This is a genomic window from Microbacterium sp. No. 7, from assembly GCF_001314225.1.
Classification (GTDB): Bacteria; Actinomycetota; Actinomycetes; order Actinomycetales; family Microbacteriaceae; genus Microbacterium.
In genome coordinates this window covers 509064-564517 of record NZ_CP012697.1, presented here as the reverse complement: position 1 = coordinate 564517, position 55454 = coordinate 509064, and the positions used below count along the sequence as shown (strand labels likewise).

At 72.6% G+C, this 55454-nt stretch carries 56 protein-coding genes (2 of these 56 cut by a window edge); 32 read left to right on the top strand and 24 right to left on the bottom strand.

The annotated features are described in order from the left end of the window. Together AOA12_RS02540 and AOA12_RS02535 are read left to right on the top strand one after the other, a co-directional pair. Window positions 1–766, top strand: the 3' portion of a protein-coding gene (locus AOA12_RS02540) for an AMP-binding protein (protein WP_082405873.1). 824 nt of this gene lie to the left of the window's left edge; 766 of the gene's 1590 nt are visible here — the last part of the coding sequence; its start codon lies off the left edge, out of view; its stop codon occupies window positions 764–766. Continuing rightward, entirely contained in the window at window positions 759–1979 is a 1221-nt protein-coding gene (locus AOA12_RS02535; RefSeq protein WP_054679712.1) for an MFS transporter, read from the top strand. The genes AOA12_RS02540 and AOA12_RS02535 overlap by 8 nt, the downstream gene beginning before the upstream one ends. 24 nt (window positions 1980–2003) lie before the next feature. On the opposite strand, the gene AOA12_RS02530 is transcribed toward AOA12_RS02535, so the two are convergent. The 6 genes from AOA12_RS02530 to AOA12_RS02505 are packed head-to-tail and all read right to left on the bottom strand — an operon-like array spanning window position 2004 to window position 7145. Then, on the bottom strand, window positions 2004–3062 hold the full coding sequence (locus AOA12_RS02530; protein WP_054679709.1) for an LLM class flavin-dependent oxidoreductase: 1059 nt from the start codon (window positions 3060–3062) through the stop codon (window positions 2004–2006). Continuing rightward, complete coding sequence (locus AOA12_RS02525) at window positions 3059–3868, bottom strand: SDR family NAD(P)-dependent oxidoreductase (protein WP_054679706.1); 810 nt, start codon at window positions 3866–3868, stop codon at window positions 3059–3061. The genes AOA12_RS02530 and AOA12_RS02525 overlap by 4 nt, the downstream gene beginning before the upstream one ends. Continuing rightward, the gene (locus AOA12_RS02520; protein WP_054679703.1) at window positions 3865–4239 is read right to left on the bottom strand and encodes a carboxymuconolactone decarboxylase family protein; all 375 of its coding nucleotides are present in this window, start codon (window positions 4237–4239) and stop codon (window positions 3865–3867) included. Before AOA12_RS02520 ends, AOA12_RS02525 begins: the two co-directional genes overlap by 4 nt. Window positions 4240–4241: 2 nt before the next feature. Further along, window positions 4242–5513, bottom strand: coding sequence for an NAD(P)/FAD-dependent oxidoreductase (locus AOA12_RS02515; RefSeq protein WP_054679700.1), 1272 nt, complete (start codon window positions 5511–5513; stop codon window positions 4242–4244). Next, window positions 5510–5824 (bottom strand): 2Fe-2S iron-sulfur cluster-binding protein, encoded by a 315-nt coding sequence (locus AOA12_RS02510; protein ID WP_231637162.1) that lies wholly within the window; start codon window positions 5822–5824, stop codon window positions 5510–5512. The genes AOA12_RS02515 and AOA12_RS02510 overlap by 4 nt, the downstream gene beginning before the upstream one ends. A gap of 55 nt (window positions 5825–5879) precedes the next feature. Further along, entirely contained in the window at window positions 5880–7145 is a 1266-nt protein-coding gene (locus AOA12_RS02505; protein ID WP_054679696.1) for a cytochrome P450, read from the bottom strand. Window positions 7146–7242: 97 nt separating this feature from the next. On the opposite strand from AOA12_RS02505, the gene AOA12_RS02500 reads away from it, so the two are divergent. Genes AOA12_RS02500 through AOA12_RS02470 form a run of 7 tightly spaced genes read left to right on the top strand, consistent with a single transcriptional unit; the run spans window position 7243 to window position 14396 of the window. After that, entirely contained in the window at window positions 7243–8121 is an 879-nt protein-coding gene (locus AOA12_RS02500; RefSeq protein WP_054679695.1) for an SDR family oxidoreductase, read from the top strand. Continuing rightward, window positions 8118–8858 (top strand): enoyl-CoA hydratase/isomerase family protein, encoded by a 741-nt coding sequence (locus AOA12_RS02495; protein ID WP_054679693.1) that lies wholly within the window; start codon window positions 8118–8120, stop codon window positions 8856–8858. The genes AOA12_RS02500 and AOA12_RS02495 overlap by 4 nt, the downstream gene beginning before the upstream one ends. A gap of 10 nt (window positions 8859–8868) precedes the next feature. Beyond that, a complete protein-coding gene (locus AOA12_RS02490) occupies window positions 8869–9813 on the top strand; it encodes a TIGR03619 family F420-dependent LLM class oxidoreductase (protein WP_156366364.1) in 945 nt (314 codons plus the stop codon). Beyond that, window positions 9810–10610: an SDR family NAD(P)-dependent oxidoreductase gene (locus AOA12_RS02485; RefSeq protein ID WP_054679687.1), complete on the top strand. Its 801-nt coding sequence runs from the start codon at window positions 9810–9812 to the stop codon at window positions 10608–10610. The genes AOA12_RS02490 and AOA12_RS02485 overlap by 4 nt, the downstream gene beginning before the upstream one ends. Further along, the gene (locus tag AOA12_RS02480) at window positions 10607–12190 is read left to right on the top strand and encodes a class I adenylate-forming enzyme family protein (protein WP_054679683.1); all 1584 of its coding nucleotides are present in this window, start codon (window positions 10607–10609) and stop codon (window positions 12188–12190) included. The genes AOA12_RS02485 and AOA12_RS02480 overlap by 4 nt, the downstream gene beginning before the upstream one ends. Next, window positions 12190–12984: an SDR family NAD(P)-dependent oxidoreductase gene (locus AOA12_RS02475; protein WP_054679681.1), complete on the top strand. Its 795-nt coding sequence runs from the start codon at window positions 12190–12192 to the stop codon at window positions 12982–12984. The genes AOA12_RS02480 and AOA12_RS02475 overlap by 1 nt, the downstream gene beginning before the upstream one ends. A gap of 5 nt (window positions 12985–12989) precedes the next feature. Beyond that, window positions 12990–14396, top strand: coding sequence for a phosphotransferase family protein (locus AOA12_RS02470; protein WP_054686754.1), 1407 nt, complete (start codon window positions 12990–12992; stop codon window positions 14394–14396). 43 nt (window positions 14397–14439) lie between these two features. On the opposite strand, the gene AOA12_RS02465 is transcribed toward AOA12_RS02470, so the two are convergent. After that, entirely contained in the window at window positions 14440–15489 is a 1050-nt protein-coding gene (locus AOA12_RS02465) for a DUF7065 domain-containing protein (protein WP_197281040.1), read from the bottom strand. A 135-nt stretch (window positions 15490–15624) separates the two neighbouring features. Here AOA12_RS02465 and AOA12_RS02460 point away from each other — a divergent pair, with 135 nt between their 5' ends. Genes AOA12_RS02460 through AOA12_RS02435 form a run of 6 tightly spaced genes read left to right on the top strand, consistent with a single transcriptional unit; the run spans window position 15625 to window position 21863 of the window. Continuing rightward, entirely contained in the window at window positions 15625–16872 is a 1248-nt protein-coding gene (locus AOA12_RS02460; RefSeq protein WP_054679674.1) for a hypothetical protein, read from the top strand. A gap of 41 nt (window positions 16873–16913) precedes the next feature. Continuing rightward, a complete protein-coding gene (locus AOA12_RS02455) occupies window positions 16914–17756 on the top strand; it encodes a TIGR03620 family F420-dependent LLM class oxidoreductase (protein ID WP_054679671.1) in 843 nt (280 codons plus the stop codon). A 43-nt stretch (window positions 17757–17799) separates the two neighbouring features. Then, the gene (locus AOA12_RS02450; RefSeq protein WP_054679668.1) at window positions 17800–19620 is read left to right on the top strand and encodes a flavin-containing monooxygenase; all 1821 of its coding nucleotides are present in this window, start codon (window positions 17800–17802) and stop codon (window positions 19618–19620) included. Then, window positions 19617–20249, top strand: a complete 633-nt coding sequence (locus AOA12_RS02445) for a cysteine hydrolase family protein (protein WP_054679665.1) — start codon at window positions 19617–19619, stop codon at window positions 20247–20249. The genes AOA12_RS02450 and AOA12_RS02445 overlap by 4 nt, the downstream gene beginning before the upstream one ends. A 28-nt stretch (window positions 20250–20277) precedes the next feature. Further along, complete coding sequence (locus AOA12_RS02440) at window positions 20278–21138, top strand: SDR family oxidoreductase (RefSeq protein WP_082405870.1); 861 nt, start codon at window positions 20278–20280, stop codon at window positions 21136–21138. Continuing rightward, on the top strand, window positions 21135–21863 hold the full coding sequence (locus AOA12_RS02435; protein ID WP_156366363.1) for an SDR family oxidoreductase: 729 nt from the start codon (window positions 21135–21137) through the stop codon (window positions 21861–21863). The genes AOA12_RS02440 and AOA12_RS02435 overlap by 4 nt, the downstream gene beginning before the upstream one ends. A gap of 203 nt (window positions 21864–22066) precedes the next feature. Here AOA12_RS02435 and AOA12_RS02430 read toward each other — a convergent pair whose 3' ends face one another. Genes AOA12_RS02430 through AOA12_RS02410 form a run of 5 tightly spaced genes read right to left on the bottom strand, consistent with a single transcriptional unit; the run spans window position 22067 to window position 27528 of the window. Then, window positions 22067–22963, bottom strand: a complete 897-nt coding sequence (locus AOA12_RS02430; protein ID WP_054679658.1) for a TIGR03619 family F420-dependent LLM class oxidoreductase — start codon at window positions 22961–22963, stop codon at window positions 22067–22069. Beyond that, window positions 22948–24903, bottom strand: a complete 1956-nt coding sequence (locus AOA12_RS02425) for an MFS transporter (protein ID WP_054679655.1) — start codon at window positions 24901–24903, stop codon at window positions 22948–22950. The genes AOA12_RS02430 and AOA12_RS02425 overlap by 16 nt, the downstream gene beginning before the upstream one ends. A gap of 2 nt (window positions 24904–24905) precedes the next feature. Further along, entirely contained in the window at window positions 24906–25733 is an 828-nt protein-coding gene (locus AOA12_RS02420) for an enoyl-CoA hydratase/isomerase family protein (protein ID WP_054679652.1), read from the bottom strand. A 6-nt stretch (window positions 25734–25739) separates the two neighbouring features. After that, complete coding sequence (locus AOA12_RS02415) at window positions 25740–26528, bottom strand: enoyl-CoA hydratase/isomerase family protein (RefSeq protein WP_054679649.1); 789 nt, start codon at window positions 26526–26528, stop codon at window positions 25740–25742. Between the two features lie 22 nt (window positions 26529–26550). Continuing rightward, window positions 26551–27528 (bottom strand): NAD(P)H-dependent flavin oxidoreductase, encoded by a 978-nt coding sequence (locus tag AOA12_RS02410; protein WP_054686752.1) that lies wholly within the window; start codon window positions 27526–27528, stop codon window positions 26551–26553. 109 nt (window positions 27529–27637) lie between these two features. Between AOA12_RS02410 and AOA12_RS02405 the strand changes: the two genes are divergently transcribed. Then, the gene (locus AOA12_RS02405) at window positions 27638–28411 is read left to right on the top strand and encodes a tyrosine-protein phosphatase (RefSeq protein ID WP_054679646.1); all 774 of its coding nucleotides are present in this window, start codon (window positions 27638–27640) and stop codon (window positions 28409–28411) included. Window positions 28412–28438: 27 nt separating this feature from the next. On the opposite strand, the gene AOA12_RS02400 is transcribed toward AOA12_RS02405, so the two are convergent. Continuing rightward, window positions 28439–29368 carry a cyclase family protein gene (locus AOA12_RS02400; RefSeq protein ID WP_054679643.1) on the bottom strand — a complete coding sequence of 310 codons (930 nt, stop codon included), beginning with the start codon at window positions 29366–29368 and terminating at the stop codon, window positions 28439–28441. Window positions 29369–29521: 153 nt separating this feature from the next. Here AOA12_RS02400 and AOA12_RS02395 point away from each other — a divergent pair, with 153 nt between their 5' ends. Both AOA12_RS02395 and AOA12_RS02390 read left to right on the top strand, forming a co-directional pair. Next, on the top strand, window positions 29522–30451 hold the full coding sequence (locus AOA12_RS02395) for an alpha/beta hydrolase (protein WP_054686751.1): 930 nt from the start codon (window positions 29522–29524) through the stop codon (window positions 30449–30451). 67 nt (window positions 30452–30518) lie between these two features. Continuing rightward, complete coding sequence (locus AOA12_RS02390; protein WP_054679641.1) at window positions 30519–30806, top strand: YciI family protein; 288 nt, start codon at window positions 30519–30521, stop codon at window positions 30804–30806. 153 nt (window positions 30807–30959) lie between these two features. Here AOA12_RS02390 and AOA12_RS02385 read toward each other — a convergent pair whose 3' ends face one another. Further along, window positions 30960–32024 (bottom strand): ABC transporter substrate-binding protein, encoded by a 1065-nt coding sequence (locus tag AOA12_RS02385; protein ID WP_054679637.1) that lies wholly within the window; start codon window positions 32022–32024, stop codon window positions 30960–30962. A 158-nt stretch (window positions 32025–32182) separates the two neighbouring features. On the opposite strand from AOA12_RS02385, the gene AOA12_RS02380 reads away from it, so the two are divergent. The 3 genes from AOA12_RS02380 to AOA12_RS02370 are packed head-to-tail and all read left to right on the top strand — an operon-like array spanning window position 32183 to window position 35656. Then, window positions 32183–33727 carry a flavin-containing monooxygenase gene (locus AOA12_RS02380; RefSeq protein WP_054679634.1) on the top strand — a complete coding sequence of 515 codons (1545 nt, stop codon included), beginning with the start codon at window positions 32183–32185 and terminating at the stop codon, window positions 33725–33727. Further along, complete coding sequence (locus tag AOA12_RS02375; protein ID WP_054679631.1) at window positions 33724–34500, top strand: SDR family NAD(P)-dependent oxidoreductase; 777 nt, start codon at window positions 33724–33726, stop codon at window positions 34498–34500. Before AOA12_RS02380 ends, AOA12_RS02375 begins: the two co-directional genes overlap by 4 nt. Before the next feature lie 10 nt (window positions 34501–34510). Next, entirely contained in the window at window positions 34511–35656 is a 1146-nt protein-coding gene (locus AOA12_RS02370) for an epoxide hydrolase family protein (protein WP_054679628.1), read from the top strand. A 49-nt stretch (window positions 35657–35705) separates the two neighbouring features. Here the strand turns inward: AOA12_RS02370 and AOA12_RS02365 are convergent, their stop codons facing one another. The 4 genes from AOA12_RS02365 to AOA12_RS02350 are packed head-to-tail and all read right to left on the bottom strand — an operon-like array spanning window position 35706 to window position 39830. After that, window positions 35706–36347, bottom strand: a complete 642-nt coding sequence (locus AOA12_RS02365) for a TetR/AcrR family transcriptional regulator (protein ID WP_054679625.1) — start codon at window positions 36345–36347, stop codon at window positions 35706–35708. Window positions 36348–36371: 24 nt separating this feature from the next. Next, window positions 36372–37775, bottom strand: coding sequence for an FAD-dependent oxidoreductase (locus tag AOA12_RS02360; protein ID WP_054679622.1), 1404 nt, complete (start codon window positions 37773–37775; stop codon window positions 36372–36374). Between the two features lie 21 nt (window positions 37776–37796). Then, window positions 37797–38741, bottom strand: a complete 945-nt coding sequence (locus tag AOA12_RS02355; RefSeq protein ID WP_197281039.1) for a PDR/VanB family oxidoreductase — start codon at window positions 38739–38741, stop codon at window positions 37797–37799. A gap of 9 nt (window positions 38742–38750) precedes the next feature. Further along, window positions 38751–39830 carry a phosphotransferase family protein gene (locus tag AOA12_RS02350; protein WP_197281037.1) on the bottom strand — a complete coding sequence of 360 codons (1080 nt, stop codon included), beginning with the start codon at window positions 39828–39830 and terminating at the stop codon, window positions 38751–38753. Between the two features lie 94 nt (window positions 39831–39924). Here AOA12_RS02350 and AOA12_RS02345 point away from each other — a divergent pair, with 94 nt between their 5' ends. The 6 genes from AOA12_RS02345 to AOA12_RS02320 all read left to right on the top strand — a co-directional run bounded on the left by AOA12_RS02345 (window position 39925) and on the right by AOA12_RS02320 (window position 45183). After that, window positions 39925–40959, top strand: coding sequence for an oxidoreductase family protein (locus tag AOA12_RS02345; protein WP_054679616.1), 1035 nt, complete (start codon window positions 39925–39927; stop codon window positions 40957–40959). 108 nt (window positions 40960–41067) lie between these two features. Continuing rightward, on the top strand, window positions 41068–41892 hold the full coding sequence (locus AOA12_RS02340) for an SDR family oxidoreductase (RefSeq protein WP_054679612.1): 825 nt from the start codon (window positions 41068–41070) through the stop codon (window positions 41890–41892). Between the two features lie 34 nt (window positions 41893–41926). Continuing rightward, window positions 41927–42268, top strand: coding sequence for a DUF4286 family protein (locus tag AOA12_RS02335; protein ID WP_054679609.1), 342 nt, complete (start codon window positions 41927–41929; stop codon window positions 42266–42268). Between the two features lie 115 nt (window positions 42269–42383). Next, window positions 42384–43157 carry an enoyl-CoA hydratase/isomerase family protein gene (locus AOA12_RS02330; protein WP_054679606.1) on the top strand — a complete coding sequence of 258 codons (774 nt, stop codon included), beginning with the start codon at window positions 42384–42386 and terminating at the stop codon, window positions 43155–43157. Between the two features lie 36 nt (window positions 43158–43193). Then, complete coding sequence (locus AOA12_RS02325) at window positions 43194–44387, top strand: thiolase family protein (RefSeq protein WP_054679603.1); 1194 nt, start codon at window positions 43194–43196, stop codon at window positions 44385–44387. A gap of 34 nt (window positions 44388–44421) precedes the next feature. Then, complete coding sequence (locus AOA12_RS02320) at window positions 44422–45183, top strand: SDR family NAD(P)-dependent oxidoreductase (RefSeq protein ID WP_054679600.1); 762 nt, start codon at window positions 44422–44424, stop codon at window positions 45181–45183. Window positions 45184–45264: 81 nt separating this feature from the next. On the opposite strand, the gene AOA12_RS02315 is transcribed toward AOA12_RS02320, so the two are convergent. The 3 genes from AOA12_RS02315 to AOA12_RS02305 all read right to left on the bottom strand — a co-directional run bounded on the left by AOA12_RS02315 (window position 45265) and on the right by AOA12_RS02305 (window position 49187). Beyond that, window positions 45265–46695, bottom strand: coding sequence for an aldehyde dehydrogenase family protein (locus tag AOA12_RS02315; RefSeq protein ID WP_054679596.1), 1431 nt, complete (start codon window positions 46693–46695; stop codon window positions 45265–45267). Between the two features lie 2 nt (window positions 46696–46697). Beyond that, window positions 46698–47777 carry an LLM class flavin-dependent oxidoreductase gene (locus AOA12_RS02310; RefSeq protein ID WP_054679593.1) on the bottom strand — a complete coding sequence of 360 codons (1080 nt, stop codon included), beginning with the start codon at window positions 47775–47777 and terminating at the stop codon, window positions 46698–46700. 108 nt (window positions 47778–47885) lie between these two features. After that, the gene (locus tag AOA12_RS02305; RefSeq protein WP_054679590.1) at window positions 47886–49187 is read right to left on the bottom strand and encodes a hypothetical protein; all 1302 of its coding nucleotides are present in this window, start codon (window positions 49185–49187) and stop codon (window positions 47886–47888) included. A 230-nt stretch (window positions 49188–49417) separates the two neighbouring features. Between AOA12_RS02305 and AOA12_RS02300 the strand changes: the two genes are divergently transcribed. The 3 genes from AOA12_RS02300 to AOA12_RS02290 are packed head-to-tail and all read left to right on the top strand — an operon-like array spanning window position 49418 to window position 52334. Continuing rightward, window positions 49418–50446 carry a putative F420-0 ABC transporter substrate-binding protein gene (locus AOA12_RS02300; protein ID WP_054679587.1) on the top strand — a complete coding sequence of 343 codons (1029 nt, stop codon included), beginning with the start codon at window positions 49418–49420 and terminating at the stop codon, window positions 50444–50446. Then, complete coding sequence (locus AOA12_RS02295) at window positions 50443–51513, top strand: putative F420-0 ABC transporter permease subunit (protein WP_082405866.1); 1071 nt, start codon at window positions 50443–50445, stop codon at window positions 51511–51513. Before AOA12_RS02300 ends, AOA12_RS02295 begins: the two co-directional genes overlap by 4 nt. Further along, window positions 51510–52334, top strand: coding sequence for an ABC transporter ATP-binding protein (locus tag AOA12_RS02290; protein ID WP_054679584.1), 825 nt, complete (start codon window positions 51510–51512; stop codon window positions 52332–52334). Before AOA12_RS02295 ends, AOA12_RS02290 begins: the two co-directional genes overlap by 4 nt. A 107-nt stretch (window positions 52335–52441) precedes the next feature. Here AOA12_RS02290 and rraA read toward each other — a convergent pair whose 3' ends face one another. Continuing rightward, window positions 52442–52909, bottom strand: coding sequence for a ribonuclease E activity regulator RraA (gene rraA / locus AOA12_RS02285; RefSeq protein ID WP_054679581.1), 468 nt, complete (start codon window positions 52907–52909; stop codon window positions 52442–52444). Window positions 52910–53189: 280 nt separating this feature from the next. On the opposite strand from rraA, the gene AOA12_RS02280 reads away from it, so the two are divergent. Further along, window positions 53190–53771, top strand: coding sequence for a nitroreductase family protein (locus AOA12_RS02280; RefSeq protein ID WP_054679578.1), 582 nt, complete (start codon window positions 53190–53192; stop codon window positions 53769–53771). Between the two features lie 58 nt (window positions 53772–53829). Here AOA12_RS02280 and proC read toward each other — a convergent pair whose 3' ends face one another. Beyond that, entirely contained in the window at window positions 53830–54660 is an 831-nt protein-coding gene (gene proC / locus AOA12_RS02275) for a pyrroline-5-carboxylate reductase (protein WP_054679575.1), read from the bottom strand. Between the two features lie 97 nt (window positions 54661–54757). Here proC and AOA12_RS02270 point away from each other — a divergent pair, with 97 nt between their 5' ends. Continuing rightward, window positions 54758–55042, top strand: coding sequence for a hypothetical protein (locus tag AOA12_RS02270; protein ID WP_054679572.1), 285 nt, complete (start codon window positions 54758–54760; stop codon window positions 55040–55042). A gap of 111 nt (window positions 55043–55153) precedes the next feature. Here the strand turns inward: AOA12_RS02270 and AOA12_RS02265 are convergent, their stop codons facing one another. Beyond that, window positions 55154–55454, bottom strand: partial view of a hypothetical protein gene (locus AOA12_RS02265; protein ID WP_197281035.1) — the 3' portion only. Its footprint extends 155 nt past the window's final position; 301 of the gene's 456 nt are visible here — the last part of the coding sequence; its start codon lies beyond the right edge, outside the window; it ends in the stop codon at window positions 55154–55156.

The following is a 55454-nucleotide window of genomic DNA, read 5'->3' as shown; positions in this document are numbered from 1 at the left end:
GGTCACGACGCCCTTCCACTCCGTGTCGATGTTCGACACGGCCGATCGGGACGCGAGCGTCGACCTGTCGTCGCTCGCGATGATGATGACCGGCGGCGCGCCCGTCGGCCCCGCGCTCGTCGAGCGCGCCGACCGATACGGCGTCAACATCGTGCGCGCGTACGGCATGAGCGAGCACCCGACGGTCGCGATCGGCGACTGGCGCGACCCCCTCGAGATCCGCGCGTCGACCGACGGCTACCTCACAGGGGACAATCGCATCCGCCTGCTCGACGACGACGATCGCGACGTGCTCGACGGCGACCTCGGCGAGGTCGTCGTCCGCGGCCCCGAGCAGTTCGCGGGCTACACGAACGTGCCGCGTGAGGAGGCGTTCACGGCCGACGGCTGGTATCGCACCGGCGACATCGGCCGCTACGTCGACGGACGGCTGACGATCCTCGACCGCAAGAAGAACATCATCATCCGCGGCGGGGAGAACCTCTCGGCCACCGAGATCGAGGACATCGTCGCGACGCACGCGGCGGTCGCCGAGGTCGGCGTCGTCGGCGTGCCCGACGAGCGGTACGGCGAACGCGCCTGCGCCTTCGTAGTGCTCAACGACGGACACGGCCTCACGCTCGACGATCTGCGCGACCACTTCGTGGGCCAGGGTGCCGCGAAGCAGAAGATCCCCGAGGTGCTGCGCTTCGTCGACGCGCTCCCGCGCACCGGCACCGGCAAGCTGCGGAAGGCGGAGCTGCTGAAGCTTCTCGAAGATGGGTGAGCGGCGCGGGCGGCGCCGGCCGCTCGTGTGGCAGGTCCTCACCAACCCCCACCGCTTCGGCGTCTTCTTCCTGGGATCGGGCCTGTCGAACATCGGCACGTGGTGTCAGAACATCGCGGCCGTCCTGCTCATGTACGAGCTCACCGCATCGACCTTCCTGGTCGGCATGGTCACCGTTTCGCAGTTCTTCGCGCCCTTCGTGCTCGCGCCCGTCGCGGGCGCCGTCGTCGACCGGTTCGACCGGCGCGCGGTGCTCACGGTCGCCCAGATCGCCGCGACGCTCGCAAGCGGCTTCCTCGCCGTGATCACCTTCACAGGCAGCGCCACGGTGCCGCTCGTGCTGCTCGCGATCGGGCTGCTCGGCGTGTGCCAGGCGTTCCACTCCCCCGCGCAGCTGACGATCGTGCCGCTCATCACGGAGCCGAAGGAGCGCGAGATCGCGCTGTCGCTCAACTCCACCCAGTTCAACCTGGCGCGCGCGATCGGCCCCGTCGTCGCGAGCGGGCTGATCCTCCTCGGCGGCGTTCCGCTGGCGTTCGCGTTCAACGCCGTGTCGTACCTGTTCTACGCCACCGCCCTGCAGTTCGTGCGGCCCGGCCCGCAGCCGCGCCCTCCGGGCCGGCCGCGCGTGCGCGACGCCTTCACGGCGATGCGCAAGGCCCCCGTCGTCGTGCTGCTCATCCTCTCGGGCACCGTCATCAGCGGATCGACCGACGTCATCATGACGCTCAGCCCCGCGATCTCGATGCGCCTCGTCGGCACGACCGAGGCCGTGGGCTGGTTCGCGACGGCGTTCGGCATCGGCGCGGTCGGCACCGCGTTCTTCCTCATCCCGTTGCTGCAGCGCTACCGTCGCCGCCTGGTGTGGCTCATGGCGGCGCAGGCCGCCGGCACGATCCTCTTCGCCACGGCACCGAGCCTCTGGCTCTCACTGCTGGGCGCGCTGGTGTGCGGCGGCGCCTTCCTCGCGGGGTCCAACCGGGCACTGTCGATCGTGCAGACGAGCGTCGCACCCGAGGTGCTGGGCCGGGTCACGTCGTTCTGGCTCATGGGCTTCCTCGGGGGCCGCGTGCTCTTCGCCGCTCTCGAGGCGGGCGTCGCGAGCGCCTGGAGCGCCTCGGCGGCCGGCGCCGTCATCGGCGCGATCCTGCTCGCGGCGGCCCTGGCCGTCCGCCTGCTCGCACCGCGGCTGGCGGCGCGCGCCGTGGAGTGATCGCACGGCGAGCGCCGACGCGGATCAGGCCCCGTACGTCGACCGCACATGCGGCACGAGCCGGTCGCGGAAGAACGCGACGGCCTCGTCGAGGGGCGTCGCGAGCCGGAACACGAAGTGGTCGACGCCCGCTGCGACGTACTCGTCGATCTGCCGGATGCAGTCGTCGGCCGAGCCGTAGACGCCCGTGCGCTCGAACGCGCTGTCGGGGATGCCGGCGGCCGCGCGATTGACGTCGGCCTCGGTCTCCTTCGTGATCACCAGATCGCGGTAGCGGTACGTCTCGTCGATCTCCGCGCCGAGTCGGCGCGCCATCGACGGATAGGCGAGCAGCGTACGCTGCGAGCCGACCTTCACGGTCTCCAGGCCCGAGGCGATGTCGTCGGTCAGCGCGAAGCTCGTGTGGTAGACGACCTCGATGTCCTCCGGGCGGCGCCCCGCCTCGACGGCATTGGCGTGGATGTCGGCGAGGTCTTCGGCCAGCAGCTCGGGAGTGAGCATCATGGGCACCCACCCGTCGGCCTCGCGGCCGATGCGCTTGCGCATGAGGGGGCCGTTCGCGGCGTAGTGGATCGCGGGCAGCGGCACGTCGGGCGCGAGCTGCAGAAAGGCGTCCTCGATGTCGAACCGCTCCGACCGGTAGGTGACGGGGGTGTCGGGGCTCGACGCCCAGAGCGCGCGGATGGCCTCGGTCGACTCGGTGACGCGCCGCAGCGGTCGCTCGATCCGCCAGCCGAACGTCGTGAGGTTCTGCGCCTCCCCCGACCCGAACACGAGGATCGGCGGCGCCCCCGTCATCGCCGCGACGGTCGAGAACGCCTGCGCGAGCAGCGCCGGATGACGGCGGTACGGGTCGGTCGCCGCCAGGCCGATGCGCAGCCCCGGCGCCTCGCGCGCGAGATATCCCATCAGCGTGAAGGGCTCGAACACGGGCGCCGACGTCGGGTACCCGTTGAGATGGTCGGCGACCCACACCGAGTCGAGCCCCGACTCGCGGGCGCCGCGCACCTGCGCGATCGGGTACTCGAAGCCGGGAGCGCTGCCGCGCTGGATGTGCAGCCCGAAGGCGGGGACACGGCTCACGACGCCTGCTCCGCGATCGTCTGCTCCATGCGTGCGAGGTGGGCGTTCCAGTCGGAGGCGCGGCCCACGAGGCGCGGCACCACGAGCTCGTCGGTGTAGACCATGAACGTGTCAGCCTCGATCGCGTCGGCGACCTGTCCGCCGACGTCGTCGGCGTCGCGCGCGACGAACTCCGGTCCGGGCCCGCGCGTCACGGTCGGCGGGCCGAACTCGCGACGCGACGCGCCGATGTTGGTGCGCACGGGTCCGGGGCACACGAGGGTGACCGAGATGCCCTGCGGTCGCAGGTAGAGCGCCAGCCCCTCCGAGATCTGCACGATCGCGGCCTTCGACGCCGCGTAGGGCAGCCGGTCGTACGAATACGTGTACAGGCCCGCGAACGAGGCCGTGTTCACGATGTGTCCGCGGCCGCGCTCCTGGAAGTAGGGGATGAACACGAGATTGCTGCGCACGACCGAGAACAGGTTGATGTCGAGGATGCGCCGCCACTCCTCCTCGGGCAGGTGCTCGGGGAGGCCACGGGTGAGCACGCCGACGTTGTTCATGACGACGTCGACGGCGCCGTACGCGTCGATCGCGCGGTCGCGCAGCGCCTCGAACGCGCCCTCGTCCGAGACGTCGGCCGTCACGCCGATCGCACGGTGGCCGGCCTGCACGAGCTCGGCGACGGCGGCGTCGACGGCGGCGCCGTCGATGTCGGCCACGACGACGTTCGCGCCGCGCCGCGCGAGGGCGCGCGCCGTGCCCAGGCCGATGCCGCTCGCGCCGCCCGTGACGATCGCGGTCGCGCCGCGGGCCGCCGTCACGAGAGCTCGCTCTCGTCGAACTCGGCGAGCGCCTCGCGCGCGACGCGGCGGGCCGTGGCCGCCGCCGGGAAGCCCGCGTAGCCGGAGAGGTGGTAGACGACCTCCTCGAGCTCCTGCACCGAGAGCCCGTTGCGCCGGGCGATCTGGACGTGCAGGCCGAACTCGTCGGTCGCGCGCAGGGTCGCGAGGACGGCAAGCGTGACGAGGCTGCGGTCGCGCCGGCTGAGCCCGGGTCGCGTCCACAGGTTGCCGAACACGTTCTCCCAGCTCAGCGCCTGGATCTCGCTGCCGAACGCCTCCGGGTCGGGCGTCTGAGGGGTGCGGACCATCTCGGCGTGCAGCTGCTTTCCTCGTTCGAATGCGGACGTCATCGTCATGCTCTCCTCGGTTGCGCGCTCTCGGGGCTCTCCACGATCGCGTCTTTGATGGCCACGGCGGGATCCCGCAGCAGGTCCTCGTCGACCGCCTGCCGTGCGGCGACGAGACGCTTGGCCGCGACGAAGTCGCGGGGGCTGCCGACGACGTCGGCGGCGCACAGGCGATCGCCCTGCAGGTAGAGCACCGTGATGTGCTCGTCGCCGGGTCCGCCGCCGCGCACGACGACGCGGTCATGGTGCGTCCACAGGCCGACCGACTGCAGCTTGTGTTCGTACTGGTCCGACCAGAACCACGGGATCGCGTCGTTCGGCCTGGGGCTGCCGACGATGACGCCGGCGACGGTGCGTGCCTGCTCGGCGGCGTTGGGCACCGACTCGAGCCGTCGCGTGCCGTCGGACTGCGGGTCGGGCTGGCGGGAGATGTCGCCGATCGCGAAGACGTCGGCGGCCGACGTGCGGCAGAGCGCGTCGACGACGACGCCGTTGTCGACGCGCAGGCCGGCCGTCTCGGCGATCTCGGTCTCGGGCACGAGGCCGATGCCGACGACGAGCACGTCGGCGTCGATGCGCCCGCCGCCCTCGACGTGCACGGCTACGACGCGGCCGTCGCCGTCGAGCTCGACGTCGTCGATGCGCGTGTCGAGCCGCACCTCCACGCCCTCCGCGCGGTGCAGCCGCAGGAAGAAGTCCGACAGCTCGGGGCCGGCGACGCGCGCGAGCAGACGTGGCGCCATCTCCACGATGGTCACGTGCATGCCGCTGCGACGCGCGACCGACGCCGTCTCGAGGCCGATGTAGCCCCCGCCGATGACGACCATGCGCGCGTCGCCGCGGATGTCGGGACGCAGCCGGTCGATGTCGGCGATCGTGCGGATGTAGTGGACGTTCGGGGCGGCGTCGACGTCGTCTCGGCCGAGCCGCCGCGGGCGGCCGCCGGTCGCGAGCACGAGCGAGCCGTATCGCCGCACCGAGCCGTCGTCGAGCACGGCCTCGTGCGCCCCGGGGTCGATCGAGACGATCTCGCGGCCGAGCTCGAGCGCGATGCCGTTGCTCTCGAAGAACGCAGGCGGGCGCAGCAGCAGGTTCTCCTCGGTGCTCTTGCCCAGCAGGTAGTCCTTCGACAGGGGCGGGCGCGAGTAGGGCAGGTGCCGCTCGCGGCCCACGATCTCGATGGTGCCGGCGAACTTCGCCATCCGCAGCGCCGCGGCGCACTCCAGGCCCGCCTGGCCGGCCCCGACGATCAGCACGTCGGCGTGTCGCTCGCTCATTCCTGCTCCTCCGGCACCGTGACCACGAGCCCGTCGAGCTCGTCGACGAGCACGATCTGGCACGAGAGGCGGCTGCACTCCGTGGCCGGCACGGCCGTGAGCTCGAGCATCTCCTCCTCCTCGGGCTCCTTCTCGCCTACGCGCTCGAGCCACTCCTCGTCGACGAAGACGTGGCACGTCGCGCACGTGAGGCCGCCGCGGCAGTCGGCGACGATGCCCGGGACGCCGGCGGCGATCGCCGCGGACATCACGCTGTCCCCGCGGGAGGCCTCGACCTCCGACGACGCGCCGTCGGGCTGGATGTATGTCACGCGTGGCACTGTTCGGCTCCCTCGTTCGCTCGACGACCACTCATCTCCCGGCCGCTCACCTCGTCGAGACGAGGAGCCGCTCGGGGCCCCATTGCACGAACGTGGCGCGGTTGACGACCTCGCCCGAGATGCGGACGTCAGGGTGCCGCTCGAAGAGCGCGGCGAGCGCCGCCTCGGCGTCGAGCCGGAAGAGCCACTGACCGAGGCACGTGTGCACGCCGAACCCGATGCCGATGTGCTGGCGCGCGTTCTTGCGGCGGATGTCCATGACCTCGCCGTTCTCGAACTTGTCCGAGTCGTGGTTGCCCGAGGCGAGCAGCAGGCGCACCGTCTCGTTCTCGCGCACGGGGAAGCCGGCGATCTCGGTGTCGGTCGTCGCGACGCGGTGGATCGCCTGGATCGAGGAGCGGTAGCGGATGAACTCCTCGATGGCGGGACGGATGAGCGTCGGGTCCTCGAGCAGCGCCTGGCGCTGCTCGGGATACTCCTCCAGGGCGACGAGGGCGTTGGCGATGAGCGTGTTCGTGTTGCCGCTCACGAGCATCTGGACGAAGATCGCCACGAGCTCGGTGTCGGTCAGGTAGACGCCGTCGTCGTCCTGCGCGTTCACAAGCTCCGAGATGAGGTCGGTGCCGCCCGGGTGCGCGCGGGCGTGGTCGATCAGCTGCTGCACGTACTCCGAGAACGAGACGAGCGCGTCGTAGGCCTCGTCGGTGTTGGCGTACGCCGAGCTGATGCCCTGCGTGATCGTCGCCCCCCACGCGCGCAGCCGCGGGGCATCCTCGCGGGGCACGTTGAGGATGTGGCAGATCGCGCGGAACGGCACATAGAACGAGTAGTCGCCGATGAGGTCGAACTCGTCGTCGCCGCGTGCGTCGATCTCGTCGAGCAGCTCGTACGCGAAGTCGAAGATCGTCTCGCGCAGCTCGGCGATGCGCTTGGCCGAGAACGTCTCCGCCACGAACCGGCGCAGCCGTGCGTGCGCGGGGTCGTCCATGAGCGGCAGCTGGCGCGAGTCGTGCTCGAGGATGCGCCGGTACTTCGGGATCTGCTCGCCCTGCAGCGTGGCGAGCCGAGCCTCGACCTGCGAGCCCTGCGCACGCTGCGAGGTGAAGGTCTCGGTGTCGCGGAGCACGTTCTTGATGTCGTCGTAGCGCGAGACCGACACCATGGGCCCCACGCGCAGCACGGGAGCGTGCTCGCGCATCCGCCGGTACAGCGGATAGGGGTCGGCGAGCAGCCCGGGGTCAAGCGCGTAGAGCTTCCCGAGATCCTGCTCGATCCGCGCCACCGCGCTCTCGTCGTCACCGTTCTCAGACACCGCTGCCTCCTCACCGTCCTCGTTCCGCCACGCGATTCGATGTGGCGATATGGCTATATTAGTTACATATTGTGCCACGGATGGAACGAGGACGATCATGACCGGGCTCGCCGCTCCCCCGCCCCTGGGCGCCACCCCTCTGCCACCGGGCTCCTTCGACGGGAGGACGGTGCTCGTCACGGGCGGCGGAACGGGGATCGGCAAGGCGATCGCCACCGAGTTCGGCCGCCTGGGCGCCGCCGTCGCGGTCGCCGGCCGCGACCCCGGCCACCGCGCGGCCGGCGTGCGCGCCGTCGAGGAGGCGGGCGGGCGCGCCCTCGGGATCGAGGTCGACGTGCGCGAGCCCGATGCGATCGCCGCGGCCTTCGACGCCGTCGAGGCCGAGCTCGGCACCGTCTCGGTGCTCGTGAACAACGCCGCCGGCAACTTCCCGGCGCTGGCCCGCGAGCTCTCGCCCGGCGGCTGGCGCGCCGTGACGTCGATCGTGCTCGACGGCACGTACTTCTGCTCGCGCGAGTTCGCGCGGCGCCTCATCGACAGGGAGCAGGACGGCTCGATCGTGAGCATCGCGGCCACCTACGCCTGGACCGGCGGCCCCGGCACGGCGGCCTCGGCCGCCGCGAAGGCCGGCGTCGTCAACCTCACGCAGTCCCTCGCCGTCGAATGGGCGCCGTGGGGCATCCAGGTCAACGCGATCGCACCCGGCCTGTTCCCGCACTCCGACCACGTCTCCGCCATGCGCAGCGCCCGACCCGACGGGTACGCCGCGGAGGGCGGGCGCATCCCCGCGGGCCGCACCGGCGAGGTGCGCGAGCTCGGCTGGGCCGCCGCGCTGCTGTGCAGCCCCTACCTGCGCTACGTCACGGGGCACACGCTCGTCGTCGACGGCGGCAACTGGCTGCGCCGCGGCCTGCGGATGCCCGAGTTCGTCAGCGTCGACGAGCAGATCGCGCAGATGAAGGCGGGCGAGGGATGACCGACGACGACCTCGCCCTCCTCGACCGCCGCAACGGCGTCGCGATCCTCTCGTTCAACCGCCCCGAGAAGCACAACGCCACGAACAACGCGCTCGTGCGCCGCTGGTGGGAGCTGTTCCTCACCGCCCTCGGCGACGACGAGGTCCGGGTCGTCCTGCTGCGCGGCGAGGGCCGGTCGTTCTCGTCGGGTCGCGACACGAGCGAGCTCGGCCGGCGGGACCCGGGCGACTCCGACTTCGCGTTCGTGCGCCGCGCGCAGCAGCGCGCGCTCACGCGCCTGGAGAGCCCCAAGCCGATCGTCGCGGCGCTCAAGGGCTACGTCCTCGGCGGCGCGTTCGAGACCGCCCTCACCGCCGACATCCGCGTCGCCGACAGCACCGCCGTGATGGCCCTCCCCGAGATCCGCCACGGCATCATGCCCGACACCGGCGGCGTCACGCTCACGACCAAGCTCGCCGGCTCATCGCGCGCGAAGTACCTCGCGATGACGGGCGACCGCATCACCGCCGCTCAGGCCCTCGACTGGGGGCTCGTCGACATCCTCGTCGAGCCCGCGGAGCTCGACGACCGCACCCTCGCCCTGTGCGAGCGCATCGCCCACGGCCGTCCCGAGGCCCTCGCGATGATCAAGCAGACGGCCGAGACGAGCGAGTCGGGGAGCGTGCGCGCGGGATTCGCCGCGGAGCTGTTCGGGCAGACGGCGCTCTTCGCGACCCGCCCGCCGCGAGAGGAGTGACGGGACGCCCGTGAGATTCTCGCTGACCATGCCCAACAACACCCGCGTCCGCGCCCTCGCGCAGCCGTGGGAGCTCGGCGTCGGCCCCGACCAGATCGTGGTGGCCGCGCGTCAGGCGGAGGCGCTCGGGTTCCACAGGATCACCGTGGGCGAGCACCTGACGATCCCGGCATCGCACGTCGAGGCGTCCGGCAGCCACTACATGCACGCGACGACCGCGCTCGGCTTCCTCGCGGGCGCGACCTCGCGCATCCGGATCGGGTCGAACGTGACGCTCCTCGCCCTGCAGCACCCCATCGTGCAGGCCAAGCAGTGGGCCGTGCTCGACTGGCTCAGCGGCGGACGCGCCGACTGCCTGATCGGCGTCGGCTGGCTCGAGGACGAGTTCGACGCCCTCGGCGTCGACTTCCACCGCCGGGGCCGCCTCACCGACGAGCATGTCGAGGCGATGATCGAGATCTGGACGCGACCGGTCGCCGGCTTCGCGGGCGCCTCGGTGCGGTTCGACGGCGTCACGAGCGAGCCGAAGCCCGTGCAGCGGCCGCACGTGCCCCTCGGCTTCGCGGGGGACACCGACGCCACCGTGCGCCGCATGGCACGATGGGGGACGACGTGGTCGCCGTTCCAGACCCCGCCCGAGCAGATCCCGCGACGCCTCGACGAGATCCGCTCGCATCCGCAGTACCACGGCCGGCCGGTCGACGTCTTCCTGTCGATGTCGACGCTGAAGATCGCCGACGGGCACCGGCCCAAGCCGACGGGCCTTGACTTCGACACGTGGGACGCCGACGAGTTCGGCGACATCATCGGCTGGCTCGCGGGGCTCGGCGTGACCGAGGTCGCCCCCACGATCCCCGCCGTACGCGACTTCTCCCACTATCTCGACCGCCTGGCGTGGATCTCGGAGGAGATCATGCCGCGGTTCCCCGATCCCCCCGCGGAGGAATCCCGATGACCGACTATCCTGAGAAGACCTACGTCGAGCAGAACGCCCTCGACTACGCGGGCCGCATCCGGCTCGACGGGCGCCACGTGCTCGTGCTCGGCGCCGGCGCCGGCATCGGCCGGCAGACGGCGTTCGCGATGGCCGACCTGGGCGCGCACGTGTCGTGCGTCGATCGCGACATCGCTCGCGCCGAGGCCATCGCCGCCGAGATCGGTGGCGTGCCGATCAGCGCCGACGCCACGACGCACGAGGGGATCGTGCAGATCCTGCGCACCGCGACCGACCGGCTCGGCCCCCTGCGCGGCGTCGCCGACATCATCGGGATCGCGCACCACGCGCCCCTCACCGAGACCGGCGCGGCGGTCTTCCAGGACATGGCCCGGTTCAACCTGCAGCACGCCTACCTGCTGCTGGCCGAGCTGCCCGCCTACGTCGACGAGGCCGGCGCCTCCGTCGCCTTCGTGTCGTCGATCTCGGGCCTCCGATCGGCGCCGCTGCACGCCGCATACGGGGCGATGAAGGCCGGGCTCATCAACCTCGTCGGCTCCGCGGCCGTCGAGCTCGGCCCGCGCATCCGCGTCAACTCGGTCGCCCCCGGGCAGACCCGCACCGAACGCATGGTCGCGCGACACCAGGACGACGACGGCTACTGGCAGCGGTCGCGCGAGGTGCCCGCGGGACGCATCGGCGAGACCGACGACATCGCGTCGGCGCTCCTGTACTTCGTCAGCGACCTCTCCTCGTGGGTGACCGGGCAGACCCTCGTGGTCGACGGCGGCGCCGGGCGGATGTACCAGTACCGATGAGCGCCGCCGACCAGCCGACCCTCGCCGAGGTCGTGACCCGCGCCGCCGCGGCGGCGGCCGGCGTGCCCCTCGTCTTCGTCAGCCGCGACGGGCGCCGCCGCCTCACGCTCGGCGAGCTGATCGAGCGATCGCGACGCGTCGCGGGCGGCCTCGCGGCACGCGGGGTCGCCCGCGGGGACCGCGTCGCCGTGCAGCTGCCGAGCACCCCCGAGCAGGCGAGCGTGCAGATCGCCTGCGCCCTGCTCGGAGCCGTGTACGTGCCCGTCGTGCCGCTGTTCGGCGCCGCGGAGCTCGCGGCCATGCTGTCCGACGCGCGGCCACGCGTGCTCGTGACCGGCACGCGCTGGCGCGGCGTCGACTTCGACGACGTGCTCGCGGGGATCGAGCCCGGCCTGCTGCCGCCGCACGTCGTGCGCGTCGGCGCCGCCCCCGGCGCGGGCACGTCGTTCTCCGACCTTTGCGAGGCACCCGCGCTGGCCGAGGCCGCGCGGTGCGATCCCAGCGACGACTGCCTCATCATCTACACCTCGGGCAGCTCCGACGCCCCCAAGGGCGTCGTGCACACGCACTCCTCGGTGCTGCACGAGGCGCGGGAGTGGCAGTACCTGCCCGCCGAGACCGACCCCGCGTCCGTCCAGATCCTGCAGGCGACCGGAGCGGGCCACATCGGCGGCTTCATGTACCTCGTGCGGGCGCTGCGGCACGGCGTCGGCACGTGCGTGCTCGACTGGTGGGACGCGGAGCTCGCGCTGCAGTGTCTCGTCTCGGAGGACATCTCGGTGCTGCCCTGCACGACCCACCACCTCGCGACCGTGCTCGACCTCGCCGAGCAGCGCGGCGCCGACCTGAGCAGGCTCGCCCGCGTCGTGCTCGGCGGCGGCCCCGTGCCCCCCGCGCTCATCCGGCGCGCCGACCGCGCCGGTGTGGTCGCCGTGCGCGCCTACGGGCTGAGCGAGCATCCGACCGCGACGATCGGCCGCTTCGACGACCCGCTGGAGGTCCGCGAGAGCTCGGAGGGTCGCGCGAACGCGTGGTCGCGGGTCCGCGTCGTCGACGACGCGGGCCGCGACGCGGCGCCGGGAGAGGTCGGCGAGATCCTGCTGCGCGGCGGCGAGCAGTGCGTGCGGTACACGAACCGCCCGCGCGAGGAGGCGTTCACCGCCGACGGCTGGCTGCGCACGGGCGACCTCGGCGTCCTCGACGTCGACGACCGCCTCACCGTCGTCGACCGCAAGAAGAACATCATCATCCGCGGTGGCGAGAACATCTCGGTCGCCGAGGTCGAGCGCGAGGTCTCCCGGCATCCCGGTGTCGCCGAGGTCGCCGCGTTCGGCATCCCGCACGACACGCTCGGCGAGGTCGTGTGCGCGTCGGTCGTGCTCCGCGACGGCGCGGACGCCTCGCCCGACGGCATCCGGCGCTTCCTCGCCGAGCACGGCGTCGCGCGACAGAAGATCCCCGCCGACATCGACGTCGTCGCGGAACTGCCCAAGGGCGGTCTGCAGAAGATCCGCCGCAACGCCGTGCGCCAGAGCTACCTCGACCGTCGCGCACGGCTCTCCCCCGAAAGGAAACCCTGATGTCCGAACTCATCGACTCCCTGCTCGTCCCCGGACGCGTCGCCATCGTCACCGGCGGTGGCAGCGGCATCGGCCAGGAGACCGCCCTCGTCCTCGCCGCCGCGGGCGCGCACGTCGTGGCCACCGACGTCAGCGAGGCCGGTCTCCGGGCCACCGCCGACCGCGCCGCCGCGGCGGGCCACGCCGTCGAGACCCGCACGCTCGACGTGACCGACGCCGCGGCGGTCGACGCCGCCGTCGCCGACGTCGTCGCGACGCACGGCCGGCTCGACATCATCGTCAACGCCGCCGGCATCCTCGTGATGCGCGACACCCTCGACGTGACGCCCGACGAGCTCGACCGCGTCATGGCCGTCAACCTCAACGGCACCTTCTATGCGTGCCAGTCGGCCGCGCGGCGCATGGGCGACGGCGGCCGCATCATCAACCTCGCGTCGGCGATCATCGACCGCCCGAGCACCCGCCGCATCACCTACGCGATGTCGAAGGGCGCCGTCGTGCAGCTGACCCGCGCCTTCGCGCTCGAGCTCGCGCCGCAGGGCATCCGCGTCAACGCGATCGCCCCCGGCTGGGTCGAGACGGGCATCAACGCGCAGCACTGGACGAACCCCGACGGCACGATCGACGAGGACAGGCGCGCCGCCTACATCGCCGAGAAGGCCGCCGCGTCGCCCCTGAAGACGGTCGGCAGCACGCGCGACATCGCCCTGACCGCGCTGCACCTCGCCTCGGCGGCCGGATCGTTCGTCTCCGGCCAGGTCGTGCGGGTCAACGGCGGATCGATCATGGTGTGACGACGATGACGACGACCGGCAACGACGACGCGGGGCTCCCGCTCGATCCCGGCCTCGTGGCCTGGATCGAGCGGGAGGCCCGCGGCACGCTCACGCGGCTCGACCGCGTGCCCGGGGGCGCGCGGCACGAGGCGTGGTTCATCGACGTGCGGCGGCCCGACGGCGAGGTCGACGAGCTCTTCCTGCGCCGCACGCCCATCGACCCGTCCGAGACCGACGACCCGTTCACGCTGCACGACGAGGCGCAGGTCTACCGCGCGCTCGCCGGCTCCGCCGTCCCCGTGCCGAGGATCGTCGCGGTGCACCCCGAGCAGCAGGCCGTGATCTCGACGCGCGTCGGCGGCGCGACCTGGTTCTCGCAGCTGCGCGACCCCGACGCCCGCGAGCGCGTCGCCGCCGACTTCATGCGTATCCTCGCGGGCCTCCACGCGATCGACGCGACGACGATCCCGCTCCCCCAGGGCGATCCGTCGGCCGGCCTGCGCGCGCTCGTCGGCCAGGAGCTCGACCGCTGGGAGGCCTTCTACCGCAGCGGCCCCGCGCCCGCCGACCCGCTCGTCGAGCTCGGGCTCGCGTGGCTCCGCGCGCGGGTCCCCGACGCCGACGGCCCCGTCGTGCTCGTGCAGGGCGACACGGGGCCGGGCAACTTCCTCTACACGCCGGAGGGCGTCACGGCCGTGCTCGACTGGGAGCTCGCGCATTTCGGCGACCCGCACGACGACCTGGCATGGGTCTCGACCCGCGCCGTGCAGGAGCCGTTCACCGACTTCGCCGCGCGGCTGCGCGACTACGAGCGCGCGGCCGGCCGGCCCGTCGACCGCGACCGCATCCGCTACTACCGCGTGTTCTCCGAGCTGCGGATCGTGATCATCAACCACCACAAGATCGGCACCGTCTCGCCGCTCAGCGAGGTCGGCAACGCGATCATCTACTCGACGCTGCACCGCCGGCTGTTCGTCGAGGCGCTCGCGACGTGCGAGGGCGTGCCGCTCGCGCCGGGCGAGCCGCTGCCCGCCGCCGAGACCGACCTCGACTGGTGGTACGACGCGGCGATCGCGCAGATCGGCGAGATCATCGTGCCGCACAGCACCGACCGGTTCGTCGTCCAGCGGTCGAAGAGCCTCGCGCGCATCGTGAAGTTCCTGCGCGAGTCGCACCGCCTCGCGCCGACCGTCGACCGCCGGGACGCCGAGACCCTCGCGTCGCTCATGGGGCGTCCGGTCGACTCCGCCGCAGCGGGACGCGCGGAGCTCGCCGCGAGGATCCGCGCGGGCGGCCTCGGCGACCCCGGCGAGACGCGGCGCCTCATCGCGGCCCTCGGCGAGCTCGTCGATCGCGAGACGCAGGTGCGCGCCCCCGCGATGGGCGCGCTCGCGCGCCGGCACTTCGACCCCCTCGGCGACGAGTCCTGACGCACGTGCGCGGTGAGGTCGCGCCCGCCCCGCGGGCGCGACCTCACCGCGTGTGCGCGCGCAGCGCGTCGAGCATCGCCCGCCAGTGCGCGGGACGCCAGCCGTCCTGGTCCTCGCCCCACGCGACCCGGCCGTCGACGTCCCACCGCAGGAGCGCGTTCGCGCCGGTCTGGTTCTCGCACATCCAGCTCACGGCGTGGCCCTCGGCCTCCATCCGCCGGCCGTCGGCGTCGCGGAGGTCGAGGAGGATGTGGGAGGTCCACCCCGTGACGGGGTCGCGGAGCACGAGCGCGCGACTGGCCGCCCCGTCGAGCGGGCGGAGCCCTCCGTCGCGCAGCAGCCACCCGACGGTCATGGGCGTCCATCCCGAGACGTCCCCGTGCGGCACGCGCAGGAAGCCCAGGAAGCCCGTGCTCCCGTCGACGTGCCCGAAGACGTACTGGATCCGCCCGCGCCCGCCCTGCCTCTCGATCTCGCGCCAGAGCGGCCCGCCGGGATTCCTCACGGCGTGCTCGCGCGGGGCGGCGGAGGCGTCGCCGTGCGAGTGGTGGCCCTTGCGCGGCCCCCACGTGCGATCGCGCACCGAATGGCAGTCGACGGCGATCCGCTCGCCGCGCACGGTGAGCTCGCCCGTGATCCGGCCGAGCTGGTCGAGGTGCACGTTGTCGAACATCGGCGCGACGCCCGGGGGGAACCGGCGCGGCGGATGCACGCCGTCGAACCGCACGTCGAGCCCGAAGCGCGCCTCGGGGTCGGAGTAGGTGAGCTCGTAGCTCGTGAGCGGCTCGAGCATCCGCACGCCGTAGCCGCCGGCGGGGAAGCGGATGTCGCGGAGGTCGGCGTCGTCCGGCAGCGGCACGGCGGCGGCCTTGCGGTAGTACAGCAGCCGTCCGGGATCGGCGCCCGCGGGGTCCCACGCGAAGACGCGCCAGTCGACCGTCCCCCGGGCGGGATGCCGGGCGGCGTGCAGCCACAGCCCGATGCGGCGCTCGGGCACGTTGAGCGACCACCAGTTGGTCTCGGTCTGCCAGTGGTCGTCGGGCAGCTCGTGATAGCGGTCGTCCTCGGGCCCGAACCCCGTGCTCTCGTCCACCGGCGCGGCCCTCCCTCGTGCAGCTGACAGGCGTCATCCCCGACGCTACCCCACCCTCTCACAAACATCTATCTGATATACCTGTTTAATGATCCCGCCGATCGAGATCCGGTCGGCACCCGGACCGGAGGCATCATGCATCGCACAGCGACCCGAGCGGCCGCACTGACCGCTCTCGCCCTCGCGGGAGCCCTCGCCCTCGCATCGTGCTCGAACGCGGGCGACGGCGGCGACACGCCCGACGACGCGTCCGGCGTGTCCTTCGGAGCGACGATCGAGGAGTACCGGGCCGCGTTCGAGGACGTCGAGCCCATCACGCTGCGCATGCAGGTCGATCAGGGCCCCGGCGGCGAGGGCAACAAGGGCCGCATCGCGTACGCGGAGGCCCTCGAGGAATGGTCGGACGGAAAGATCACGGTCGAGATCGGCGAGGCGAACGCCTTCGTCCCCGACGCGTCGCAGTGGGCGGCAGCGTACCGCGACGGCCGCCTCGACATCGGCCTCCTCCTCCCCAGCTACACGCCCGAGGTCTTCCCCCTGAACTCCGCGGTCTCCGACGCGTCGATCATCGTCGGCAGCCGCCCCGCCGAGACGCTCGTCTCGTCGGGATGGATGTCACAGGTCGTCGCCGACGACGACGCCCTCGTGCAGGAGTTCACCGACGAGGGCATCCACCCCCTCGTCCCGGCGATGCCCGCGAGCTCGACGACGATCCTCGTCTGCAGCGAGCCGGGCACGACGCTGGCCGACTTCAGCGGGCGCTCCGCGTCGGTGAGCGGCTACGGCAAGACCGCGCAGGTGCAGGCGCTCGGCATGAACGCGGTCTCGATGCCCTTCACCGATCAGTACGAGGCGCTCGAGCGCGGCGTCATCGACTGCGCGGCCACGAGCCCGCAGGCCACCCAGGCGGGCGGCCTCGAGCCGCTCGTGCCGTACGGCATCGCCGACACCCAGGTCTCGCTCACGACGACGTCGTCGTCGTTCGTCGCGGGCAGCGTGTGGGACGACCTGCCCCTCGTCGCACGGCAGCTGCTGTTCGACCGCCTCGACGTGCTGCTCGCCGTCGACGTCCCGGCCGCGGCCACGCGCGTCGCGCAGCTCGCCGACGCCCTCGAGGCCGCCGGCGGCGGATTCGAGGAGTTCGGCGCCGACGCCCGCGCCGTCATCACGGAGACGAACGAGCGCCTGCTCGCCGAGATCGGCGACACGGGCGCCGACGTCGGCGCCTTCGAGGCCGCCCGCGACCGCTGGAACGGGATCGTCTTCGACGAGCTGGGCGTCTACGACGGACCCGACGTGCGCGCGTTCGTCGCGCAGGTCGACGCGGCCCGCTGGGCCGACGCGCTGCTCGAGACGGCCCTCCAGCCGCTGCGGCCCGAGTGAGCCGAGGGCCGGGCGAGACGAGCGGACCAGGAGGAGCGGCCATGTCGTGGACGGAACGACTCGGCGCCGTCGGCGTGTGGCGGTCGCTGCGCGACACGGACCCTGGGCTCGCGCCCGCCGTGGAGGAGCTCGGCTACCGCACGCTCTGGCTCGGCGGCTCGCCGCCGGCCGACCTGGCGGCCGTCGAACGGCTCCTCGAGACGAGCGAGCGGCTGATCGTCGGCACGAGCGTCGTCAACATCTGGCTGGCCGACGCCGCCGAGCTCGCCGACGCGTACCATCGCGTCACGCAGCGGTTCCCCGAGCGGCTGATCCTGGGCATCGGCTCGGGGCATCGCGAGGCCGTGCCGGGGCGCATCCGCCCGCTCGAGGCGATGTCGCGCTACCTCGACGTGCTCGACGAGCGCGACGTGCCGGCCGGCGCCCGCGTGCTGTCGGCGCTCGGGCCGCGCATGAGCGCGATCGCGCGATCGCGCAGCGCGGGCACCATCCCCTATCTGACCACCGCCGCCCAGACGAGCGCGGCGCGAGCGACGCTCGGCCCCGGCGCGCTCGTCGCGCCCGAGCAGACCGTGCTGCTCGATCCGGATGCCGGAAGCGGCCGCGACGCCGCCCGCCGGTTCCTCGCGCGCTACCTCGGCATGAGCAACTACACGACCTCGATGAGGCGCGCGGGGTTCTCGGAGCACGACGTCGCCGGCGAGGGCAGCGACGCGCTGGTCGACGCGATCGTCGCGCACGGCGACGCCGCGGCGATCGCCCGGGCGGTGCGCGACCATCTGGGCGCCGGCGCCGATCATGTGTGCGTGCAGGTGCAGCCCGCATCCGCCGACCCGCTCGCGGTGCTCGACCCGCTCGCGGCGGATCGCACGGGCCTCGTATAGTGATATTATTTGACCAGATTTTCCGATGAAAGGATCGCCGTCGATGATGACTGAGCACAACCGTACGGACGAGACGCCCGATCTCGAAGCGGTCCGCGCCAAGTACCGCGAGGAGCGCGACCGCCGCCTGCTGAAGGAGGACCGCGACGCGAACCTCGACCTGTCGGGCGAGTTCGGCCGCTATCTGGACGATCCGTACACCGAGTGGCAGCCGCGCGAGGCCGTCAGCGACGACGTCGACGTCGTCGTCATCGGGGCCGGCTGGGCGGGACTCCTGACCGCCGCGAAGCTGCGCAACGCCGGCTTCCGCCGCATCCGCATCATCGAGAAGGCCGGCGACGTCGCGGGCGTCTGGTACTGGAACCGCTATCCGGGCGCGATGTGCGACGTGCAGTCGTACATCTACCTCCCCCTCCTCGAAGAGGTGGGGTACATGCCCGAGCGCAAGTACTCGTACGCCGAGGAGATCTTCGCGTACGCGCAGAAGTTCGCGCGCCACTTCGACCTCTACGACCTCGCGCTCTTCCAGACCGGCGTCACCGGCCTGACGTGGGACGAGGACAGCGCCCGCTGGATCGTGGAGACCGACCGCTCCGACGTCGTGACGGCCCCGTACGTCGTCATCTGCAACGGCTCGTTCGCCAACCCGAAGCTCCCCGCGATCCCCGGCATCGAGACGTTCGCGGGCAAGATGTTCCACACCAGCCGATGGGACTACGACTACACGGGCGGAGCGGCGCACGAGTTCCTCGACAAGCTCGGCGACACCCGCGTCGGTGTCATCGGCACCGGGGCGACGTCCGTGCAGATCGTCCCGCCGCTCGGCGAGGCCGCGAAGCACCTCTACGTGTTCCAGCGCACGCCCTCGACCATCGGCGTCCGTGGCAACGCTCTCACCGACCACGAGAAGATGAACGCGCTGCCGCCGGGCTGGCAGAAGGAGTGGCGCGACAACTTCACCCGCATCATCAGCAGCCAGCGCGAGACCGTCGACCACGTCGACGACGGCTGGACGCAGCTCTACCGCAAGACGATGTCCAACCCGGCCTTCGACGACGTGCCGCCGGAGAAGCTCGCCGAGGCGCGCGAGCTCGCCGACCTCGAGCGGATGGAGGAGATCCGCCACCGGATCGACGAGGTCGTCAAGGACCCCCGGACCGCCGAGGCGCTCAAGCCCTACTACCGGTACATGTGCAAGCGCCCGTGCTTCCACGACGAGTACCTGGAGACCTTCAACCGCGACAACGTCACGCTCGTCGACTCCCAGGGCCTCGGCATCGACCGCATCACCGAGACGGGCGTGGTCGTCGGCGGCACCGAGTACGAGGTGGACTGCCTCGTGTTCGCGACCGGGTTCGACCAGGAGACGCTCTACACCGACCGCGTCGGATTCGACGTCGTCGGCCGCGACGGCGTGCGCCTCTCGGAGAAGTGGCGCGGCGGCATCTCGACGCTGCACGGCATGCTGAGCCGCGGCTTCCCCAACCTCGTCATCGCCCCCGTCAACAACGCGCAGTCGTCGGCGTCGGTCAACTTCGTGCACCACATCGAGGAGAACGCCGACCACACGGCCTACCTCCTCAGCACCGCCGTCGAACGCGGCATCCGCGCCTTCGACGTCTCGTCCGAGGCGGAGGCCGAGTGGGTGCGCACGATCCAGGAGGGCGCACGCCTCAGCTCGGCCTTCCTCGAGGAGTGCACGCCGAGCCGCTGGAACAACGAGGGCCGCCTCGATGAGCGCTCGCTGTCGAACGCGAACTACGCGGGCGCGCCGACGGCCTTCTTCGCGCTGCTGCAGGAGTGGCGCGACAACGACGACCTCAAGGGCCTGGAGATCCTCGACCCGATCCAGGCGACGGCATGAGCACCGTCCCCGTGCGCGGGCTGGAGCCCGGCAAGCGGGCCGCGCTCGTCGTCGTCGAGTGCCAGAACGGCATGACCGACCCCGAGTTCTCCACGAACGCGCCGCTGGTCGAGCAGGTCGACGCGCGTGGCGTGCTCGGCCACATCGCCGAGCTCGCCACGGCCTTCCGCGCCGCCGGGCTGCCCGTGCTGCACGCGATCGTCACACCGTTCCCCGGGTTCGCGGGATGGTCGCGCAACAGCCTGCTGACGACATCCATCGCCAAGCGCCCGCTGACCGTCGGGCAGCCCGCGGTCGAGATCAACCCGGCCGTCGCGCCCGAGGAGGGCGATCTCGTCGTGCCGCGCCACATCGGCATGACCGCCTTCCACGGCACCGAGCTCGAGGGACTGCTGCGGGGCCTCGGCGTCGAGACCGTCGTGCTCACGGGCGTCTCCCTCAACGTCGCCCTGCTCGGCAGCACGATCGAGGCGATCAACCGCGGCTTCCAGGTCGTGCTGCCCGCCGACGCGGCCGCCGCGGCGACCGCCGAGGTCGGCGACTTCCTCCTCGAGAACATCTACCGGCTGCTGGCCACCGTCACGACGACGGCCGACGTGATCGGCGCGCTCGGCGCCGACGCCGGCTGAGCCGCGCCCCGCACAGGAAGGAGTCCGCATGGCCCTGCGACTGCCCCCCGGCGCATCGGACGCGATGCTGCCCGCCGACACGCTCTCGGGCGCCGTCGCGCTCGTGACCGGCGGCGGATCCGGCCTCGGCTACGAGTCGGCGCGCGCCCTCGCCGCCTGCGGCGCCTCGGTCGCCCTGCTCGGGCGCACCCTCGAGCGCGTCGAGGCCGCGGCCGCGCGGCTGCGCGACGAGACCGGCGCCGAGACCGCCGCCGCGAGCGCCGACGTGCGCCAGGGCGACGAGCTGGCCGCCGCGTTCGACCGCGTCGAAGACGCGCTGGGGCCCGTGTCGCTGCTGGCCAACAACGCGGGCGCCAACTTCCCGGCGCTGTCGGGCGAGGTGAGCCCGAACGGCTTCAGCGCCGTCGCGCGCATCGCCTACTTCGGCACCTTCCACGCCTGCCGGGAGTTCTACCGGCGCTACGTCGCGGCCGGCCTCACGCGCGGCGCGATCGTCAACAACGGCGCGCAGTACCAGTTCCAGGGACTGCCGGGCGCCGCCGCGTCGTGCTCCGCGAAGGCCGCCGTCGCGAGCCTCACGCAGACCCTGGCCGCCGAATGGGCCGCCGACGGCATCCGGGTCAACTCCGCCGTCGCCGGGTTCTTCCCGCACGGCGGATCGGTGACCGCGAAATCACCCGAGGAGGGCGACGAGGTCGTGGGACGGACGATCCCGGCCGGCCGCACGGGACGCATCCACGAGTACGGCTGGCTCGTCGCCTTCCTCGCCTCGCCCTACGCGTCGTTCGTGACCGGCCAGAACGTCTTCATCGACGGCGGCGAGAGCCTGCGGCGCACCCAGGACGGCGACGTCTACGTCGCGCCCCGTGAAAGGAGCTCCCTGTGGTGACCACACCGACGGGCCTTCCCCGCCCGCCCCAGTCGTACGAGAGCATGCTCCGCGCCGACGCCCTCGACGGCCTCGGCGCCGTCGTGCTCGGCGAGGGCCCCCTCGCGTCGGCCGTGCACGAGGCCCTCGCGGCCGTCGGCGCATCCGTGCGGACCGAGCTGCCCGGCGACGGCGCGGCCGCGGCGGCGCGGATCGCGGAGCTCGCGCCGCACATCCTCGTCACGGTCCCGAGCACCACGGCCCCGGCGCGCGCCGACGACCTCGACGCGGAGAGCGTCGCGCGGGTCGTCGAACGCGACCTCACGGTGCCCTACAACGCGATCCTCGCGGTCGCGCGCGCCGCGGGCGACCGCGGTGCGGCGATCGTCTCGATCGTCTCCTCGGCCGCCGTCACCGGCGCGCCGGGCTTCGCGGGACCGGCGGCCGCCCAGTCGTCGCTGTGCTCGGCGGCCCGCTCGCTCGCCGCGGAGTGGGCGCCGCGCGACATCCGCGTCAACACCGTGTCGGTCGGCCCCTTCGAGGGCGTGCGGCCCGACGCAGCCGCCGGGCACGTGCCCGCGATGCGGCTCGGCGAACCGCGCGAGCTCGGCTGGCTCGTGGCCTATCTCGTCTCGCCCTACGCCGCCTATCTCACGGGCGCGCACATCGGCATCGACGGCGGCGACACGCTGCGCCGGCGCCTCGTCGGCGAGCCGTACCAGCCCGGCGAGTTCCTCGCGGACTGACCCGCCCCGCCCGCCCGACACCGTCCGCCCGACACCGTCCGCCCGACGGCGTTCACAATTCAGGAGAACTGGCCGCCCGGGCGGGCGCACGGCCCCATCCGGCCCGGATCTCCTGAATTGTGAACGGGGGAAGCCGGGACGCCGCGCACCCGGGGTGCCGGTACCCGGCCGTCGGCCGAGGCCACCCGCGGAGGCCGAGGGCGTCAGGCGGCGCCGAGGGCGATGCCCGCGGCGTACTCGTGCACGACGTCGACGCTCTCGGTGACGCCCACGTGCCGGCCCTCGCGCTTGGGGAACGGGTTCACGACGACCTCGTCGACGCCGGCGGCGGCGAGCTCCTCGAGCTCCTCGCGGGTCGCCGTCGACGACAGCGCACCGATGATCGCGAACGCCCCCGCGTCGCGCCCGGCCGCGTGCACGCGCTCGCGCATCGCCCGGCAGAAGGCGGTCACGGCGCCGATGTCCCAGCCGCCCACGCCGTTCGTGCTCGGGTGCAGCCGGTCGAGCCGGCCGTACCAGCCGTCCCAGCCCGCTGCGCGGCGCCGCGCGACGGGCGCGTAGCCGCCGCCGATGATCCGGGATCCCGCGGGCTTGGGCTCGAAGGCGATCTCCGGCACGCGGAAGTGCTCCGTCGACACGTGCGGCCGCGACTGCGTCAGCAGCGTCGCGATGACCCCGAGCATCTCGTCGAGCATGGCCCCGCGCGTCTCGAAGGGCGCGCCGACGGCGTCGAACTCCTCGCGCATCCAGCCGGTGCCGAAGCCGAGGTCGAGGCGTCCACCCGACAGCGCGTCGAGCGTCGCGACGAGCTTGGCGGTGAGCAGGGGATGCCGCAGGGGCACCAGATAGACGCCCACCCCGAGCCGGATGCGTTCCGTCACGCCGCTGACCTGGCTCAGCACGAGCAGCGGATCGAGCATGGGCGTGCTCAGGTCGAACGGCTGCGTGCCCGCGCCGGCGAGATAGTCCGACTCCAGCCGGGCCGGCATGAGCAGGTGCTCCCCCAGCCAGGCCGATGCATACCCCGCGGCCTCCGCAGCGCGGCCGGCAGCCACGACGGCGGCTGCGCGCACCGGCACGATGTTCAGTCCGACACGCATGTGCCCTCTCCCCGTTCCTCTCGGTCGCCGGCGCGCGCGAGGTCCACGCGCTCCCGCCGCAGGCCGACGGCCAGCTTCCTCGACTCGGCCCAGTCGCCGCCCGGCGAGATCGTCGTGACGACGTAGTTGCCCATCGGCGGCAGCGGCAGTTCGTAGGTGCCGTCGTCGCCCGTGTCGGTGGCGTCCGTGAACACGCCGCCGGCGCCGTACAGCACGACGCGGGCCCCGCTCACCGGCTCGCCCGCGTCGCTGACCGCGCCGGTGATCGACAGCGGCACGAGCATGTCGATGTCGACGGGCTGCTGATCGGCGGCGATGTCCACGACGACCGTGCGGGGCGACCAGCCGGACGCGTTCGCGACGAGCACGTAGCGCCCCGGGCCCGGCACCACCACCGAGTAGCGTCCGTCGTTGTCGGCGCGCGCCCAGTCGGCCGACTGCCCGTCCGGCGTGAGCACGTGCACGACGGCGGGGCGGTCGAGGCGGGCGTGGTCGAGCGAGCGGATGCACCCGTGCACGGGGACGAGCCCGGCGCCGCCCGCGTCGTCCTGGCGCGGCACGCCGCGGGGCAGAGCGAAGGCGATCGCCGCCGCGACGGCGGCGGTGCCGGCGGCGACGAGGAAGACGGCGTCGAACGCGATCGGCCCGGGATACGAGTCCCGCCCGTCGGACACCGCGAACGTCACCGAGAACAGGGCGGCGAGGCCGCTGCACGTCGCGGTGCCGAACGAGCGCACGAGGGCGTTGATGCCGTTCGCCGACGCCGTCTGCGTGAGAGGCACGGCGCTCATGATGAGCACGGGCGTGGCCGAGAAGGCGAGCGCGCTGCCGAGCCCGACGATGGTCGCGCCCACGACGACCGCGACGGCGGAGTCGTGCCAGAACAGCCGCAGCAGGTAGGCGGCGACGAGCAGCGCCGCCCCGCCGAACAGCATCGGGCGCCCGCCGAACCGGTCGAGCAGGCGGCCCGAGAGGGGCGCGACGGCGATCATCGCGACCGTCGACGGCACCATCGCGAGACCGCCCTGCAGGGGCGTACCGCCGAGGCCCCCGAGCTCGACGGGCACCTGAACGACCTGCGTGGTCATGAGCATGTTGGTGAACATCGCGATCGCGACGAAGAAGGTCGCCGTGTTCGTGAGCAGCACGGGCCGGATCACGGCGGTGCGCAGGTCGACCATGGGCTGGCTGACACGCAGCTCCCACGGCACCCACAGGGCGAACAGCACGAGCGCGAGGATGCCGCACGCGATCGTGAGCGGGCTCGTCCATCCCCACGTCGAGCCCTTCGAGATCACGAGCAGGGCGGCGACGAGCACGACCGACAGCACGACGGCCCCGAGCACGTCGAACCGCGCGTCGGTCGCGTAGCCGCGGTCGGCGGGCACGACCCACCAGACGGCGGCGGACATCGCGACGCCGAGCCCGCACATGATCCAGAACAGCATGCGCCAGTCGAGGTACTCGACGATGAGTCCCGACAGCGGCAGCGCGAGCGAGTTGCCGATCGCCATCGTCGCGCTCATGAGCGCGACGGCGCCGCCGATCCGCCCCGACGCCGACTGGTCGCGCAGGATGCTGATGCCGATCGGCATGAGCGCGATCGCGACCCCCGAGATCGCCCGGCCGAGCACGACGAGGGGGAACGTCGCGCCGACGGCAGCGATGAGGGAGCCGAGGAAGAGGCAGAGGAGCGTGACGAGCAGGAGCCGGCGCTTGCCGTGGAGGTCCGCCAGCCGCGTGACGATGGGGGTGCCGACCGCGCTCGACAGCAGCGTCGCGGTCACGATCCACGACGCGTCGTCGGCGCCGACGCCGAGGTCGTGGCCGATCTGCGCGAGCGGCGGGACGACGAGGGTGAACTGCAGCGCGACGACCGTGCCGCCGCTGGCGAGGACGCCGAGGATGAGTCCCGGACGCGCGGGACGCGATCTCGCCATGGTCAGCCGGCGGTCGGCGAGGAGCCCTCCGCGGCGTCCTCGGCGCCGCCGTCGCCCTGCCTCCGGTTGAAGAAGCGGCTGGCGGCGTCCTTGAAGGGCCTCAGGGTGAGACCCATGTACTCGGGCGTGAGCTCCGCCCAGCGGATCGCGTCGTGCTTGGACATGTCGGCCTGCGTGCCCAGGTAGCCGAGGGTCGCACGCACGCCGCGGCGGGGCATGCCCGCGATGCGCCCCGCGATCGCGAGCGCGGCGTCCATGAGCTCGTCGGCGGGATACACGCGGTTGACGAGGCCGATGCGCTCGGCCTCGGTGCCCGACACCTCCTCGCTGAGCAGCAGCAGCTCCTTCGTCTTGTCGACGCCGACGAGGCGGCTCATCCGGGCGGCGAGGCCCCACGCACCCATCGCGAGCCCCGAGCGCTCCATGTGCTGATCGGTCAGCCTCGCGCGATCCGAGGCGAGGCGCAGGTCGAACGCGAGGGCCAGCTCGAGCGCGCCGGTCGTGCAGACCCCGTCGATCACCGCGATCGACGGGGTGAGCAGGTCGTCGATCGCGTTGGCGAGCTCGGCGCCCGGGAAACGGGGCGGGGCGTCGGGCGACATCGCCTCCTTCATGTCGGCGCCGGCGCTGAAGCACGGCCGGCCGTCCTCCCGCGGCGCGCCCGTGAGGATCCACGCGTGGATGCCGGTGTCGTGCCGGATCCGCTCCACGACATCGCGCAGCTCGCTCATCAGGGCGTGGCTGAGCGCGTTCGCGACGCGCGGACGGTTGAGGGTCACGCGCAGCACGTGCGGGACAGGGGAGTCGACGAGGAGGTTCCGATAGTCCATGGGGTCTCACCTCATTCGTGACACGGGCCGCTGCGCCGACGAGCGGTCGACGGCGCGGATGCCGTCCGGGCTGCCGATCTGGGTGTAGGCGAGCCCGCGCGCCAGAGCGGCGGAGCGGCCGACGTCCAGCGACTCCCAGACGGCGCGCACCGTCCCCTGCGTCGCCCCGGGAGGGTTGCGCGCGATCGCGGCCGCGATCTCGTGGGCGCGATCCCAGAGCGCGGCGCGCTCGGTCACCTCGGTCACGAGGCCGATGCGCAGGGCCGTCTCGGCCGTCACCCGCTCCTCCAGGCCCATGAGCGCGATCCTGAGGGTCTCGCCGAGCGAGATCCGCCGGCTCAGCCCGATCGGCTCGAGCGCGGCGACCATGCCGTACGTGACATGGGGGTCGAAGAAGGTCGCGTCGTCGGAGCAGATCACGACGTCGGCCTCGTTCAGCCAGTAGAACGCCCCGCCCGCGGCCATGCCGTGCACGGCGCAGATCACGGGCTTCCACACCTGACGCGCCTTGGGACCCAGGTAGATGCCCGGGTCGACCTGTGAGAAGCGGTTGGCGGGCTTGGGGATGCCCTGCTTGACGTCGATGCCGGTGCAGAAGGCGCGCTCGCCGGCGGCGCGCAGCACGACGGCGTGCACGTCGTCGTCCAGGCGCACGCGCTCCCAGACGTCGGCGAACTCCTCGCACATCCGCTCGTTGAAGCTGTTCATCGCCTCGGGGCGGTTCAGGGTGATCGTGGCGACCCTGTCGCCGGTCAGCTCGAAGAGTATCGTCTCGTACTCTGCGCTCGCAGCCATGCGTCGTCCTTCCGGCTCTTCTTCAGCGTGCCATATTCCGCAGGCGCTGCGTGATGATCTCCTCGGCGTCGGCGATGATGCGGTCGACGACGTTCTGCACCGTGTCGACGTCATGGATGAGCCCCTGCGCCTGGCTCGCCCACCACATGCCGTCCTCCATGTCTCCGTTCTGCAGCACCCGGTCGCGGCCGCGCGCGCCGCTCGCGAGCGTCGCGACATCGGCGAAGGTCGCGCCGGGACGCCTGCTGATCTCGGCGATCTGCTCCGAGATCGAGTTGCGCGCGACCCGCGCGCTGTTGTGGAACTGGCGGAAGACGATGACGGTGTCCAGCTCGCTGTTGGCGACGATCTGCTGCTTGACGTTCTCGTGGATCGGGGCCTCGGCGGTCGCGATGAAGCGCGTGCCCATGTTCGCGGCGCACGCCCCGAGCGCGAGCGCCGCGACGAGGCCGGCGCCGGTGGCGATGCCGCCGCTCGCGATCACGGGGATGTCCAGCGCACGCACCGCGGCGGGGATGAGCACGAGTCCGGGGACGTCGTCCTCGCCGGGGTGGCCGGCGCACTCGAAGCCGTCGATGCTGATGGCGTCGACGCCCTTCTCGGCGGCGGAGATCGCGTGCCGCACGCTCGTGGCCTTGTGGATGACCTTGACGCCGGCGGCCGTGAAGTCGCTCATGTGCGGCGCGGGGCTGGAGCCGGCGGTCTCGACGATCTTGACGCCCGACTCGATGATCGCCGCGCGGTACTCGTCGTACGGCACCGGCTGAATCGTCGGCAGGATCGTGAGGTTCACGCCGAACGGCTGGTCGGTGAGCTCCTGGGTGCGGCGGATCTCCTCGGCGAGCGCCTCGGGGCTCGGCTGCGTGAGCGCCGTGAGGAATCCGAGGGCCCCCGCGTTCGCCACGGCGGAGATCAGCGGAGCCGTGCCGAGCCCGGTCATCCCCCCGCACAGCACGGGGTGACGCACTCCGAAGGCTTCGGTGAATTCTGTCTTGAGCATGTGCTCGCCTGCCTCAACGTCGATGCTTCGATACGGGTCCACTATAGACCATTCGTTTATTCAGATAACTCAAATAGCTGTTTGTTCGGTTTCGCCCTACCGTGGAGTCATGCCGAACGAATCCTCCCCCGTTCCGCCCGCACGCCCGGCGCCGTCGCCGCTGACCAACCTCCGCGACCTCGGCGGGCTGCCGGTCTCGGGCGGCCGGCTCCGAGCCGGGCTGCTGTGGCGCGCCGACGACCCCTCGCTCTCACCCGACGACGAGATCGACGGGCTCGTGCGCCGCGGCCTGACGACCGTCATCGACCTGCGCTCGCCCGAGGAGGCGGCCTTCACGGGGCGCGGCGCCCTCGCGCGCACCGCGGTCGCGTACCATCACCTGCCCCTGACCGATCGGATGGCGGTGCCCGAGGCGCTCGCGATCGCGCGCCTGCGCGGCGCGCGCCCCGACGACATGGCCGCGTGGTACGCGGAGCTGTTCCGCGAGCGCGCCCCGCAGCTCGTCCAGGGCTTCCGCATCGCGGTCGACGCACCCGGCACGACGCTGTTCCACTGCTCGGCGGGCAAGGATCGCACGGGCGTCTTCGCGGCCGCGCTGCTGCGCGTGCTCGGGGCCACGCACGAGGTGATCGCCGACGACTACGCGCGCACGTCCGTGGCGCTCGACGCGACGCGCGCACGCCTGCGGCCGGTCGTCGACGGCATCCTGGGCGTCGACCGCCCCCAGCCACCGGCGGGCGCGCCCGCCCTCGGCGCCGAGGCCGAGATCATGAGCATGGCGCTGCGCCGGCTCGACGAGGCCGAGGGCGTCGTCGGCCGCCTGCGGGCGGCGGGGCTCACCGATGCGCTGCACGCGCGGCTGCGTCGCCGGTTCGTCGACTGAGACCACCGTCCGCACCGCCCGCACGGCTCACCGGAGCACGACGGGCGTGACGAAGCCTCCGGTCGACTGCTCGAAGCGCGCGGGCGTCGCGTCGATGAGGAACTCGTAGCGCCCGTCGGCGGCGCACGCGTCGGCGAGCTCCTCCAGCACGAAGTTCTGCCCCTGCGGCATGCCCATCATGACGAGGTCCAGGATGTGCGCGGGCAGCATCACGCCGGGCTCCTTGCTCGGGAGCAGGTCGAACGTCGTGTTGTCGATCGCCACGGCGCCCAGGTCGTGCTCGTGGAACCAGCGGGCCGCGGAGATGCCCAGGCCGGCGCCGTCCTTGTGGTACTCGTGCACCTTGCCCGCGAAGAAGACGCTGACCTGGCCCGTGCGGATCAGCGCGACCGAGCCGGGCAGCAGCCGGGCGCCGCTGGCCTGCAGCGCATCCTCGAGCATGTCGCCGGTGATCTCCACACCGCCCGCGACGCGGTCGACGCCCGTGTGCCGCGCGACGTCGAGCAGCACGCCGTGCGAGACGAGCGTCCCCCACGTGTCAATGCCGAGCTTGGTCGCGCCCGCGGTCGTGACCGCCGAGGCGGGGATGCCGTTGTACATCGTGCCGCGCCAGCTCACGTGCGACAGGGCGTCCCAGTGGGTCGCGGCCTGGATGGGCGTCACGACGATGTCGTCGCTCCACCGCACGTAGTCGGGGTCGTCCGACCAGCCGTCATTGATCGCGAGCATCGTGCGAATGGGGTTCACCCGTCCGCGGACGCCGCTGCCGTCCTGGGGGCCGTTGAGGCCGAGCTCCATCGCGAGGTTGAACGCCGTGCCGTCCTTGACGGCGGCCAGCCCCGCCCGCCGGGTCTCCTCCGTGATGAGGTTGAGCGTCCCGCGCTGGTCGTCGGCGCCCCAGCGCCCCCAGTTGCTCACGCTCTCGACGGCGGCCTCGAACTCCGCGCTCACGACCATGTCTGCACTCCTCGTCGTCGTCGGCGCCGTCGGCGGCGCTGCCGGGATCTGCACGATGCCGCATCGCCACGACACCGCAGGGAACTTTTACAGCACAATCATATAACTATAATGAAGGAGCGCGCCGTCCGCGCGCCCGAACAGGGAGGTTCGATGCCTGCGCCGAGTCCACTCCTCGAGCTCCTCGAGCCCGAGACGGCCGCCGCCCTCGCGGCCGCGCCGCGCTGGGACACCACGAGCATCGCCGCGCTGCGCGGATCCCTCCCCGCCCCCGCCGCCCGTCCGTCGCACCCGCGCGTCGAGCGCACCGACATCACGCTCGGCACGGCACACCCGGTGCGGGTGCGCGTCTATCGCACCGCCGGCGCGACCGGCCCCGCCCCGTGCCTCCTCTGGATGCACGGCGGCGGCTACGTCATGGGCACGCTCGACGGAGCCGACGCCCGCCTCGACGCGATCGTCGCGCGGCTCGGCATCGTCGCCGTCTCGATCGACTGGCGCCTCGCCCCCGAGCATCCCTATCCCGCCGGGCTCACCGACGCGCACGCCGCCTGGGACGCGATCAACGACGACGACGCCGGACTCGGCATCGACACCGAACGGATCGTCGTCGGCGGCAGCAGCGCGGGTGCGGGCCTCGCCGCCGCGCTGTGCCTGCGGCTGCGCGATCTGGGTCGGCCGCAGCCTGCGCTGCAGCTGCTCGTCTCCCCCATGATCGACAACCGCCCCACGCCGTCGATGAGGGCGATCACCGATGCCCGGCTGTGGAACGCCGACGCCAACGCGCTCGCATGGAGCGCCTACCTGAGCGGTATCTCGCCCGTGCCGGAGACGGCGGCGCCCGCGCGGGCGCGCGACCTCACGGGCGTCGCGCCCGCCTTCGTCGCCGTGGGACAGGTCGACGGCTTCGTCGACGAGGACATCGCGTTCGCGCATGCACTCCTGCGCGCCGGCGTGCCCACCGAGCTGCACGTGTACCCGGGCGTCGCGCACGGCGCCTTCGGCGGGTCGCCGCGCACGCCGCGCACGCGCCAGTTCGAGCGCGACGCGCTCGAGGCGCTCGAACGCGCCCTGCGCGGGTGACCGCGCCGCCCTCCCCGCACGACCGACAGATCCGCACGACCCACACACCAGACAGAAGGAGAACCCCATGGCCGTCGTCGCCACCTACAGCTATGACCCCGCCACCGTCGAGGCCCGCAAGGAGATCCTCGATCAGCACCTCGCGTTCATCGGAGGGCTCGAAGAGGCGGGCACCCTGCTCGCCGTGGGCCGGCTCGGCGAGGCATCCGTCGACATCCTGTTCCTCCTCAACGCGGCGGATGCCGCCGAGGCGCTGCGCATCCTCGCGGAAGACCCCTACAACCGCGCCGGCTACGTCTCGAGCATCACCGCCCACGAGTGGTCCCCGACCCGCGGCCGCCTCGCCCCCCTCTGACAGCATCCCCCACCCTTCCCCCGCCCCGCGAGAGTGCATCCCGTGGCCGAGAACGCATCGGGCGGCCGAGAGCGCAGCTGGCTTCTGCACTCTCGGCCGCCCGATGCACTCTCGCGGGGCGGGGGGTGGGGGCGAGGGGCGGGGATCAGGCGGTCAGCGGATCTGCAGGAGGGTGAGGATCTCCTCCAGGGACGCGCTCAGCTCGTCGGGGGTCGGGGGCTGCTCGATGCCGCCGGCCGGCGTCGGCCAGGTGCCGTCGAGGTCGCCCAGCGGCGAGATGCCCCGGTCGGCCGTGTTGTAGACCTGCGACCCCTCCTCGCTCGCGAGGAAGTTCAGGAAGAGCGCCGCGGCGTTCGGGTGCGGCGCGTCGGCGGTGACGACGGCCCACGTGAAGATGCCGTAGAAGGGGTCCTCCGGCACCATGTACTCGATCGGCGCGCCCGCCTGCTTGGCCGCGTCGAACACGCCGGGGATGTTGGCGACGAGCACGCCGCCCTCGCCGGCGCCCAGCAGCTCCGCGCCGGGCGCGCCGCTGTTGACGACCTGGTGGCCCTGCTGGCCGACCTTCTCGAGGAAATCGGGGCCGAGGTCGGGGTGGTTCAGCGCGACGTGCCACATCTGCGCCCACGCCTGCGATCCGCGCGGGTCGACGAGGATGAGCTGCCCGTCGACGCGCTCGTCGAGCAGGTCCTGCCACGTGTCGAGGGTGAAGTCGCCCATCACCGACGTGTTGTACCCGAACGCGGGCACCCCGACCGTGACGACGACGCCGTAGTCGCCGAGCAGGAACTGCGCATCGTCCACCTCGCCCCGGGCCAGGTCGGGGAGCGACGCGAGGTTGCCCGCGTCGTTCATGTCGCCGAAGAAGCCCTGGTCGACGGTCGACATCACGTCGACCTGCACGTTGTCGGCGGCGATCTCGGCCTGGAAGCGCTGTGCGATGTCACCGCTGGGCAGGCGCGTCGCGTTCACGCGGATGTCATACGTCGCCTCGAAGGCCTCGACGACCTTCTCGATCGTGCTCGGCGGCGTGCCCGTGTACCACGTGAGCTCGCCCTCGGCCTCGGCCGCGGCGATCAGCTCCTCCAGGCTCTGCGGCCCGGCCGCGGGCTCGGCCGGCTCCTCCGCGGGCGAGCCGCACCCGCCCAGGGCCAGCGCGCCGACGACGGCCGCGATGCCGCCGACGACCCTCAGTCGCTTGAGAACACCATTGTCCATGCGAATCTCCTTGCTGTGGTTCCGTCTAAATCATCCAATTGATCTGACTCTTTTCAGGCTACCTCGAACGGGACGCGGCGTAAATATGTGACACTGGCGTCAGATTCAGGTAATAATGGTGTCAGCACCCACCCGATACGGATCCAATGAGGTAGCCCATGTCTCGGAAGAACAGCGCGACGCCGTCCGTCGCGATCATCGGCGCCGGCCTGGGCGGCGTCGCCGCCGCCGTGAATCTCACGAAGCGCCGCATCGGCACGTTCACGATCTTCGAGAAGTCGGCCGGCGCGGGCGGCACGTGGTGGGACAACCGCTACCCCGGCGCCGAGTGCGACGTGCCGTCGGCGCTCTACTCGTACTCGTTCAAGCTGCACGACTGGTCGCGCACCCACGCGACACAGGCCGAGATCCAGGCCTACGTCGACGAGGTGATCGACGACTACGGCTTCCGCGACCGCATCCGCTTCGGCATCGGCGTCGATCGCGTCGAATGGGACGAGCAGCGCCTGCAGCATCTCGTCGTGACCGACGACGGCGAACGGCACTGGTTCGACGTCGTCGTGAGCGCCGTCGGCATGCTCAACGTGCCGAACATCCCGAGCTGGCCCGGCATGGAGCTGTTCACGGGGCCGATCTTCCACTCCGCACGGTGGCGCGACGACGTCGACCTCGCCGGCAAGACGGTCGCGGTCGTCGGCGCCGGCGCCTCGGCCGCGCAGGTCGTACCGGGGCTGCAGCCGATCGTCGGGAAGCTGCTCACCTTCCAGCGCGAGCCGGGCTGGGTCTTCCCGAAGGGCGATCGCGACTACACGCCCGCGGAGCGCAAGAGGCTGAACCGCTTCGGCCGTCGCCGCCGCGCGCGCCGCGAGACGCTCAGGATGATGGACAAGGGCCTCAAGGTCGCGACCGACCCGGCCGCCGCGGAGGAGAGCATCGCCCGCGGCACCGCCTACATCGACGAGGTCTTCGCCGACCGCCCCGACCTGCGCGCGGCGCTCACGCCGAGCTTCACGCCGCGCTGCAAGCGCAACGTGCAGTCGAGCACCTTCTACCCGGCCCTCCTCCAGCCCAACGTGGAGCTGATCACCCGCTCGGTGGTGCGGGTCACCGAGAACGGCGTCGTCGACGACCGGGGCGTCGAGCACCCGGTCGACGCGATCGTGCTCACGACCGGCTTCACGGCGCAGGACTTCCTCTCCACCTACGAGGTCGCCGGGCGCGGGGGCACGACGCTGCACGAGGCCTGGGACGGCGACCCACACGCCTACCTGGGCATCACGGTGCCCGACTTCCCCAACTTCTACATCATGTACGGTCCCAACACGCACGGCACGGTCGTCTCGGTCGTGCTCGAACACCAGGCGGAGTTCATCGCGAAGGACGTGCAGCGCCTCGCGCGCGCCGGCGGCGGCGTGATCGAGGTCAAGCGCGAGTTCGAGGCCGGCTTCCAGCGCACGCTGCAGGCCGCGATCGGCGACGTGCCGGCCTGGAAGTCGGGATGCAACAACTTCTACGAGACCGCGAGCGGCACGAACGTCGTGCAGTGGCCGTGGTCCCACGACGAGTACAAGCGGCTCGCACGCACGACGCGCGTGGACTCCTCCACGCTCCGGCCGCTGCCGGACAGCGCCCGTGCCGCACGCCGCGGAGACGATGCACACGGGGCGAAGGCGCCCGCACTGACGAAGGGAGACCCATCATGAAGCTCGAAGGTCGTCGCGCGATCGTGACCGGAGGCGGTCGCGGCATCGGCCGCGCCTACGTGGAGCGGCTGCTGGCCGAGGGCGCCAGCGTCGCCATCCTCGACCTCGACATCGACAACGCCGAGAAGACGGCGACGGAGCTGTCGGACCGCGGCACGGTCATCGCGATCAAGACCGACGTCGCCGACGAGGACTCGGTCGGCGCCGCGGTCGAGGAGGTCGCCGAACGTCTCGGCGGCATCGACATCGTCGTCAACAACGCCGCCCTGTTCGGTGACTGGAAGCCCGAGGACGACACCTTCCCCTATCTCAAGCGGATGATGGACGTGAACCTGCTGAGCGTCTGGCTCGTCACGCGGGCCGCGGCGCCGCACCTGGTCAAGAGCCCCTACGGCCGCGTCATCAACCAGTCGTCGGGCACGGCGTACAACTACACCTACAACGGCCCGACCGACGAGTTCACCGGCCTGCGCTCGTTCAGCTACTCGTGGACGAAGTGGGGCGTCAACGGCCTCACCAAGTACTCCGCGGCACAGCTCGGCAACTGGGGCGTGACGGTGAACGCCATCGCCCCCGGGCCCACGCACACCGAGGCGTTCTCGAAGTCCGTCGACCCCGCGCACGCGCAACGCCTCGTCGAGGCCCAGCCGATCAAGGGCGCCATCCAGCCCGAGGACCTCGCGGGCGCCGTGGTGTTCTTCGCGAGCGACGACGCGCGGTTCATCACCGGTCAGATCCTCGTGATCTCCGGCGGCCGCCACATGCCCGCGTGAGGCCGGCACGATGACCGACGCGACCGCGGCGGACACGTCGCTGCAGGAGTTCCGCATCGCCGTCTCCGACGAGGAGCTCGACGACCTGCACCGCCGGCTGCGGTCGGCGCGCTGGACCGAGGAGCTCGCGGACGCGGCGTGGTCCGACGGGATCACGCCGCAGGCGATGCACCGTCTCGTCGAGCGCTGGCTCGACGGCTACGACTGGCGCGCCGTCGAGGAGCGCCTGAACCGCAGGCGGCAGATCACGACCGTCATCGACGGCCAGCGCATCCACGCCGTCGTCGCTCCGTCGGCGCGCGCGGACGCGATCCCGCTGCTCCTGCTGCACGGGTGGCCGAGCACCTTCGCGGAGTTCGAGCCCGTGATCGACGCGCTCACGTCGCCCCCCTCGTCCGACGACGTCGCCTTCCACGTCGTCGTGCCGTCGGTGCCCGGCTACGCCTTCTCGGGGCCGACGACCGAGCGCGGCTGGACCTCTGCCCGCATCGCGCGCGCCTTCGCCGAGCTGATGGCACGGCTCGGCCACACCGGCTACGTCGCGCACGGCGCGGATCTCGGATTCCACATCTCGTCCGACCTGGCCGTGCTCGACCCCGCGCACGTGCGGGCGATCCACCTGAACCTCGGCGGCGTGCGCCAGGCGGGGAAGCGCCAGCACGAGCCCTCGGCCTCCGAGGCGGAGGCCGACGCCAAGCGCAGGCAGGCGCACTATCTGGCGGACATGTCCGCCTACGCGCTGCTGCAGGCGACGCGCCCGCAGACGCTCTCGTACATGCTGATCGACTCGCCGATCGCGCAGCTGGCCTGGGTCGGCGAGAAGTTCCACGAGTGGACCGATCCCGGTCACCCAGTCGCCGACGACGACGTCCTCACGGCCGCCTCGCTGTACTGGTTCACCCGCACGGGCGGCTCCGCCGCGCGCTTCTACCAGTCGGGGTACGGCGAGGCGCGCATGGGGCGGCGCCCCTTCGTGACGACGCCGACGGGCGTCTCGGTGTGGCCGCACGACATCGTCCCCGCGCTGCGGCACTGGACCGAGGAGGAGTACAACGTCACGTACTGGGCCGACATGCCCGCGGGGGCCCACTTCGCCGCGCTGGAGACGCCCGACCTGCTCGTGCAGACGCTGCGGCGGTTCGCCGCGACGCTCTGAGGAGCGCACGGCTCCGAGCGCACAGCCGATCCCTGAGCCGGCCGCTGTCTCAGGGGGCGACGGCGCGCCACCACAGGTCGGCGACCTGCGCGGCGCCGCGCGGCGCGTCCATCCGGGTGCCCCGGTACTCCGTCGTGCGCATCGAGCGCACGCAGAAGGTCTCCATCATGCCGCAGAGCAGGCGCGTCACGCCGGGCACGTCGTCGAGCTGCCGCGCCGTGCCGGCCGCGACGGCGTCGCCGAGGATGCCGGTCCACCGGGCATAGGTCTCGGCGCGCAGCTCGTGCACGAGCCGGCGGATGCTCTGCTCGCCGTACGAGAGGTCGTAGAGCATCCGCATGCCGGGCCGGTCGTGCCGGAAGCCGAGCACGAACGCGCGCGTGCCGTCGACGATCGTCTCCCTGAGGTCGTCGTGCACGGTGAAGTCGGCCGCGCGCCCGCGGAACGCCAGCTGCGCGTTCTGGGCGACCTCGTGGCAGATGTCGCTCTTGTTCTCGAAGTACATGTAGAACGCGGCGCGCGACACGTCGGCACCGTGTGTGATGGCCTCGACCGTGATGTCGGCGACCGAGCGCGTTCCCGCGAGATGACGTGCGGAGATCAGGAGCTTGTTGCGCGTCTCTGCGCCGCTTCCCCGACGTTGCGTCGGCGTGCGGCGCAACGTCGGGGAAGCGTCGTCTTTCTTGGCCATGCGGACAGGCTAACCCGTCGGCCGTCAGGCGGCCGAAGCGGGTGCGAGCGTCAGTCGAGGCGGCTCGAGCGGGTCGGTGGCCTCCGGCCGGGGTCGACGCCCCGATGCGATCCACTCGTCGATGGTCGCGACGACGTCGGGCGCCTGCATGTACGACGGGTCCATCGTCAGCGACGCCGACTTCGCGGCGATCAGCACGTGCGCCTCCTCGGTCTGCGCCGCCGTGAGGGCACGCGCCCGCGCCTTGTCCCGGGCCGACGGGGGCTCGAGGTTCTCGTACTCCGCGTCGGGGTACTGCGAGTCGAGCGAGTAGGCGAGGTTGAACGCCATGTCGGCCCACGGGCCGAGCGCCGTCTGCACCGCGTCGGCGAGGCCGTCGATCACGGTGCGTCCCGCGAGCTGCTCGCCGAGCACGGTCGCGCCGAGCGAGGCCATCGTCATGCCCTGCCCGTACCGCGGGTTGAACGAGGTCACGGCGTCGCCGACGACGACGAACCCCTCGGGGCGTCGCGTCAGGTCCTCCCACATGCGGCGCTGATTGCCGGGCATCTGGTACGGAGCGACCTCGCTGAGGATCTCGGCCCGGCTGACGTACTGGGAGATCAGGGGGCTGTCGAGCTTGCGGAAGAACTCCATGACCGAGTCGAAGTCGTCGGGCGGGTAGTTCTTGAGCATGCCGTAGGCCACGACGTCGTGCAGGCCGCCGCCCGCGGGCCGGATCGAGCCGCCGCGCGGGTTCTCGGGCGAGCCGGTGACCATGATGCCCGCCAGCCCGTGCGGCAGCACGCCCTCGGGGAAGCGCGCCGTGAACGTCGAGTACCCCATGTAGATGCGCAGGTGCCGCTCCTCGGGCTTCTCGTAGCCGAGGTCCTCGATCCAGTTGGCCGATCGCGACCCGCGGCCCGTCGCGTCGACGACGAGGTCGCCCGTGAGCGTGCCGCCCTCGACGCCGCGCACCTTCGCGCCGATGACGCGCGCGTCGCCCTCCTCGGCGAGGAGGCCCGCCGCCATGCCCTTGACCGTGACCACGTTGGGCAGCGCGAGCACGCGACGGCGCAGCGCCCACTCGAAGAGCGGACGCTGGAACGCGATGATCTGCAGCTCGGAGGGCACGCGGATGCGCCAGGCGCCGCCCGCCCACTGGGCGAAGTCGGCGGTGTCGTCGTAGCGCTCGCAGCCCAGGTCGATGAGCTCCTGCTCGAAGCCGGGCAGCAGCGCCTCGACCTTCTGCTTGCCCAGCAGCAGCATGTGGTGGATCTGGTTCGACTGCGGCACGCCGCGACGCCCGAGCCGCGCCTCCGGCCCCTCGACGAGGAGCTCGTCGCGGTCGACGATCGTCACCCGCTCGAAGTGCGGGCTCAGCGCGGTGGCCGCGAGCAGCCCGGCGACGCTGCCGCCGAGGACGATCGCGTGTTCGAATGTGGCCATTGCTTGTCCTTCCAGTTCGGGTCAGAGGTCCAGGACGATGCGGCGGCCGGCGCACCGGCTGACGCAGATCATCATGGTGAAGCCGTCCGCCTTCTCGTCATCGGTCAGATAGGTGTCCCGATGGTCGGGCTCGCCCTCGAGCACGACGGCCTCGCAGGTTCCGCAGTATCCGTTCTCGCACGAGTACGGGGCGTTGAGGCCGCGCTGGAGCATGGCGCCGAGCAGGGTCTCGTCGGACCCGACCTCGATCGTGACCCCGCTGCGCGTGAGCTCGGCCTCGAAGGGCTCGCCCGTGATGTCGACCGCGTCGACCGCGAAGCGCTCCAGGTGCAGGTCGACCGCGGGCTCGCGCTCGACCGCCATCGCGGCGAGCAGGTCGAGCATGGGGGTCGGACCGCACGCGTAGACGGCGGTGCCGGGAACGAGCGCGTCGAGCAGGGCGGCGAAGTCGGGCCGGCCCTCGGCGTCGTCGGCCGAGACCGCGACCTGCTCGCCGTGCTCGGCCTGCAGCGCCGTGACGTACGCCATCGACGAACGGGAACGGCCGCCGTACACGAGCCGCCACGGAATGCCCTTCTCGTCGGCCTCGCGCATCATCGGGATGAGCGGCGTCACGCCGATGCCGCCGCCGAGGAAGAGGTAGCCGCCGGCCGGGTGCAGCTCGAAGTTGTTGCGCGGCGTGCGCACCTCGATCGCGTCGCCCGCGGCGACCGCGTCGTGCAGCTCGATCGACCCGCCCCGCCCCGCGGCCTCCCTCAGCACCGCGATGCGGTAGACCTTGCGGTCGGCCGGGTCTCCGCACAGCGAGTAGTGCCGCACGAGACCCGACGGAAGCCTCACCTCGATGTGCGCGCCCGGCTGCCACGGCGGCAGGTCGAGACCCGCCATCGACTCGAGCTCGAGCTGCCGGACGCCCTCGGCGACGAGCTCGGCGGAGCGGACGCGCAGCTTGATGGTCTGTGACACGGGCATCCGTCACACCCCCGTCAGCTCGCGGACGACGCGCAGCTGGTCGGTCTGCGCGACGCCCCGCTCGTCGACCGCGCCGGCGCGCAGGTCGATCATGTTCACGGCGAGACACGCGGTCTTGAACCCCGCGAACGCCTCGTACCATTCCAGCCCGTCGGTCGGGATGCCGGTGTGCTCCCGCCACAGGGCCGCGGTGGTCTCCGCGTCGGGCATGCCCTCGAACGGCCGGCCGCCGCGCTGGAAGATCTTGGTGCGCTGGTTGACGAGCCACCAGCCCAGGTCGTGCAGCGCGCCGCCGAGCGACGGCTGCTCCCAGTCCATCAGCGCGACGACCTCGAAGTCGTCGTCGACCATAACGTTGCCGAGGCGCGCGTCCCCCCAGACGAGGCCCGCGGGCCGGTTGCCGGGCATCGTGTCCCTGAGCCTCTCCCACACGCGGCGATGCACGGGCGCGGGGCGCCCGTGCCGGTCGATGCGGTCGAGGAAGCGCGTCCACCGATCCCATTCCTGCTCCATGCCCGTGACGCCGCCGGGCCCGGCGAGGAAGCCGACGCTGTCCAGCGGGATCGACGAGATCGCGGCAAGCTCGCGGATGCTGTTGCGGAAGAGCCGCTCGCGTTCGGCGGGGCTCGCCTCGGCGACCCAGCCCACGTCGGTGTAGGGCGGATGCGACACGGCGACGCGGCCGGAGAGCCGCTCCATCACGAAGAAGGGCGCGCCGAGGATCTCGGGGTCGTCCTCCAGCCAGAGCGTCGGGGCGACGCGCACGCGGCCGGACTCGTGAAGCACCCGCATCAGCCGGAACTGCTCCTCGAACAGGTCGTCGTAGAACACCGTGAAGGCCGTCGGCTTGATGCGCACGACGAGACCCCGGTCGTGGGCGCCGTCGGCGTCGTCCCATGCCGCCGAGAACAGGATCGTCTCGTGCGACTGACCCGCGCCGCGGGGGTAGGAGAGGTCGCGCACGCGCACCTCGCGCACGCCCAGCCGTGCCTGGAGCCAGGCCGTCAACTGCCGGGCGAGCTCTCCGAGATCGCGCTGCGCGGGAGCGACGATCATCTCCGATTCGCGCTTCGAGCCGGACATTGTGCCTCCTCGCATCCGGGGTCCGTCGTGACTACTATAGAGGACACTGACGTCAGCGTCAGCAATTTCTCGGAGATCATGAGGAGACGGACGCATGCCCGCCACGATCAATCCCGCCCCCACCGCCGTAGACGAGATCCTCGATCCCGCGTGGCTGTCCGCGAGCCTCGACCTGCCCGTGCGCGCCGTCGAGGTCGTCGAGACCATCAAGACCGTCGCCACGAAGGTGCGCCTGCGTATCGACCTCGACGACGCCCTCCCCTCGCAGTCGCTCTGCGTGAAGGGGTTCTTCGACCACGACCCGCTCCCGGCCAACCGGGCCCGGAGCACCCAGAACGAGGTGCGGTTCTACCGCGAGATCGCGCCGCGGCTCGACATCGTGGTGCCGCACGCCCGCTACGCGCGGATCGACGAGGCGAGCGGCCACGGCCTGCTGATCATGGACGACGTCGTCGCACGGGGCGGCCGCTTCCTGTCGGCCCTGGAGCCCTACTCCCCCGAGCAGGCCCGCGACAGCCTCGCCGCGCTCGCGACGCTGCACGCCGCGCACTGGCACGAGTCGGGGCTCGACGACGTGCCCTGGGTCGGCGACTGGCTCCAGTCGCTCGCAGACACGCCGCTGATGCCCGCGACCGACCTGCAGCTCCTCATGGACGACGGCCGGTTCGCCACGCACCCCGGTCTCGCCGACGCCGAACGACTGCACCACGGCATCCGCGCGCTCGCGGAGCGGGGCCGGGGCGACGTGCGCACGCTCGTGCACGGCGACGCGCACGCGGGCAACCTGTACACAATCGACGGCCGCATGGCCCTGATCGACTGGCAGGTGCTGCAGCGCAGCACCTGGGCGATCGACGTCGCCTACCACGTGGGTGCGGCACTGAGCGTCGAGCAGCGCCGCTCCCACGAGCGCGCACTGCTGGAGTCGTACCTCGACGCCCTGCGGGCGCGCGGCGTCGACGCGCCGCCCGCGACGACCGCATGGGACTCGTACCGCGCGGGGATGATCTACGGCTACTACCTCTGGGCCGTCACACGCCGCGTGGCCCGGCCCATCACCGAGGAGTTCTCGCAGCGCCTCGTGACGGCCGTCGACGACCTCGACAGCTACGCCCTGCTGGGCGTGTGACCTCGCTGAACCAAATAGCTTATTGATTCATCTATTATGGAAGCTCACCGGGACGTGCCCGGGCGGCCCGGTCCGCACGGACGGGGCCCGATCGAAGAGAGCGGACGAATGTTGCGACACGACGTGACCGTGATCGTCGGCGCGGGCGGCATGGGCGAGGCGATCGCCCGCCGCGGCGGCGCCGGCCGCCGGATCCTGCTCGCCGACCTCGACCGCGCGCACGCGGCTGCCGTCGCCGAGCGCCTCGAGGGCGACGGCTTCGGCGCCGTCGCCGAGGCCGTCGATGTGTGCGAAGCCCCCTCGATCGACGCCCTCGCCGCCCGTGCCCAGGAGCTCGGCCCCGTGCGCAGCGTCGTCGTGACCTCCGGCGTGAGCCCGTCGGGGTCAGACGCACGCGTCATCCTCGCGACCAACCTCATCGGCGTGGGACGGGTGATCGAGACGTTCGGCGACGTGATCGCCCCCGGCGGCGCGGGCGTCGTGATCTGCAGCATGGCGGCCGACTTCGCCCCGCCGATCGACGAGGAGGTCGGCCGCGCGCTCGCGCTCGCCCCCGTCGACGAGCTCCCCCGAGTCATCGAGCGCGCGGGCCTGCACGAGCTGACCCCCGGCGACGCCTACCGCGTCTCGAAGCGGGGCATCCGCGCCCGCACCGCCGCGGCGAGCCTGGCCTGGGCCCGGCGCGGCGCGCGGCTGAACTCGCTGAGCCCCGGTCACACGATCACCCGCATGGGCCGGCACGAGGAGTCCGGTGCGCAGGGCGAGCGCATCCGCGCCCTGCTCGACCTCAGCGCCGCCGGCCGCGCCGGCACCGCGACCGAGATCGCCGACGCCGCGGCCTTCCTGCTGAGCGAGCAGGCCTCCTACGTCACCGGCACCGACCTGCTCGTCGACGGCGGCGCCGTCGCGGCACAGCGTTGGGCGACGCGATAGTCCCCACGATTCCCCTCGACAGGAAGAGATCACCATGACCCGTTCCCTCTTCGTCCTCCGGTCCAACGCCGTGGAAGGGCGCGAAGACGAGTACAACGAGTGGTACGACGAGACCCACATCCCCGACGTGCTCGCGGTGCCCGGCTTCGCGTCGGCGCAGCGCTACCGCCTCGACGACCATCCGCGCAACGCGCGCGCCCCGTTCGGCTACATGGTCGTCTACGAGCTCGACGGCGACCCGGCCGCGGCGCTCGACGCGCTGAACGCCGCGATGGCCGACGGCTCGATCGCGCTCAGCGACGCCCTCGACACGAGTCGGGAGCGGCGCCCCGAGGGCTTCCTCTACCGCGCCGTCGGCGAACGCGTGACCTCTTGAGCCGAGATGCCCGCCGACCGACTGCTGCCGACGCCCGAGGCCGAGGAGTTCATCGCGCTCATGCGCGAGGTCGCCGCGATCGCTCGCCCGCGCGTCCTGACCAGAGGAGCACACCATGCCCGAGCTCGCAACCCTCGAGCGCGACGGCCGCATCGCGCACCTGACCCTGCGCCGCGGTGACGTCGGCAACGCGCTCGACCAGCCCCTGGCCGAGGCGTTCGCCGCCGCCGTCCGCGAGCTGCTCCTGATCGAGGAGCCGCTCGTGGTCGTGCTGCAGTCCGACGGCGCGCTGTTCTGCGCGGGCGGCGACGTCGCCGCGGTGTCGACGGCGCCCGACCCCGGCGCGTACCTCACGCGGCTGGCGTCCACGATGCACGACGTGCTCCCGGCGCTGCGCGACGCGCCGCACCTGGTGGTCGCCCGCGTGCAGGGTGCGGCGGCGGGCGCCGGCCTCGCCCTCGTGCTCAACGCCGACGTCGTGGTCGCGTCGAGCGCGGCCGTCTTCCTCAGCGCGTACGCCGGAGTCGGGCTCACTCCCGACTGCGGCGTCAGCCGGCTGCTGCCGCGCGTCGTCGGGGAGCGCCGCGCGATCGAGCTCGCCCTCACGGGCCGCGTGCTGAGCGCCGAGGAGGCGCGCGACTGGGGTCTCGTCACCACGGTGGCCGCGCCCGACGAGCTCGACGCCGCGGTCGACGCCCTCGCGGGGCGTCTCGCGGCGGGGCCGGCCCAGGCGCAGGCGCGCACGGTCGCGCTCCTGCGCGCCGACCACCCCGGATACGAGGAGCACCTCGCCGCGGAGGTCCGCGGGCTCGCCGACCAGATCGCCCTGGACGACACCCGCGCACGCATGCGAGCGTTCCTGGAGCGGTCCCGCGCCCGCACGAGCTGACGCACGCGCACCGCGTGCATCCGAAGAAGGAGAGAAATGGTCAACGCAGTCATCGTCGATGCCGTCCGCATCGCGTCAGGACGGGGCAAGCCCGGGGGCGCCCTGTCGGGCATCCATCCGGTCGACCTCGGCGCGCACGTCGTCGCGGCGCTCCGGGAGCGCAACGGGCTCGAGCCCGATCAGATCGACGATGTGATCATGGGCGCGGTCGGCCAGGTCGGCGACCAGAGCACGAACCTCGCCCGCAACGTCGTGCTCGCCGCGGGCCTCGACGAGTCGGTGCCCGGCGTCACGATCGACCGCCAGTGCGGCTCGAGCCAGCAGGCCGCGCACTTCGCCGCGCAGGGCGTGATCGCGGGCGCCTACGACATCGTCATCGCGGGCGGCGTGGAGTCGATGAGCCGCGTGCCGATGGGCTCGTCCACCGCGGGCGGCACGCCGAACTCGCCGCGCATCCACGCCCGCTATCCCGAGGGCCTGGTGAACCAGGGCGTCGCCGCCGAGCTCATCGCCGCGAAGTGGGGCTACGACCGCGCCCGGCTCGACGAGTTCGCCGCGCTGTCGCACGCCCGCGCGGCCGCCGCGCTGGAGGCCGGCCTCTTCGACTCGACCACCGTGCCGATCTCGGTGGAGACCGCCGACGGGCAGACGGTCGTGCACACCGTCGACGAGACCGTGCGCGCCGGCACGACCGTCGAGAAGCTCGCGGGCCTGCCCGCGTCGTTCCGCGACGAGGCGATCGCCCGGCGCTTCCCGCAGGTCGGCTGGAACATCACGCCCGGCAACTCCTCTCCCCTCACCGACGGCGCCTCGGCCGTGCTCATCATGAGCGAGGAGCGCGCGAACGCGCTCGGGCTCACGCCGCGGGCGCGCTTCCACTCCTTCGCGGTCGTCGGCGACGACCCGCTCTACATGCTGACGGGCCCGATCCCCGCCACACGGCGGATCCTGGAACGGTCGGGGCTCCGCATGGACGACCTCGACGCGTACGAGGTCAACGAGGCGTTCGCCTCCGTGCCGCTCGCGTGGGCCGAGGAGCTCGGCGCCGACCCCGAGAGGCTCAACCCGTGGGGCGGCGCGATCGCGCTGGGCCACGCGCTCGGCTCGTCGGGCACGCGACTGCTGGGCACGCTGCTGGCGCACCTCGAGGCGACCGGAGGCCGCTACGGCCTGCAGACCATGTGCGAGGGCGGCGGCATGGCCAACGCCACGATCATCGAACGACTCTGACCCGCCGCACGACGGCTCGATCCGAAGGAGAAACATGCGAATCGAAGGCGCCCACGCCCTCATCACCGGCGGGGCCTCCGGGCTCGGCCTCGCGACCGCGCGCCGTCTGCTCGCGCGCGGCGCGCGGGTCTTCCTGCTCGACCTGGCGTCGTCGCCCGGCGAGCAGGTCGCCCGCGACCTCGGCGAGAACGCCCGCTTCGTGCCCGGCGACGTCACGAGCGTCGACGACGTCGCCGCAGCCGTGGCCGCGGCGTCGGAGGACGGTCCGCTGCGCATCGTGGCGAACTGCGCCGGCGTCGCGACGCCCGGCAAGCTCGTGGGTCGCGACGGCCCGCTGTCGCTGGAGGCCTACATGCGGGTCATCAGCATCAACCTGGGCGGCACGGTCAACGTCGCCGCGCAGGCGGCGGCCAGGATCGCCGAGACCGAGCCGATCGACGGCGAGCGCGGCGTCATCGTGAACACCGCGTCGGTCGCCGCCTACGAGGGCCAGATCGGTCAGATCGCGTACGGCTCGTCGAAGGCGGGCGTCGTGGGGTTCACGCTGCCCGCGGCCCGCGAGCTCGCGCGCAGCCTCATCCGCGTCGTCACGATCGCGCCGGGCCTGTTCGAGACGCCCATGATGGCGGGACTCCCCCAGGACGTGCAGGACTCGCTCGGCGCCGCGACGCCGCATCCGGCCCGTCTCGGCCGGTCGGACGAGTACGCCGCGCTCTTCGAGCACATCGTCGAGAACCCGATGCTCAACGGCGAGACGATCCGCCTCGACGGCGCCGTGCGACTGGCGCCGAAGTAGGCCGCGATCGAGACGATCGCCGGAACGATGCGGCCGGTCCCCGATCACGGGGCCGGCCGCATCGCCGTCTCCGGAACGTGCTCAGAGCTGCACGGCCTTGGGCTCGAGGAACTCCGCGATGCCGTGCGCGCCCAGCTCGCGCCCGACGCCCGACGCCTTGACGCCGCCGAACGGGGCGCGGGGGTTGAAGGCGGCGCCGTTGATGTCGATCTGGCCCGCCCGGATCCGGCGGGCGACGGCGAGGGCGTGCTCCCGGCTCGCGCTCCACACCCCGCCCGCCAGGCCGTAGTCGGTGCCGTTGGCGATGCGCACGGCATCCTCCTCGTCGGCGCAGGCGATGACGCACAGCACGGGTCCGAAGACCTCCTCGCGAGCGATCGTCGCGTCGGGGGCGACATCGGCGAGCACGGTGGGCGCGACGTGGAAGCCCTCGGCGGGCACCTCGGCATCGGGCCCGCCGACGAGCACGCGCGCGCCGTCGCGGACCGCCTCGCGCAGCAGGCCGAGCACGCGCTCGCGCTGCCGCTCCGACACGAGCGGACCGAGCGTCTCGCCCGCGCGGTGCCGCACGGCGAACTCCGCGACGGCCGCCTCGACCGTGCCGAGGCGATGCGCCGGCACGAGCAGCCTCGTCCACGCCGTGCACGTCTGCCCCGAGTTGAGGAAGCAGTTGGCCATCGTGACCTTGACCGCGGTGCGCAGCAGCTCGTCGTCGACGTCGTCGAGCACGATGCTCGCCGACTTGCCGCCGAGCTCGAGGGCCACGCGCTTGACGGCCCGCCCGGCCGCCGCGCCCACGTCGCGTCCGACGCGCGTCGACCCGGTGAACGAGACCATGTCGACGTCGGGATGGCGCACGAGGTGCGAGCCGACCTCGCCCGCCCCCACGACGAGGTTGTAGACGCCCGCGGGGATGTCCGACGCGTCGACGGCCTCGGCGATGAGCCGTGCCGACAGTGGTGTGAGCTCCGACGGCTTGTGCACGACGGTGCAGCCCGCCACGATGGCGGGCGCGATCTTGGCGACCGCCTGGTGCACGGGATAGTTCCACGGCGTGATCGCGGCGACGACGCCCACCGGCTCCCGGATGATCAGGCTGTTGCCCACCTCCTCGGGGTGCGCCAGCGCCGCCGCGGCCTCGATCGTCGCGGCGGTCACCGCGACAGGGAGCCCGGCGTGGATCGCGCGCGCGATCTTCTCGGGCGCGCCGAGCTCGAGCGTGATCGCGGCGACGATCCGCTCGGCGCGCGCCTCCAGCGCACGCTGGAACGACGCCAGCGCGCCGGCGCGCTCCTCCCACGCCGTGGCCGACCAGCCGGGCAGCGCGGCCACGGCGGCGGCGACGGCGTCGTCGACCTCCTCCGGGCTCACGGCGCGCACCGTGGCGACGGCCCGCGCCGTGCGGGGATCGACGACGACGTGGGCGGTGCCGCTCGCGCTCTGCCAGCGGCCGCCGGAATACCGGCCGTCGAAGGAATCCTGCAGCCAGGGCGTCTCGTCGGTCGCGCGCATCGTCATCCTCTTCCCTCTCGACTCGGTCCCTCCGCACGCGTGCCGCCGGAGGCGCCGCGCACGGCGCGGGCCACGGCCCGCAGCGCGTCGGTGAGCTCGTCGAGCGGGTTCACCGTGCGGAAGATGATGTCGGTGGCCCCGGCATCGGCATACTCCGCGATCGTCTCCGCGCACTCGGAGGGGGAGCCGTACACGGCCACGCGGCGCACGACCTCGTCGGGGATCCGCGCCGCCGCGTCGTCGATGCGGCGCGCGACGTCGGACGTGACCTCGAGCAAGCCCCAGTCGAAGTCGCGCGAGACGGCGGCGCCCAGGCGCTCCGCGAGATGCGGAAAGCCGAGCAGCACCGACGTGAGCCCGCCGGCGACCATCCGCAGCCCCGCCGCGCGATCGTCGGCGACCGCCAGATACGCGTGATAGACGACCCGGATGCCAGCCGGGTCGCGTCCGGCCGTCTCGGCCGCCCGGCGGATGCCGGCGACGTCCTCCCGCAGGAGCTCGGGCGTGAGCATGATCGGCAGCCAGCCGTCGGCGATCTCGCCGACGAGGCGCTTTCCGCGCGGCCCGTTCGTGCCCAGGAGGATCTGCGGCGGACGCGCGCCGGCGGGCTGCTGGAGGTAGGCGTCGCGCAGCCGCACGCCCTCGCCGTCGAGCGTGACGGGCCGGTCGATCGACGACGTGCCGAGCGCCCGCAGCGCCCGCACGGTGTCGCGCAGCCGCGCGAGCGGGCGCTCGCGCGCGATGCCGTACGGAGCGAGGTTCATCGCCTCGCCGCTGCCGATGCCCAGCAGCAGCGGGGCGCCGGTCATCGCCTGCACCGTCATCGCCTGCTGGGCGAGCACGGCGGGGTTGCGCCGGAAGGCGTCGGTGACGGCGACGCCGAGCTGCCGGCCCGGCACCGCGCCGCTCAGCGCCGCGAGCGCCGTGAACGGCTCGAACACCGGCGCGTCCACGGGGAAGCCGGTGATGTGGTCGGCGATCCACAGCGTGTCGAGGCCCGCGTCGTGCAGCGACCGCGCCTGCTGCACGAGCTGGCCGACGGGGCCCCGCCGCAGGGCGATGCCCAGGCTCGGTGGCGTCATCGGTGGTCCTCCTCTCCTCGGCGGACCGCGCCGCCTCCGGGCCGTCGTCGTGACCCGGAGGCGGCGCGGCGCGCTATCCCGACCGCGTGCGCGCGGATGCTGCGGGCATCACGATCCCGGACGGTGGGCGAGCAGGACCTCGTCGAACATCCGGTCGGACCAGCCCTGCAGGTCCCACGCCTCGAACTCGCCCGCGCGCACCCATTCGCCGAAGTCCTGGTCGGTGCCCAGGCCGAGGTCGTCGTCGACGATGCCGGTCCACTTGGCGGAGGCGTCGCGGTACGACTGGAAGTCGAAGCCGGCGCTCTCGATGCCCGCGTAGAGCTTCTCGTTCGCCTCGTCGACGGCCGTGACGGCGGCCGGGCCGAGCTGGAAGACGCCGCCGCCGCTCGTCGAGGCGAGGTCGAACGAAGGCTGGATGCGCGCGTAGTTGGCGATCGTCTCGTTCTTCATGATCTCGTCGAGCTTGTCGAAGATGAGCTGCTGCGCGACGAGCGGCAGCGACTCCCACCGGTCGACGTTCACGCCCAGCGAGTAGAGCGGGAACGAGATCGACGTCTGGTCGGACACGTAGATGTTCGGCACGAGCGGCACGAGCCCGCCCGCGTCGGCGGCGACGATGCTCGTGACCGCGCAGTTGATCGCCCCGCGCTCGAGCGCCTCGTACTGCTCCGTGAACGGCATCGCGACGGGCGCCATGCCGAGCGCCTCGGCGGCCGCGGTCTTGCCGGTGCCGCTGACCGACGCGACGCGCCCGTCGAACCCGGGGTCGCCGTCGGCCGGGTTCGCGCAGAGCAGCGCGGTGAAGTTCACGGCGGGAACGCCCGGGAGGAGGTATTGGATGCCCTCGTCCTTGACCTCGTCGATGAACTGCTCGTCGCCGAGCAGGATCTCGCTGGCCCACGACGCACCGATGAGCGTCGAGGTCGGCGAGGTCGGGTCGAGCTGGGTCGCGTCGCTCACGGAGTTGGCGAGCGGGAAGATGTCGGGCTCGTACGACGTGATGAAGTACCCGATGTCGAGCCGGCCGTCGGCGAGCGCGTCGTCCCACTGCGTCGCGTCCGGGACGAACGCGTTCGCGTACCCGATCTCGACCTGAATCTTGCCGCCCGACCACTCGTCGAGCGCGGCGACGAACGCCTCCGTGCTGACGTTCGCGAAGCCACCCTGCGCCTGGCTGACCTGCGTGCGCAGCTTGATGGGCTCGATGTCCTCGAACGCCTTCTGGTAGTCCTCCTTGGTGGCGCCGAAGGGAAGCCCCTCGGCGGGCGTGTCACCGCCCTCGGGCGGAGCCGAGGAGCTGCTGCCGCCGCCGTCCGACTGCCCACCGCAGCCGGCGAGCAGCAGGGCGGTGACGCCGATGCCGACGCCGCACAGGGCCGTTCTGGACCTCTTGCCGTGAGTACGCATGATGCCTCTTTCGTCTCGTCGTTGAGTCGCGCCCGTGTCGCTGTGCCGGGCATTCCGCCATCGTATTCTTATGGTGTGATTAGTTCAATCATTTTGCGAGATTTGTGATCTTCGCAACCGCGCCGCTACACTGCCGATGTAGTCGAAATGACTGCCTCACGCGGTTCCTCCTCGCGGACTGCAGACCCTCGCGCTTCTCACGCGCGTTCACGCTGCCCCCTGGAGGAGACATGTCGCGAACCCGCACCGTCCTTGCGGCCCCCGCCCTGACCGCCCTCGCGCTCGCCGCCGTCCTCACCGGATGCGGCTCGGCCGGCCCCGACGCCGGTGCGGCATCGCCCGCCGGCACGGCGTCGTCCGCCGGCACGACCGGGAGCGCGGCGCCGGCCGCGCCCGTCGAGCTCGACAACTGCGGCACGACCGTCACGGTGCCCGCCTCGCCGCCCGAGCGCATCGTCGCGATCAAGTCGTCGTCGCTCGAGCTGCTGCTCGCCCTCGGCGCGGGCGACCGCATCGTCGGCAGCGCCTTCCTCGACGGGCCCGTGCCCGCCGACCTGGAGCACGCCGCGGCGGGCATCCCGGTCATCTCCGACAAGCTCCCGTCGCAGGAGGCCGTGCTCGACCTCGAGCCCGACCTGGTGTTCGCCGGCTGGGAGTCGAACTTCTCCGCCGACGGCGCCGGCGAGCGCGCGACGCTGCACGGCCTCGACGTCACGACCTACGTGTCGCCGGCGGCGTGCAAGGCACCGGGATACATGCCGAACCCGCTCACCTTCGACGACGTCTTCGCCTCGTTCGCCGAGGCGGGCCTCCTCGTCGGCGCGGAGGACGCCGCGGCCGCGCTCGCCGAGGAGCAGCGCGCGCTGCTCGACGGGCTCGCCGCCGACCCGCGCGGGCTGACGGCCGTGTGGTACTCGTCGGGCCGCGACCAGCCCTATGTCGGCGCCGGCATCGGCGCCCCCGCGATGATCATGGAGGCCGCCGGCCTGACGAACCTCTTCGGCGACGTCGAGGACACCTGGACGTCGACGTCGTGGGAGGAGGTCGCCGACCGCGACCCCTCGGTGCTCGTGCTCGTCGACTCGGCGTGGAACTCCGCCGCGTCGAAGATCGAGCTGCTCCGGGAGAACCCCGTCACCGCGACGCTGCCCGCCGTCATCGAGGAACGCTTCGTGATCGTCGACTTCCCCGCCAGCGAGGCCGGCATCCGCAACGTCGACGCCGTCGCCACGATCATCGGCCAGCTCGGAGGGCTATGACGCTCACCCGCCCGCGCCCCGCGTCGACGGCCGCGCCCGCTCCTCCGCCACCGCCGCGACGCGCGCTCACGGTGCCCGTCGCGGCGGTGCTCGTGCTCGCGCTCGCGGCGTCGGTCGCCGTCGCCGTCGCGATCGGCTCGGCCGACATCGCGCCCGGCGACGTCGTCGCGACGGTGTGGGCGCACCTCACGGGATCGCCCGGCCCGCTGTCGGCCACGCGCGACGCGATCGTGTGGGAGCTGCGGATGCCGCGGGTGCTCACCGCCGCGGCCGTGGGCGGCGGGCTCGCGGTGTGCGGCGCCGTCATGCAGTCGCTCACGCGCAACCCGCTCGCCGACCCCTACCTGCTCGGGCTGTCGTCGGGCGCCTCCACGGGCGCCGTGATCGTCATCGTGCTGGGCGTGGCCCTCGCCCTGCCCGTCGCCGCCTTCGCGGGCGCCTTCGTGGCGCTGCTGCTCACGCTCGGCCTCGCCCGTGCCGCGGGCAGCGTGTCGTCGACGGCCGTCATCCTGGCGGGCCTCGCCGTGTCGGCGGTGCTGTCGGCGCTCACGAGCCTCGTCATCTTCTGGAGCGCGACGGGCGACAGCTACCGCGAGATCCTCGGCTGGCTGCTCGGCATGGTCGCGGGCGCGACGTGGGCCGACGCGGGCCTCGCGTTCGCGGCGGTGCTGCTCTGCGGCATCCCGCTGCTCGCGTCGTCGCGCCTGCTCGACGGGCTCGCGCTCGGCGACTCGGCCGCCCTCGCGCTCGGCGTGCCCGTCGGCCGCCTGCGCCTGGCGCTGTTCGCCGTGACCGCGCTGCTGACGGGCGTGCTCGTCGCGGTGAGCGGGTCGATCGGCTTCGTCGGCCTCATCCTGCCGCACGCGGTGCGGGCGATCGTGGGCCTGCGCCACCGCGCCGTGCTGCCCGTGTCGTTCCTCGCGGGCGCGACGTTCCTCGTGTGGGCCGACACGGCCGCGCGCACGCTGTTCGACCCGCGCGAGCTGCCCGTCGGCATCCTCACCGCCCTCATCGGCGGCCCCCTGTTCGCCGTGATCCTGCTGCGCCGCCGGGCGACGATGTCATGAGCACGGCGGATGCCGGTGGCGGTGTGAACGCGGCGGATGCCGGCGGCGCGAACGACCTGCGCGCCGAGCGGCTGCGCATCGCACGCGGCGGGCGGATGCTCGTCGACGGCGTCGACGTCACCGCGACCGGCGGCACGGTGACCGCGATCGTCGGCCCGAACGGGGCGGGCAAGAGCACGCTGCTGCGGCTCATCGCGGGCATCCTCGCGGCCGACGACGGCGCGATCGCGATCGGCGACACCGACCTCGCGGCGCTCGGCCGACGCGCCCGCGCGCGCCGCATCGCCCTGCTCGAGCAGGAATGGGTCGCCGCCGACGGCCTGCGCGTGCGCGAGGTCGTGCGCCTCGGCCGCCTGCCGCACCAGCCGCTGCTGGGCGGCGAGTCGTCGGCCGACGACGCGATCGTCGCCGACAGCCTGCACCGCGCGGGCGCGACGGCGCTGGCCGACCGCGACCTGGCGGGCCTCTCGGGCGGCGAGCGCCAGCGCGTGAACCTCGCGCGCGCCCTCGCACAGCAGCCCGACGTGCTGCTGTGCGACGAGCCGACGAACCACCTCGACCTGCGCGCCCAGCTCGACACCCTCCGGCTGCTGCGCGCCGTCGCACACGCCGGCACGACGGTCGTCGCGACCCTGCACGACCTCAACCACGCGGCCTCGGTCGCCGACCGCGTCATCGTCGTCGCGCACGGCGCCGTGCGCCACGCGGGCGCCCCCGCCGACGTCCTCACAGCCGACGTCGTCGCGCACGTGTGGGACGTTCCCGTCGAGGTGCTCCCGCACGCCGACGGGCGCCCCCTCATCGTGCTCGGCCGCGCCTGACCGCGGGCGCGGGGATCGATCGGCGTCAGGATCGGCGCGTCAGGGGCGGATCGGCGCGTCAGGGGGCTGCCCCCTCGTCGGCCGACCGGCCGACCGGGGACGATGCCTCACCTCTCGACGAGGATGCCGTCGCTGTCGGCCCACACCCGCTTGCCGGGGACGAAGAGCACGCCCGCGATCTCGACCACGACGTCGACGTCGCCCACGCCGTCCTTCGCGCTCTTGCGCGGGTTGGAGCCGAGGGCCTTGACGCCGAGCGGCAGGCCGCCGATCGCCTCGCGGTCGCGGATCGCGCCGTTGACGATGATGCCCGCCCAGCCGTTCTCGACCGCCGACGCCGCGATGAGGTCACCGACGAGCGCCGACTCGAGCGAGCCGCCCCCGTCGACGACGAGCACCGCGCCCTCGCCGGGCGTCGCGAGCGTCGCCTTGACCAGCGCGTTGTCGCGGAAGCACCGCACGGTGCGGATCGTGCCGTCGAAGGCGGTGTTGCCGCCGATGTCCTGGAACTGCAGCGACACGGAGTCGAGCTCGTCGCCGCGGTCGTCGTAGAGGTCTGCTGTCGCGATCGTCATGGCATCCACGCTATGCCGCGAGCATGTCGCGCAGATCACACCGGCCGTGGGAAGTTCCCCGGGTCTTCTGCTGAGGAAAACCCTTCGCACGCCCATGCCCCCTCCCCGCCCCTCTCCCCCACCCCACCCGTTCAGCCGCGGCAAACTGCGGGTCGCGCGCGTCACAACCCGCAACATGCCGCGGTTGAAGGACTTGTGGGGAACAACGAGGCGGTGCGGACGGTTGGATGGGATGGGCCGAAGGCGTCCCGAGCATCTGTTCCTCTCCACCAGGAGCGTCATGAGCCCCATCCTCGACCGCACGGCCGTCACCGACGCGCCGATCCTCGATGTCCTCGCCGAGCGCTGGAGCACTCGGATCTTCGACCCCGTCACGCCCGTCGACGAGGCCGCGCTCGCGAGCGCGCTGGAGGCCGCGCGCTGGGCGCCCTCGGCCAACAACTCGCAGCCGTGGCGGTTCGTCGTGGCGCGACGCGGCAGCGACGCGCACCGCACGATCGTCGAGACCCTCATCGGCTTCAACCAGTCGTGGGCCGCCGACGCGGCCGCGCTGGTCGTGTTCGCGACGACGACCGCGGTCGACGGCAAGCCCCTCACCTGGGCCGCCTACGACGCGGGCCAGGCGGCCGCGTTCTTCACCGTGCAGGCGCACGCCGCGGGGCTGCACACCCACCAGATGGGCGGGTTCGACCGCGAGGCGATCGGCGCCGCCTTCGGCTTCGGCGAGGGGATCGCGGCCGTGACCGTGATGGCCGTCGGCGCCCTGGGCGACGTGGCCGCGGCATCCGACGCGCTGCGCGAGCGGGAGCTCACCCCGCGCACCCGACGCCCCGTCGCGGAGTCGGTGCTGCTCGACGCGTAGCCGCGCAGCAGCCCGCGCCGCCCGGCAGCCCTAGCCGCACGGCAGCCCGCGCCGCCCGTCAGCCGGCGGCGAGCTCGGCCGCGCGCACGACGGCGGCGCGCGTCGCGGCATCCAGGATCGTGCCCAGGTCGGCGGCGTCGAGCACTTCGAGCGCGGCCTGCGTCGTGCCGCCGGGGCTCGTCACCTGCCGGCGCAGCACGGCGGGGTCCTCGCCCGTCGCGGTGAGCAGGTCGACGGCGCCGCGCACGGTGCCCTCGACGAGCAGCTTCGCGTCAGCGTCGGAGAAGCCGCGGGCGCGGGCCGCCTCGACGAACTTCTCGATGAAGTGGAAGACGTAGGCCGGACCCGACCCGGAGATGCTGGTGAGCGCGTCGATGCGGTCCTCGTCGACGACGAGCACCTCGCCGATCGTCGCGAACAGCTCCCGCGCGCGCTCGAGGTCGCGCTCGCCCGCGCGGGCGCCCGCCGCGATGCCCGTGACTCCCGCGCGCACGCGCGCCGGCGAGTTGGGCATGACCCGCACGACGGCGACGGATGCCGGCAGGTGCGCCTCGAGCACCTCGGTCGGCACGCCCGCGGCGATGGAGATGACCGTGGCATCCTCGGCGAGCGCGTCGCCGATGTCGGTGAGCAGGTCGCGGATCTGGTGCGGCTTGACCGCGACGATCACGACGCCCGCGCCCTCCGCGGCGCGATGGTTGGCCCGCGGGTCGGCGGCGCCGTCGAAGCCCGTGACACCGTCGGCCCGGCTCAGCTCGGCGACGCGCTCCGACCACTGGTCGGAGATGCGGATGCCGCCCTGCACCTCGATCCCCGAGGCGACGAGCCCGTGCAGGATGGCGCCGCCCATCGCGCCGACACCGAGAATGGCCACCGCGGGAAGGGTCATGACAGCTCCTCTGCTGGGATCCTGACGAGGTCGTGGGGGTCGATCGGGCGCGAGATCCCGCTCCCCGAGACAGCTTAGGCCCCGGTAGGGTCACGGCATGGGCCTGTTGCACGCGACGAACACGCACCTGTACCGCGGCGCCCGCCTGCAGGCGCCGGACGGCTTTCCCGCGGAGCCCGGCCCCGTGCGCATCGTCTTCCGCGACGACGCGGAGGTCGACGCGGAGCTGCGGCCGGGCGAGCGCGACGGCGAGCTGCATCTCGCGGTGCCCGCGCATCGCACGGCGGCGGGGCAGGACATCGCCGCCAAGCGCTGGCGCATCGCGCGCGTGGAGACGGATGCCGGCGTCGAGACCGCCGTGATCGGCGAGCGCCTCGGCTGAGCCCCCGATCTGCGGCTGAGCCCCCGACCTGCGGTTCGACCGCGGCATTGTGCGGGTCGCGGGCGCGATCACCCGCACAATGCCGCGGTCGAACCGGGTGGTGGGGCGGGTTCATCCAGGGTGGCGGTGGGTGGCGCCGCGGATGGCTGTGGTCAGGGTGGCGACCCAGGCGACGGCCGCGACGAGTGCCACGAGGGTGAAGATGAGGTGCGACGCGGATGCGGGGAGGTTCGTCCAGGCCATGAGCGCTGAGCGCTCGGCGCCGGAGTCGCCGGCGTCGGGCAGCGCGATGGCGCAGACGACGAGGGCGGCCCACAGCACGATGCTCGAGACGGCGTAGGCGCGGCGCACGGTGCGGGCCGCGCGGGCCTCGCGGTCGAAGAGCGTGACGAGCGGCGGCACGAGCATCAGG

Bases quoted from the DNA above. Each gene is read 5' to 3' on its own strand.
- AOA12_RS02500 (WP_054679695.1), top strand. From the start codon at position 7,243: ATGACCGGGCTCGCCGCTCCCCCGCCCCTGGGCGCCACCCCTCTGCCA.
- AOA12_RS02430 (WP_054679658.1), bottom strand. From the start codon at position 22,963: ATGCGTGTCGGACTGAACATCGTGCCGGTGCGCGCAGCCGCCGTCGTG.
- AOA12_RS02470 (WP_054686754.1), top strand. From the start codon at position 12,990: ATGACGACGACCGGCAACGACGACGCGGGGCTCCCGCTCGATCCCGGC.
- AOA12_RS02360 (WP_054679622.1), bottom strand. From the start codon at position 37,775: ATGGCCACATTCGAACACGCGATCGTCCTCGGCGGCAGCGTCGCCGGG.
- AOA12_RS02320 (WP_054679600.1), top strand. From the start codon at position 44,422: ATGCGAATCGAAGGCGCCCACGCCCTCATCACCGGCGGGGCCTCCGGG.
- AOA12_RS02335 (WP_054679609.1), top strand. From the start codon at position 41,927: ATGACCCGTTCCCTCTTCGTCCTCCGGTCCAACGCCGTGGAAGGGCGC.
- AOA12_RS02340 (WP_054679612.1), top strand. From the start codon at position 41,068: ATGTTGCGACACGACGTGACCGTGATCGTCGGCGCGGGCGGCATGGGC.
- AOA12_RS02450 (WP_054679668.1), top strand. From the start codon at position 17,800: ATGATGACTGAGCACAACCGTACGGACGAGACGCCCGATCTCGAAGCG.
- rraA (WP_054679581.1), bottom strand. From the start codon at position 52,909: ATGACGATCGCGACAGCAGACCTCTACGACGACCGCGGCGACGAGCTC.
- AOA12_RS02295 (WP_082405866.1), top strand. From the start codon at position 50,443: ATGACGCTCACCCGCCCGCGCCCCGCGTCGACGGCCGCGCCCGCTCCT.
- AOA12_RS02485 (WP_054679687.1), top strand. From the start codon at position 9,810: ATGACCGACTATCCTGAGAAGACCTACGTCGAGCAGAACGCCCTCGAC.
- AOA12_RS02535 (WP_054679712.1), top strand. From the start codon at position 759: ATGGGTGAGCGGCGCGGGCGGCGCCGGCCGCTCGTGTGGCAGGTCCTC.
- proC (WP_054679575.1), bottom strand. From the start codon at position 54,660: ATGACCCTTCCCGCGGTGGCCATTCTCGGTGTCGGCGCGATGGGCGGC.
- AOA12_RS02325 (WP_054679603.1), top strand. From the start codon at position 43,194: ATGGTCAACGCAGTCATCGTCGATGCCGTCCGCATCGCGTCAGGACGG.
- AOA12_RS02475 (WP_054679681.1), top strand. From the start codon at position 12,190: ATGTCCGAACTCATCGACTCCCTGCTCGTCCCCGGACGCGTCGCCATC.
- AOA12_RS02425 (WP_054679655.1), bottom strand. From the start codon at position 24,903: ATGGCGAGATCGCGTCCCGCGCGTCCGGGACTCATCCTCGGCGTCCTC.
- AOA12_RS02380 (WP_054679634.1), top strand. From the start codon at position 32,183: ATGTCTCGGAAGAACAGCGCGACGCCGTCCGTCGCGATCATCGGCGCC.
- AOA12_RS02445 (WP_054679665.1), top strand. From the start codon at position 19,617: ATGAGCACCGTCCCCGTGCGCGGGCTGGAGCCCGGCAAGCGGGCCGCG.
- AOA12_RS02280 (WP_054679578.1), top strand. From the start codon at position 53,190: ATGAGCCCCATCCTCGACCGCACGGCCGTCACCGACGCGCCGATCCTC.
- AOA12_RS02370 (WP_054679628.1), top strand. From the start codon at position 34,511: ATGACCGACGCGACCGCGGCGGACACGTCGCTGCAGGAGTTCCGCATC.
- AOA12_RS02310 (WP_054679593.1), bottom strand. From the start codon at position 47,777: ATGACGCCACCGAGCCTGGGCATCGCCCTGCGGCGGGGCCCCGTCGGC.
- AOA12_RS02270 (WP_054679572.1), top strand. From the start codon at position 54,758: ATGGGCCTGTTGCACGCGACGAACACGCACCTGTACCGCGGCGCCCGC.
- AOA12_RS02460 (WP_054679674.1), top strand. From the start codon at position 15,625: ATGCATCGCACAGCGACCCGAGCGGCCGCACTGACCGCTCTCGCCCTC.
- AOA12_RS02350 (WP_197281037.1), bottom strand. From the start codon at position 39,830: ATGTCCGGCTCGAAGCGCGAATCGGAGATGATCGTCGCTCCCGCGCAG.
- AOA12_RS02455 (WP_054679671.1), top strand. From the start codon at position 16,914: ATGTCGTGGACGGAACGACTCGGCGCCGTCGGCGTGTGGCGGTCGCTG.
- AOA12_RS02290 (WP_054679584.1), top strand. From the start codon at position 51,510: ATGAGCACGGCGGATGCCGGTGGCGGTGTGAACGCGGCGGATGCCGGC.
- AOA12_RS02410 (WP_054686752.1), bottom strand. From the start codon at position 27,528: ATGCTCAAGACAGAATTCACCGAAGCCTTCGGAGTGCGTCACCCCGTG.
- AOA12_RS02520 (WP_054679703.1), bottom strand. From the start codon at position 4,239: ATGACGTCCGCATTCGAACGAGGAAAGCAGCTGCACGCCGAGATGGTC.
- AOA12_RS02395 (WP_054686751.1), top strand. From the start codon at position 29,522: ATGCCTGCGCCGAGTCCACTCCTCGAGCTCCTCGAGCCCGAGACGGCC.
- AOA12_RS02405 (WP_054679646.1), top strand. From the start codon at position 27,638: ATGCCGAACGAATCCTCCCCCGTTCCGCCCGCACGCCCGGCGCCGTCG.
- AOA12_RS02420 (WP_054679652.1), bottom strand. From the start codon at position 25,733: ATGGACTATCGGAACCTCCTCGTCGACTCCCCTGTCCCGCACGTGCTG.
- AOA12_RS02330 (WP_054679606.1), top strand. From the start codon at position 42,384: ATGCCCGAGCTCGCAACCCTCGAGCGCGACGGCCGCATCGCGCACCTG.
- AOA12_RS02495 (WP_054679693.1), top strand. From the start codon at position 8,118: ATGACCGACGACGACCTCGCCCTCCTCGACCGCCGCAACGGCGTCGCG.
- AOA12_RS02315 (WP_054679596.1), bottom strand. From the start codon at position 46,695: ATGCGCGCGACCGACGAGACGCCCTGGCTGCAGGATTCCTTCGACGGC.
- AOA12_RS02515 (WP_054679700.1), bottom strand. From the start codon at position 5,513: ATGAGCGAGCGACACGCCGACGTGCTGATCGTCGGGGCCGGCCAGGCG.
- AOA12_RS02305 (WP_054679590.1), bottom strand. From the start codon at position 49,187: ATGCGTACTCACGGCAAGAGGTCCAGAACGGCCCTGTGCGGCGTCGGC.
- AOA12_RS02415 (WP_054679649.1), bottom strand. From the start codon at position 26,528: ATGGCTGCGAGCGCAGAGTACGAGACGATACTCTTCGAGCTGACCGGC.
- AOA12_RS02480 (WP_054679683.1), top strand. From the start codon at position 10,607: ATGAGCGCCGCCGACCAGCCGACCCTCGCCGAGGTCGTGACCCGCGCC.
- AOA12_RS02440 (WP_082405870.1), top strand. From the start codon at position 20,278: ATGGCCCTGCGACTGCCCCCCGGCGCATCGGACGCGATGCTGCCCGCC.
- AOA12_RS02390 (WP_054679641.1), top strand. From the start codon at position 30,519: ATGGCCGTCGTCGCCACCTACAGCTATGACCCCGCCACCGTCGAGGCC.
- AOA12_RS02365 (WP_054679625.1), bottom strand. From the start codon at position 36,347: ATGGCCAAGAAAGACGACGCTTCCCCGACGTTGCGCCGCACGCCGACG.
- AOA12_RS02375 (WP_054679631.1), top strand. From the start codon at position 33,724: ATGAAGCTCGAAGGTCGTCGCGCGATCGTGACCGGAGGCGGTCGCGGC.
- AOA12_RS02385 (WP_054679637.1), bottom strand. From the start codon at position 32,024: ATGGACAATGGTGTTCTCAAGCGACTGAGGGTCGTCGGCGGCATCGCG.
- AOA12_RS02300 (WP_054679587.1), top strand. From the start codon at position 49,418: ATGTCGCGAACCCGCACCGTCCTTGCGGCCCCCGCCCTGACCGCCCTC.
- AOA12_RS02345 (WP_054679616.1), top strand. From the start codon at position 39,925: ATGCCCGCCACGATCAATCCCGCCCCCACCGCCGTAGACGAGATCCTC.
- AOA12_RS02400 (WP_054679643.1), bottom strand. From the start codon at position 29,368: ATGGTCGTGAGCGCGGAGTTCGAGGCCGCCGTCGAGAGCGTGAGCAAC.